The organism is Rhodoferax sp. (assembly GCF_010365055.1).
GTDB lineage: Bacteria > Pseudomonadota > Gammaproteobacteria > Burkholderiales > Burkholderiaceae_C > Rhodoferax.
Genome location: NZ_JAAFHA010000001.1, coordinates 57,672 through 114,082, shown reverse-complemented (window position 1 = coordinate 114,082; position 56,411 = coordinate 57,672). Strand labels below are relative to the sequence as shown.

The 56,411-nt window shown below is 60.3% G+C and carries 53 protein-coding genes (2 of these 53 cut by a window edge); 30 read left to right on the top strand and 23 right to left on the bottom strand.

The window, feature by feature from the left end; all coding sequences use genetic code 11:
• From lgt to GZ093_RS00510, 3 genes are all read left to right on the top strand, one after another.
• On the top strand, nt 1-690 hold the 3' portion of the coding sequence (gene lgt / locus GZ093_RS00520; RefSeq protein ID WP_296480530.1) for a prolipoprotein diacylglyceryl transferase. The gene continues 129 nt to the left of window position 1, outside the view; 690 of the gene's 819 nt are visible here — the last part of the coding sequence; its start codon lies off the left edge, out of view; it ends in the stop codon at nt 688-690.
• A 95-nt stretch (nt 691-785) separates the two neighbouring features.
• The gene (locus tag GZ093_RS00515; protein WP_296480601.1) at nt 786-1,604 is read left to right on the top strand and encodes an enoyl-CoA hydratase/isomerase family protein; all 819 of its coding nucleotides are present in this window, start codon (nt 786-788) and stop codon (nt 1,602-1,604) included.
• 45 nt (nt 1,605-1,649) lie between these two features.
• Nucleotides 1,650-3,185, top strand: a complete 1,536-nt coding sequence (locus GZ093_RS00510) for a malonyl-CoA synthase (protein ID WP_296480527.1) — start codon at nt 1,650-1,652, stop codon at nt 3,183-3,185.
• On the opposite strand, the gene GZ093_RS00505 is transcribed toward GZ093_RS00510, so the two are convergent.
• The gene (locus GZ093_RS00505; RefSeq protein WP_296480526.1) at nt 3,177-3,620 is read right to left on the bottom strand and encodes a universal stress protein; all 444 of its coding nucleotides are present in this window, start codon (nt 3,618-3,620) and stop codon (nt 3,177-3,179) included. The two genes, GZ093_RS00510 and GZ093_RS00505, sit on opposite strands and share 9 nt — an antisense overlap.
• Before the next feature lie 105 nt (nt 3,621-3,725).
• Between GZ093_RS00505 and GZ093_RS00500 the strand changes: the two genes are divergently transcribed.
• The 9 genes from GZ093_RS00500 to GZ093_RS00460 all read left to right on the top strand — a co-directional run bounded on the left by GZ093_RS00500 (nt 3,726) and on the right by GZ093_RS00460 (nt 11,633).
• Entirely contained in the window at nt 3,726-6,071 is a 2,346-nt protein-coding gene (locus tag GZ093_RS00500; protein ID WP_296480524.1) for a cation-translocating P-type ATPase, read from the top strand.
• Nucleotides 6,072-6,081: 10 nt separating this feature from the next.
• The gene (gene ccoS / locus GZ093_RS00495; RefSeq protein WP_296480521.1) at nt 6,082-6,219 is read left to right on the top strand and encodes a cbb3-type cytochrome oxidase assembly protein CcoS; all 138 of its coding nucleotides are present in this window, start codon (nt 6,082-6,084) and stop codon (nt 6,217-6,219) included.
• Between the two features lie 107 nt (nt 6,220-6,326).
• The gene (gene ccoN, locus GZ093_RS00490) at nt 6,327-7,763 is read left to right on the top strand and encodes a cytochrome-c oxidase, cbb3-type subunit I (RefSeq protein WP_296480519.1); all 1,437 of its coding nucleotides are present in this window, start codon (nt 6,327-6,329) and stop codon (nt 7,761-7,763) included.
• Between the two features lie 13 nt (nt 7,764-7,776).
• On the top strand, nt 7,777-8,403 hold the full coding sequence (gene ccoO, locus GZ093_RS00485) for a cytochrome-c oxidase, cbb3-type subunit II (RefSeq protein ID WP_296480516.1): 627 nt from the start codon (nt 7,777-7,779) through the stop codon (nt 8,401-8,403).
• 16 nt (nt 8,404-8,419) lie between these two features.
• Entirely contained in the window at nt 8,420-8,563 is a 144-nt protein-coding gene (locus GZ093_RS00480) for a cbb3-type cytochrome c oxidase subunit 3 (RefSeq protein WP_296480514.1), read from the top strand.
• 24 nt (nt 8,564-8,587) lie between these two features.
• Nucleotides 8,588-9,505 (top strand): cytochrome-c oxidase, cbb3-type subunit III, encoded by a 918-nt coding sequence (gene ccoP, locus GZ093_RS00475; protein WP_296480509.1) that lies wholly within the window; start codon nt 8,588-8,590, stop codon nt 9,503-9,505.
• A 138-nt stretch (nt 9,506-9,643) separates the two neighbouring features.
• On the top strand, nt 9,644-11,014 hold the full coding sequence (gene ccoG, locus GZ093_RS00470; protein ID WP_296480599.1) for a cytochrome c oxidase accessory protein CcoG: 1,371 nt from the start codon (nt 9,644-9,646) through the stop codon (nt 11,012-11,014).
• Nucleotides 11,015-11,023: 9 nt separating this feature from the next.
• On the top strand, nt 11,024-11,308 hold the full coding sequence (locus GZ093_RS00465) for a FixH family protein (RefSeq protein WP_296480506.1): 285 nt from the start codon (nt 11,024-11,026) through the stop codon (nt 11,306-11,308).
• 34 nt (nt 11,309-11,342) lie between these two features.
• Nucleotides 11,343-11,633 carry a hypothetical protein gene (locus GZ093_RS00460; RefSeq protein WP_296480503.1) on the top strand — a complete coding sequence of 97 codons (291 nt, stop codon included), beginning with the start codon at nt 11,343-11,345 and terminating at the stop codon, nt 11,631-11,633.
• A gap of 11 nt (nt 11,634-11,644) precedes the next feature.
• Here GZ093_RS00460 and fnr read toward each other — a convergent pair whose 3' ends face one another.
• Nucleotides 11,645-12,373 carry a fumarate/nitrate reduction transcriptional regulator Fnr gene (gene fnr / locus GZ093_RS00455; protein ID WP_296480500.1) on the bottom strand — a complete coding sequence of 243 codons (729 nt, stop codon included), beginning with the start codon at nt 12,371-12,373 and terminating at the stop codon, nt 11,645-11,647.
• Nucleotides 12,374-12,513: 140 nt separating this feature from the next.
• Between fnr and hemN the strand changes: the two genes are divergently transcribed.
• The gene (gene hemN, locus GZ093_RS00450) at nt 12,514-13,911 is read left to right on the top strand and encodes an oxygen-independent coproporphyrinogen III oxidase (RefSeq protein WP_296480496.1); all 1,398 of its coding nucleotides are present in this window, start codon (nt 12,514-12,516) and stop codon (nt 13,909-13,911) included.
• An 8-nt stretch (nt 13,912-13,919) separates the two neighbouring features.
• A complete protein-coding gene (locus GZ093_RS00445; RefSeq protein ID WP_296480492.1) occupies nt 13,920-14,597 on the top strand; it encodes a sulfite exporter TauE/SafE family protein in 678 nt (225 codons plus the stop codon).
• Nucleotides 14,598-14,630: 33 nt separating this feature from the next.
• On the opposite strand, the gene GZ093_RS00440 is transcribed toward GZ093_RS00445, so the two are convergent.
• From GZ093_RS00440 to GZ093_RS00430, 3 genes are read right to left on the bottom strand one after another with little or no spacing between them, the layout of a single operon-like run.
• Nucleotides 14,631-15,818 (bottom strand): HlyD family efflux transporter periplasmic adaptor subunit, encoded by a 1,188-nt coding sequence (locus GZ093_RS00440; RefSeq protein WP_296480490.1) that lies wholly within the window; start codon nt 15,816-15,818, stop codon nt 14,631-14,633.
• A gap of 19 nt (nt 15,819-15,837) precedes the next feature.
• Nucleotides 15,838-18,201, bottom strand: a complete 2,364-nt coding sequence (locus tag GZ093_RS00435; RefSeq protein ID WP_296480489.1) for an ABC transporter permease — start codon at nt 18,199-18,201, stop codon at nt 15,838-15,840.
• A gap of 10 nt (nt 18,202-18,211) precedes the next feature.
• Nucleotides 18,212-18,871, bottom strand: a complete 660-nt coding sequence (locus GZ093_RS00430) for an ABC transporter ATP-binding protein (protein ID WP_296480596.1) — start codon at nt 18,869-18,871, stop codon at nt 18,212-18,214.
• A gap of 220 nt (nt 18,872-19,091) precedes the next feature.
• Between GZ093_RS00430 and dusA the strand changes: the two genes are divergently transcribed.
• From dusA to GZ093_RS00410, 4 genes are all read left to right on the top strand, one after another.
• Nucleotides 19,092-20,090: a tRNA dihydrouridine(20/20a) synthase DusA gene (gene dusA / locus GZ093_RS00425; protein ID WP_296480486.1), complete on the top strand. Its 999-nt coding sequence runs from the start codon at nt 19,092-19,094 to the stop codon at nt 20,088-20,090.
• Nucleotides 20,077-21,012 carry a DMT family transporter gene (locus GZ093_RS00420; protein WP_296480484.1) on the top strand — a complete coding sequence of 312 codons (936 nt, stop codon included), beginning with the start codon at nt 20,077-20,079 and terminating at the stop codon, nt 21,010-21,012. The genes dusA and GZ093_RS00420 overlap by 14 nt, the downstream gene beginning before the upstream one ends.
• Nucleotides 21,013-21,169: 157 nt before the next feature.
• Nucleotides 21,170-21,298 (top strand): hypothetical protein, encoded by a 129-nt coding sequence (locus tag GZ093_RS00415; protein WP_296480482.1) that lies wholly within the window; start codon nt 21,170-21,172, stop codon nt 21,296-21,298.
• A 91-nt stretch (nt 21,299-21,389) separates the two neighbouring features.
• On the top strand, nt 21,390-21,677 hold the full coding sequence (locus tag GZ093_RS00410; protein WP_296480480.1) for a DUF3330 domain-containing protein: 288 nt from the start codon (nt 21,390-21,392) through the stop codon (nt 21,675-21,677).
• 89 nt (nt 21,678-21,766) lie between these two features.
• Here GZ093_RS00410 and GZ093_RS00405 read toward each other — a convergent pair whose 3' ends face one another.
• A complete protein-coding gene (locus GZ093_RS00405; RefSeq protein ID WP_296480478.1) occupies nt 21,767-22,723 on the bottom strand; it encodes a DMT family transporter in 957 nt (318 codons plus the stop codon).
• A gap of 182 nt (nt 22,724-22,905) precedes the next feature.
• On the opposite strand from GZ093_RS00405, the gene GZ093_RS00400 reads away from it, so the two are divergent.
• Nucleotides 22,906-24,144, top strand: coding sequence for an MFS transporter (locus GZ093_RS00400; RefSeq protein ID WP_296480476.1), 1,239 nt, complete (start codon nt 22,906-22,908; stop codon nt 24,142-24,144).
• 8 nt (nt 24,145-24,152) lie between these two features.
• Here GZ093_RS00400 and GZ093_RS00395 read toward each other — a convergent pair whose 3' ends face one another.
• Nucleotides 24,153-24,827, bottom strand: a complete 675-nt coding sequence (locus GZ093_RS00395) for an SOS response-associated peptidase (protein WP_296480474.1) — start codon at nt 24,825-24,827, stop codon at nt 24,153-24,155.
• 41 nt (nt 24,828-24,868) lie between these two features.
• On the opposite strand from GZ093_RS00395, the gene thpR reads away from it, so the two are divergent.
• The 4 genes from thpR to GZ093_RS00375 all read left to right on the top strand — a co-directional run bounded on the left by thpR (nt 24,869) and on the right by GZ093_RS00375 (nt 29,348).
• On the top strand, nt 24,869-25,399 hold the full coding sequence (gene thpR, locus GZ093_RS00390; protein ID WP_296480473.1) for an RNA 2',3'-cyclic phosphodiesterase: 531 nt from the start codon (nt 24,869-24,871) through the stop codon (nt 25,397-25,399).
• A gap of 70 nt (nt 25,400-25,469) precedes the next feature.
• Nucleotides 25,470-25,871 (top strand): phage holin family protein, encoded by a 402-nt coding sequence (locus GZ093_RS00385; protein ID WP_296480471.1) that lies wholly within the window; start codon nt 25,470-25,472, stop codon nt 25,869-25,871.
• A gap of 113 nt (nt 25,872-25,984) precedes the next feature.
• Entirely contained in the window at nt 25,985-28,081 is a 2,097-nt protein-coding gene (locus GZ093_RS00380) for an ATP-dependent helicase (protein ID WP_296480468.1), read from the top strand.
• A 10-nt stretch (nt 28,082-28,091) separates the two neighbouring features.
• Nucleotides 28,092-29,348 carry an Hsp70 family protein gene (locus tag GZ093_RS00375; RefSeq protein WP_296480465.1) on the top strand — a complete coding sequence of 419 codons (1,257 nt, stop codon included), beginning with the start codon at nt 28,092-28,094 and terminating at the stop codon, nt 29,346-29,348.
• A gap of 133 nt (nt 29,349-29,481) precedes the next feature.
• Here the strand turns inward: GZ093_RS00375 and GZ093_RS00370 are convergent, their stop codons facing one another.
• The 6 genes from GZ093_RS00370 to GZ093_RS00345 all read right to left on the bottom strand — a co-directional run bounded on the left by GZ093_RS00370 (nt 29,482) and on the right by GZ093_RS00345 (nt 35,607).
• Complete coding sequence (locus GZ093_RS00370) at nt 29,482-31,113, bottom strand: ABC transporter substrate-binding protein (protein ID WP_296480462.1); 1,632 nt, start codon at nt 31,111-31,113, stop codon at nt 29,482-29,484.
• A gap of 19 nt (nt 31,114-31,132) precedes the next feature.
• Nucleotides 31,133-32,137 (bottom strand): peptide ABC transporter ATP-binding protein, encoded by a 1,005-nt coding sequence (locus GZ093_RS00365; RefSeq protein ID WP_296480459.1) that lies wholly within the window; start codon nt 32,135-32,137, stop codon nt 31,133-31,135.
• Nucleotides 32,134-33,102, bottom strand: coding sequence for an ABC transporter ATP-binding protein (locus tag GZ093_RS00360; RefSeq protein ID WP_296480457.1), 969 nt, complete (start codon nt 33,100-33,102; stop codon nt 32,134-32,136). Before GZ093_RS00360 ends, GZ093_RS00365 begins: the two co-directional genes overlap by 4 nt.
• 22 nt (nt 33,103-33,124) lie before the next feature.
• Nucleotides 33,125-34,009, bottom strand: a complete 885-nt coding sequence (locus GZ093_RS00355) for an ABC transporter permease subunit (RefSeq protein ID WP_296480594.1) — start codon at nt 34,007-34,009, stop codon at nt 33,125-33,127.
• A 32-nt stretch (nt 34,010-34,041) separates the two neighbouring features.
• The gene (locus tag GZ093_RS00350) at nt 34,042-35,046 is read right to left on the bottom strand and encodes an ABC transporter permease subunit (RefSeq protein WP_296480455.1); all 1,005 of its coding nucleotides are present in this window, start codon (nt 35,044-35,046) and stop codon (nt 34,042-34,044) included.
• Nucleotides 35,047-35,142: 96 nt separating this feature from the next.
• Nucleotides 35,143-35,607 (bottom strand): SWIB/MDM2 domain-containing protein, encoded by a 465-nt coding sequence (locus tag GZ093_RS00345; RefSeq protein ID WP_296480451.1) that lies wholly within the window; start codon nt 35,605-35,607, stop codon nt 35,143-35,145.
• A 185-nt stretch (nt 35,608-35,792) separates the two neighbouring features.
• Here GZ093_RS00345 and rraA point away from each other — a divergent pair, with 185 nt between their 5' ends.
• Complete coding sequence (rraA, locus tag GZ093_RS00340; protein WP_296480449.1) at nt 35,793-36,314, top strand: ribonuclease E activity regulator RraA; 522 nt, start codon at nt 35,793-35,795, stop codon at nt 36,312-36,314.
• Here the strand turns inward: rraA and GZ093_RS00335 are convergent.
• Nucleotides 36,307-37,266 carry a DMT family transporter gene (locus tag GZ093_RS00335; RefSeq protein WP_296480445.1) on the bottom strand — a complete coding sequence of 320 codons (960 nt, stop codon included), beginning with the start codon at nt 37,264-37,266 and terminating at the stop codon, nt 36,307-36,309. The two genes, rraA and GZ093_RS00335, sit on opposite strands and share 8 nt — an antisense overlap.
• 324 nt (nt 37,267-37,590) lie before the next feature.
• On the opposite strand from GZ093_RS00335, the gene GZ093_RS00330 reads away from it, so the two are divergent.
• The 4 genes from GZ093_RS00330 to GZ093_RS00315 all read left to right on the top strand — a co-directional run bounded on the left by GZ093_RS00330 (nt 37,591) and on the right by GZ093_RS00315 (nt 42,257).
• On the top strand, nt 37,591-38,340 hold the full coding sequence (locus GZ093_RS00330; RefSeq protein WP_296480442.1) for an electron transfer flavoprotein subunit beta/FixA family protein: 750 nt from the start codon (nt 37,591-37,593) through the stop codon (nt 38,338-38,340).
• Between the two features lie 26 nt (nt 38,341-38,366).
• Nucleotides 38,367-39,299, top strand: coding sequence for an electron transfer flavoprotein subunit alpha/FixB family protein (locus GZ093_RS00325; protein ID WP_296480439.1), 933 nt, complete (start codon nt 38,367-38,369; stop codon nt 39,297-39,299).
• 101 nt (nt 39,300-39,400) lie between these two features.
• Nucleotides 39,401-41,191 carry an acyl-CoA dehydrogenase gene (locus GZ093_RS00320; RefSeq protein ID WP_296480437.1) on the top strand — a complete coding sequence of 597 codons (1,791 nt, stop codon included), beginning with the start codon at nt 39,401-39,403 and terminating at the stop codon, nt 41,189-41,191.
• Between the two features lie 100 nt (nt 41,192-41,291).
• The gene (locus GZ093_RS00315) at nt 41,292-42,257 is read left to right on the top strand and encodes a nitronate monooxygenase family protein (RefSeq protein WP_296480435.1); all 966 of its coding nucleotides are present in this window, start codon (nt 41,292-41,294) and stop codon (nt 42,255-42,257) included.
• 39 nt (nt 42,258-42,296) lie between these two features.
• Here the strand turns inward: GZ093_RS00315 and GZ093_RS00310 are convergent, their stop codons facing one another.
• The 5 genes from GZ093_RS00310 to GZ093_RS00290 all read right to left on the bottom strand — a co-directional run bounded on the left by GZ093_RS00310 (nt 42,297) and on the right by GZ093_RS00290 (nt 49,055).
• Nucleotides 42,297-43,235, bottom strand: coding sequence for a rhodanese-related sulfurtransferase (locus GZ093_RS00310; protein ID WP_296480432.1), 939 nt, complete (start codon nt 43,233-43,235; stop codon nt 42,297-42,299).
• A gap of 89 nt (nt 43,236-43,324) precedes the next feature.
• Nucleotides 43,325-44,125: a tetratricopeptide repeat protein gene (locus GZ093_RS00305; RefSeq protein ID WP_296480430.1), complete on the bottom strand. Its 801-nt coding sequence runs from the start codon at nt 44,123-44,125 to the stop codon at nt 43,325-43,327.
• A gap of 157 nt (nt 44,126-44,282) precedes the next feature.
• Nucleotides 44,283-45,575, bottom strand: coding sequence for a PEP-CTERM sorting domain-containing protein (locus GZ093_RS00300; RefSeq protein WP_296480427.1), 1,293 nt, complete (start codon nt 45,573-45,575; stop codon nt 44,283-44,285).
• Between the two features lie 471 nt (nt 45,576-46,046).
• The gene (locus tag GZ093_RS00295; protein ID WP_296480424.1) at nt 46,047-46,748 is read right to left on the bottom strand and encodes a VIT family protein; all 702 of its coding nucleotides are present in this window, start codon (nt 46,746-46,748) and stop codon (nt 46,047-46,049) included.
• 174 nt (nt 46,749-46,922) lie between these two features.
• A complete protein-coding gene (locus GZ093_RS00290) occupies nt 46,923-49,055 on the bottom strand; it encodes a dehydrogenase (protein WP_296480422.1) in 2,133 nt (710 codons plus the stop codon).
• 197 nt (nt 49,056-49,252) lie between these two features.
• Here GZ093_RS00290 and GZ093_RS00285 point away from each other — a divergent pair, with 197 nt between their 5' ends.
• On the top strand, nt 49,253-50,506 hold the full coding sequence (locus tag GZ093_RS00285) for an iron-containing alcohol dehydrogenase (RefSeq protein ID WP_296480418.1): 1,254 nt from the start codon (nt 49,253-49,255) through the stop codon (nt 50,504-50,506).
• 237 nt (nt 50,507-50,743) lie between these two features.
• Entirely contained in the window at nt 50,744-51,139 is a 396-nt protein-coding gene (locus tag GZ093_RS00280; RefSeq protein ID WP_296480416.1) for a hypothetical protein, read from the top strand.
• Nucleotides 51,140-51,152: 13 nt separating this feature from the next.
• On the opposite strand, the gene GZ093_RS00275 is transcribed toward GZ093_RS00280, so the two are convergent.
• From GZ093_RS00275 to grpE, 4 genes are all read right to left on the bottom strand, one after another.
• A complete protein-coding gene (locus tag GZ093_RS00275; RefSeq protein WP_296480413.1) occupies nt 51,153-52,517 on the bottom strand; it encodes an MBL fold metallo-hydrolase in 1,365 nt (454 codons plus the stop codon).
• 123 nt (nt 52,518-52,640) lie between these two features.
• On the bottom strand, nt 52,641-53,780 hold the full coding sequence (gene dnaJ / locus GZ093_RS00270; protein ID WP_296480410.1) for a molecular chaperone DnaJ: 1,140 nt from the start codon (nt 53,778-53,780) through the stop codon (nt 52,641-52,643).
• Nucleotides 53,781-53,877: 97 nt separating this feature from the next.
• Complete coding sequence (dnaK, locus tag GZ093_RS00265; RefSeq protein ID WP_296480407.1) at nt 53,878-55,833, bottom strand: molecular chaperone DnaK; 1,956 nt, start codon at nt 55,831-55,833, stop codon at nt 53,878-53,880.
• A gap of 85 nt (nt 55,834-55,918) precedes the next feature.
• On the bottom strand, nt 55,919-56,411 hold the 3' portion of the coding sequence (grpE, locus tag GZ093_RS00260) for a nucleotide exchange factor GrpE (RefSeq protein ID WP_296480404.1). 71 nt of this gene lie beyond the right edge of the window; only the last 493 of its 564 coding nucleotides appear in the window; its start codon lies beyond the right edge, outside the window; the stop codon is at nt 55,919-55,921.

Sequence of the window (56,411 nt, the reverse complement as noted above, 5' to 3'; positions counted from 1 at the left end):
CAACCGTATGCCTCCATCACTGGCACGGGCGCGTGGAGCCGGCGCGACGTGGAAGACATTCTGTTCATGGGCGTGATGGGTGTCGTGCTGGGCGGGCGCATCGGCTACTGCCTGTTTTACAAGCCGCTCTACTACCTGGCGCATCCGCTGGAGATTTTTGCCATCTGGCAAGGCGGCATGAGCTTTCATGGCGGCATGCTGGGTGTCATTGCCGCAATGATCTGGTTTGCCCATTCACGTGGCAAACCCTGGCTGCAGGTGGCGGATTTTGTGGCGCCGTGTGTGCCGACCGGGCTGGCCGCCGGACGCGTCGGCAACTTCATCAACGGCGAGCTGTGGGGCCGTTTGAGCAGCCCGGATCTGCCGTGGGGCATGGTGTTCCGTGGCGCGGGCGACTTGCCACGGCACCCGTCGCAGGTCTACCAGTTCCTGGGCGAAGGCCTGCTGTTGTTTGTATTGCTGTGGCTGTACGCGCGCAAGGAGCGCAAGCAGGGGCAAGTGTCTGCGATCTTTTTGCTGGGTTACGGCGTGTTTCGTTTTATTGCCGAGTTCTTCCGTGAACCCGACGCCCATCTGGGCGTCTTGTCGCTCGGCATGAGCATGGGGCAGTGGCTGTGCGTGCCCATGATCGTGGGCGGTGTGGGCTTGTGGTGGTGGGCCCAGAATTCCTCATCAATTTACAAGAAATAGGGCGCTAGCCCCCGTTCTATATGCGTGACAAGCTATTTATATCGTAGCAAGCATTTTGCCGGGAAGACGATGGTTTATTCTGAGAGCCGACGGTGATGAGTTGCAAAGTGGCACAGCAGGGGCATATTCGATGCGAGCACCAAGGTACCGTGGCGCGTGTCACAATCGCCAATCAACCGAAATTCAACGCCATGTCGCGCGCCATGTGGCGTGAGTTGCGCGCTGTTTTTGAGCACATTCAATGCAACCCGGAGCTGCGTTGCGTGCTATTGGCGGGGGAGGGCGCGCATTTCTGCGCCGGCGGTGATATCTCCGAGTACGCGGCGTTCCGGTTTCAGCAAGCCAGTCTGCGCGAGTTTCATGAGAGCGACGTTTGGGGTGGCTTGCAGGCCATGCTGGACTGCGACGTCCCGATCGTGGCGCAGATCGCGGGCAATTGCATGGGCGCGGGGGTGGAGATTGCCAGCTGCTGCGATATCCGGCTGGCCGCTGCCAGCGCCCAATTCGGCGCACCGATTGCCCGGCTGGGCTTTCCAATGGCGCCGCGGGAGGCCGCACTGGTGGCGCGTGAAGTGGGCTTGGGCGTGGCGCGCCAGATGCTGTTGGCGGCGCAGATTCTCGGAGCCGCAGACATGAAGGCTGCCGGCTTTGTCAGCCAGGTGCTGCCCGACGGGGCCTTGGCAGCGCAGGCGCAAGCCAGCGCACTGCGCATCGCCGCCCTAGCACCGCTGGCGGCGCGCCTGAACAAGCAAACAATTAGAGCATTAAATCAGCCGCTAGTCCCCGTCAATAAAGGGTATGCAGCTATTAATTCAGTAGTCAATGATGCCGATGAGCCCTACGCTTACGCCGCCAGCGCCGAACACCGCGAAGGCATCACCGCCTTTCTGGAGAAGCGCAAGCCGGTGTTTTGACCGTTCAAAACTTAAAATCTGCCCGATTGTTGGGCCCAATGTGCCATGAACCCAAGTAATGCCAACCTCTTTGCTGCCCTGAGCGAGGCATTTCCGCCGGACCTCGATGCAGTCGCGATCGAGACCGACAGCGGCCTGCTGTACTCGTGGCGCGACCTGGATCGCTCGACCGCCATGCTGGCCAACCTGCTGGGGTCGCTCGGTCTGCCCGCTGGCGCGCGCATTGCCGTTCAGGTAGAAAAATCGGTCGAAGCGCTGTTGTTGTACCTGGCGACCCTGCGCGCCGGCTTTGTTTTCTTGCCGCTCAACACGGCGTATCAAAGCGCCGAGATGGCGTATTTCATCGGGAACGCCGAACCCGCCGTGCTGGTGTGCACGGCGCAAAACTTTGGCTGGCTCAGCAAGCTCGCATTCACGGCGGGCACGCACCATGTGTTCACGCTCAATGAGGACCACACCGGCTCATTGCTGGAACGTGCTGCGGCTCAGCCCGACCGGCACCAGGTGGCCCTCAAGCACGCCGATGACCTGGCGGCCATCATTTACACCAGCGGCACCACGGGACGCTCCAAAGGCGCGATGCTGACGCATGGCAATTTGCTCAGCAACGCCCAGGTGTTGAAAAGTTACTGGGGCTGGCGCAGCCAGCGTGAGGGGGGTGATGTGCTGCTGCACGCCTTGCCGATCTTTCATGTGCATGGCCTGTTTGTGGCGATTCATGGCGCGCTGCTCAACGGCAGCAAGATGATTTGGCTCAATAGGTTCGACCCCAAAACGGTGATCAAGAAGCTGCCTGAAGCTACTGTGTTCATGGGCGTGCCCACGCTCTATGGACGCCTGCTGCTTGATCCGGGGTTAACCTGGGAGGTGACGCGTCACATGCGGCTGTTCATTTCCGGCTCCGCCCCGCTGTTGATCGAGACCTTCAAGGCCTGGCAGGACCGCACCGGCCACACCATTCTGGAGCGCTATGGCATGAGTGAGACGGCCATGCTCACGTCCAACCCGTACCGCGCCTCAAGCGGTGAGCGCCGCGGCGGCACCGTCGGCTTCCCGCTGCCGGGCGTCAGCCTGCGCGTGCAGGACGACAATGGACGGCCGGTGGCGGCCGGGGAAATCGGCAACATCGAGGTCAAGGGGCCGAACGTGTTCAAGGGTTACTGGCGCATGCCGGAGAAGACCGCCGAAGAATTCACCCTGGATGGCTACTTCAAGACCGGCGACGTCGGCAAAATCGACGCACAAGGCTATGTCACGATCGTCGGGCGCAGCAAGGACCTGATCATCAGCGGCGGCTACAACGTCTACCCGGCAGAGGTGGAGGGCTATATCAACGAGTTGCCGGGCGTCGCCGAGAGCGCTGTGATTGGCGTTCCCCATGCCGACTTCGGCGAGGTGGGCCTGGCGCTGGTGGTTGCCAAGCCGGGCGCGGTGCTGGAGCCGAATCAGATTATTGCCAGTCTGAAGGCGACCCTGGCGAACTTCAAGGTGCCCAAACGATGCCTGGTTGCTCAAGAGCTGCCACGCAACAGCATGGGCAAGGTGCAAAAAAATGTGTTGCGGGAGCAGTATTCAGCGTAGCACCAGTACCGGCACGTGGGAGTGGGTCAATACCAATTGGGTTTCGCTGCCCAGCAGCAAGCGCTTGATGCCACGGCGGCCGTGTGAGGCCATCACGATCAAATCGCATTTGTGTTTTCTGGCTGCGGCAATGATGGCGTCCGACACCAGATCTGACTTGACCGTGACGGCCTTGGCCTTGACCCCTTTGGCCAGCGCGGCTTGCTGCACGGCGTCAACAATGGCCTGGCCCTCTTCAGCCCATTGCTTTTCAACCCGGCTGACCTCGGCTGCCTGCAGGGCCAGCCCACCCTCAAAGTAGCTTTGCGGGTAGCGTGGAATGATTTTTACCGCCACCAGCTCGGCCTCGCACAGCGCCGCCAGTTCAATTGCGTTGTTGACGGCCTTTTTCGACAAGGTGGAACCATCGGTGGCGACGAGAATCTTTTTGTACATGCGTTTCTCCTGGGGGCTAAAGCTGGACAGCTTACACCGCCCGTTCGCTGTTGTTTTGATGGTCGTCAAGTAAACTGCGGGCCTCGTCGGCAACTCTTGGAACCCATGTCACTTGCCCGCCCGGTGGCCGCCGTTGCGCCGTCACCCATCCCGACTCATCTAAGGGACAGCAGCCCGACCAATGCACCTGACGTTGATGCGACTGCGGACAGGTTGCGCCTGCTCGACGATCCGCAGGAGTGGTCGGCCTTCAGTCGGCCCGATGCCAAGCGCGAGAATGTCTGGGAGTCCAATATTCTGATTGAAGGGATGCACTGCGCGGCCTGCGCCTTGACGCTCGAAGACGCGTTGCTGGGTGTGCCGGGCGTGCTGACGGCCGAAGTGAGTGCGGGCAGCCACCGGGCCCGCGTGCTCTGGTCAGCCGACGCGGTGCGCCCTTCTGACTGGATGCGTGCCGTTCAAACCGCAGGGTACCGCGCCGTACCGGCCAATGATGCATTCGCCCGCGAGCGCCGAAAAAATGAAGCCCGCAAGGCGCTTTGGCGCCTGCTGGTGGCCGGGCTGTGCATGATGCAAGTGATGATGTACGCCTACCCGGCCTACGTCGCCGAACCAGGCGATCTGACGGCCGAAATGGAGCAACTGCTGCGCTGGGCGTCCTGGGTGTTGACGCTGCCGGTGGTTTTGTTCTCCTGCGGGCCGTTTTTTGGCAGTGCGCTGCGCGATGTTCTGCATCGGCGCATCAGCATGGATTTGCCGGTGGCCTTGGGTATGCTGATTACGTTTTCCGTCAGCACCGCCGGCACGTTTGAGCCGCTGGGCATTTTTGGCCGCGAGGTCTATTTCGACTCGCTCACCATGTTTGTTTTCTTTCTACTGTCGGGCCGCTGGCTGGAGTTGCGCCTGCGGGACCGGACGGCCGGCGCACTGGAAGTGTTGATGAACCGCCTGCCCGACAGCGTGGCCCGTCGGCTTGGCGACGGCAGCTATGAGCGCGTGCCGGTGCGCCGCCTGGTGCTGGGCGACGTCATGCGCATCCTGCCGGGCGAGAGTTTTCCAGCCGATGGTGTCGTGCTGCAAGGCGAGACGACCGTCGATGAGGCCTTGCTCACGGGCGAGTCACGTCCGGTTCCGCGTGGCATGGGTGCGCCGGTGATTGCCGGCAGTCATAACCTGTCATCGGTGGTTCAGGTGCGGGTCGAACGGCTTGGCGATCAGACCCGCTTTGCACAGATTGTGGCGCTGATGGAAAGCGCATCCACGACCAAGCCACCGATCGCGCGCCTGGCCGATCGCATTGCCAAACCGTTCTTGCTGGCGGTGCTGCTGGCAGCGGGCCTGGCCTGTGCTTTTTGGTGGGGGCGGGGACCGGGCCACGCGCTGATGGTGGCGGTGGCGGTGCTGGTCGTCACCTGCCCTTGTGCCTTGTCGCTGGCAACGCCTGCCGCGATGTTGGCGGCCGCGGGCACGCTGGCGCGTCGGGGTGTGCTGGTGCGTCGACTCGAAGCTTTTGAGGCGTTGGCGGCGATTGACACGGTGGTGTTTGATAAGACCGGCACCTTGACGCGCGATGCCATGGTGTTGGGCGACAGTCAGACGCGCTCGGGCGTTGCGACCGAGCAGGCGCTGGCCATGGCGGCCGCGTTGGCGTGCCATTCACTGCACCCGGTCTCGCGGGCCTTGGTGCTGGCTGCGGGCGAGGTGGCAACATCCGTGCGGTGGCAGGCCGAAAGCGTGTGCGAATTGGCCGGCGCCGGGGTGTCGGGCCGGGTCTGTTCTGACCGCGCCAGTGGTGCGGCAGTGGATCTGCGGCTCGGTTCTGCGGATTTTTGTGGTGTTGAGACGGTGCGGCCAGACTCATTGCAAGTTTGTCTGAGCGACGCGCAAGGCTGGCTGGCGACGTTTGAATTTCATGAGGAGCTGCGGCCCGACGCCATGAGCACGGTAACAGCCTTGCAGGCTGCGGGTATCAATGTTTATTTGTTGTCGGGCGACAGCATGACGGCGGCAGCCAGGGTTGCCACTCAGGTCGGCATTAAAGCGTTCAAGGGTGCCTGTTCACCTCAGGATAAGCTCGATTTTCTGCGCCACGCCCAACAACAGGGCCATAAGGTGGCCGTCGTGGGAGATGGTCTCAACGACGGCCCCGTACTGGCCGGCGCCCATGTGTCGTTCGCCTTTGGTCAAGCGGTACCGCTGGCGCAGGCGCAGGCGGATTTTGTGGTGCTAGGTGATCAACTCGATGCGGTTTCGCAAGCGCTGGATCTGGCTCGGCGCACCTTGCGTGTCGTGCGGCAAAATCTCTGGTGGGCGGCCGGTTACAACGCGGTCTGTGTGCCGCTCGCGATGGTGGGGTGGATGCCGGCCTGGCTGGCCGGTTTAGGGATGGGTTTGAGCTCATTGTTGGTGGTGCTCAATGCCCTGCGTTTGGCAAAACAACCGGACAGTTGAGAGGGTCATTATGGATATACTGTATTTGCTGGTTCCTTTGTCGGTGATTCTTGTTTTTTTTATCCTTGGCGGCTTGTGGTGGGCAATCTACCGTGGTCAATTTGAGGACATCGAGTCTGAAGGCGAGCGAATTCTCAAGGATTCATGAGAATTCTTGTAAGAATTTGACATGGTTCATAGGGTCTACTGGGACATGACGAGTGGACATGACAAACCATAAGAAACTAACGTAAAACAAACTGAGAAGAGGTGAATATGGCATTTTCAAATACGCTGGCAACTACCTACGACGACAAGGTTGTCAGGCAGTTTGCTGTCATGACCGTGGTCTGGGGCGTCGTTGGCATGCTGGTCGGCGTGATCATTGCCGCCCAGTTGACATGGCCAGAGCTTAACTTTGGTATTTCGTGGCTCAGCTATGGTCGCCTGCGGCCCTTGCACACCAATGCGGTGATTTTTGCCTTTGGTGGCTGTGGTTTGTTTGCCGCTTCGTACTACGTGGTTCAGCGAACCTGCCAGGTCAGCCTGTTTGCCAGTCGTCTGGCCTCTTTTACTTTTTGGGGCTGGCAACTGGTGATTCTTGCTGCCGCTGTTTCTTTGCCACTCGGGTTCACCCAAGGCAAAGAATACGCAGAGCTGGAATGGCCGATTGACATCCTGATTACCCTGGTCTGGGTCTCCTACGCGATTGTGTTTTTTGGCACGGTCGGCACCCGCAAAGTCCGGCATATCTATGTCGCCAACTGGTTTTTTGGCTCTTTTATTCTGGCCGTCGCGTTGCTGCACTTGGTTAACAGTGCCGCCATTCCGGCGGGCTACATGAAGTCCTATTCGGCTTATGCCGGTGTGCAGGATGCCATGGTGCAGTGGTGGTATGGCCACAACGCGGTGGGTTTCTTTCTGACGGCCGGCTTTCTGGGCATGATGTATTACTTCATTCCCAAGCAGGCTGAACGTCCGGTCTATTCTTACCGCCTGTCCATCGTTCACTTCTGGGCGCTGATCTTTACCTACATGTGGGCGGGCCCGCACCATCTGCACTACACCGCGCTGCCGGATTGGACGCAATCGGTGGGCATGGTCTTTTCACTGATTCTGCTGGCGCCAAGTTGGGGCGGCATGATCAACGGCATCATGACCTTGTCGGGTGCCTGGCATAAATTGCGCGATGACCCTATTTTGCGTTTCCTGATTGTGTCGTTGTCGTTTTATGGCATGTCTACCTTTGAAGGTCCGATGATGTCGATCAAGACGGTCAATGCCTTGTCGCACTACACCGACTGGACTGTCGGCCACGTGCACTCCGGGGCGCTGGGCTGGGTGGGCCTCGTGACCATGGGCAGTATGTACTACCTGATTCCCAAGCTGTTTGGCCAGAAGCAGATGTACAGCGTGAAGGCTATTGAGGTCCATTTCTGGACCGCGACGATCGGGATCGTCATCTACATCGCGGCCATGTGGATTGCCGGCGTGATGCAGGGTCTGATGTGGCGTTCGATCAACCCCGATGGCACTTTGACCTACTCTTTTGTGGAGTCCGTCAAAGCGACCTTCCCGTTCTACGTGCTGCGTTTGCTGGGTGGTCTTTTGTACCTGACTGGCATGCTGGTCATGCTCTGGAATACATTCAAGACGGCGACCAAGGGCCGCTCCGTTGCCGTGGCCATTCCGGCCGTTGTAGCCCACGCTTGAGAAGGAAAATACCATGGCAAACGACAAGGCAAGCGGCGGAATGTCGCACGCAAAAATTGAAACCAACAACTTCCTGATGATCGTCTTGATCTTGCTGGTGTTGTTGGTGGGTGGCTTGGTGGAGATCGTTCCGCTGTTTTTCCAGAAGTCCACGACGGAGCCAATCAACGGGCTACAACCGTACACGGCACTTCAGTTGGCCGGGCGTGACATCTACACGCGGGAGGGGTGCTACAACTGCCACTCGCAGATGATCAGGCCGTTCCGCTCAGAGACGCTGCGTTATGGCCACTATTCAGTCGCAGGCGAATTCGTCTACGACCATCCCTTTCAGTGGGGCAGCAAGCGCACCGGTCCTGACCTGCACCGGGTCGGTGGCAAGTACAGCGATCAGTGGCATGCGACCCACCTGAACAATCCGCGCGATTTGGTGCCGGAATCGAATATGCCGGCCTATCCATGGCTTCTTAGAGACACAGTGGATGCGGACTCCATGCCGGCGCACATGAAAGCACTGCGGATGGTCGGCGTGCCTTACACCGACGAGCAAATCGGCCAATCCTCTGCTGAACTCAAGGGCAAGAAGGAAATCGACGCCGTCATTGCCTACTTGCAGGTTTTAGGAACCTTGGTCAAGTAAACGGGAGATATTTCGTATGGAATTCGACATCAACACCCTTCGTTCGTTGGCCACGGTGGCTAGCTTCATCACGTTTATCGGCATCATTGTGTGGGCCTATTCCCGCCGCAATGCGGCCGATTTTGAGGAAGCCGCCAACCTGCCTTTCGAGCAAGACTGAAGAACGGCAATAAAAGGATAAAAAATGAGCGACTTCACCAGTAATTTTTGGGCGATCTACGTCGCCGGAATCACCGTCGTCAGTATCGTGGCTTGCTTGCTGCTGCTGATACTGACCGGCAAGTCCAAAGGCATAACGAGCAGCGACAACACCACCGGACATGTGTGGGATGGGGACTTGCGCGAGATGAACAACCCCCTGCCGCGCTGGTGGGCCTGGTTGTTTGTCATCACGATTGTTTTCGCTTTTATTTACCTGGCCCTGTATCCGGGGCTGGGCACTTATCGTGGCACCCTGGGTTGGACGTCGGTTGGACAACACCAGACGGAAGTTGACAAGGGCAATGCAGAAGTTGCCCCCTTATATGCCAAGTTTTCGGCCATGAAACCCGAAGACGTGGCCAAAGATGCGCAGGCCATGGCCATTGGTGAGCGTTTGTTCATGAACAACTGCGCCCAGTGTCACGGCTCCGATGCTCGCGGGAACAAGGGTTTCCCGAATTTGACTGATAGCGATTGGTTAGGTGGCGGTACGCCTGAGATTATCAAAGCCACCATCACCAACGGTCGCATCGGCGTGATGCCGCCGATGGCCGCGGCTGTCGGTACAGCGGCGGATGTCAAGAACCTGGCACAGTACGTGTTGAGTCTGTCTGGCAGCCCGCACGACTCCGTTCAGGCGGCTCTGGGCAAAGAGAAATTTGCGGTTTGCGCTGCTTGTCACGGCCCGGATGGCAAAGGGATGCAGTTGCTTGGCTCTGCCAACCTGACCGACAACATCTGGTTGCACGGTTATGGCGAAAAAATCATTGTTGCCATGATCAATGAAGGCAAAACAAACCAGATGCCCGCCCAGGGTGACAAGTTCACAGAAGCCCAGATTCATGTTCTGGCGTCCTATGTGTGGGGGCTTTCCAATCAAGGCGGTGCCGCTGCTCAGTAAGCTGGCTACCATGGGCTTGGTAGGCACTTGGAAAGTACACCGTTGAACAATAAGGCGCTCGGCAATCGCAAGGTCATCCCTATCGTTGCCCAGGAAGGGTACGAGCCGCCGCGTCCGTCGGAGCCGACGGATGACGGCATGCTCTCCCTGTACGCCTCGCACAAGACGATTTACCCGCGCAGTGTTTCGGGCCTGTTCTCGAACTGGCGCTGGGGCATGGTCTGGCTGACGCAGATCATCTTTTACGGTCTGCCCTGGTTAGAGTGGGGCCAACGCCAGGCGGTCCTGTTTGACCTGGCCTCGCGGCGCTTCTACATCTTTGGCCTTGTCCTGTACCCGCAGGACTTCATCTACCTCACCGGCATGCTGGTCATCGCAGCCCTGTCGCTGTTTCTCTTTACGGCGGTGGCCGGGCGCCTGTGGTGCGGCTACGCCTGCCCGCAGACGGTCTACACCGAAATCTTCCTGTGGATCGAGAAGAAGGTTGAAGGTGATCGCTCCGCGCGCATGCGCCGCGATGCCAAACCGCTGTCGTTGGACAAGGTGATGCGCAAGTCCACCAAACACTTCCTGTGGCTGGCCGTGGCGCTATGGACCGGCTTTACCTTTGTCGGTTACTTCACGCCGATCAAGCAGCATGGCATCGACTTCCTGCAGATGAGCATGGGCTCCTGGGAAGTATTCTGGACCTTCTTCTACGGCTTTGCCACCTACGGCAACGCCGGCTTCATGCGTGAGCAGGTCTGCTTGCACATGTGCCCCTATGCGCGCTTTCAAAGCGCCATGTTTGACAAAGACACCCTGGTTGTCACCTATGACGCTGAGCGCGGCGAGCCGCGCGGGGCCCGTTCACGCCGAGCCGACCCGACCCAGTTGAATCTGGGCGCCTGCGTCGATTGCAGCCTGTGCGTGCAGGTCTGTCCGACCGGCATTGATATTCGCAACGGCCTGCAATACGAATGCATCGGCTGCGGCGCCTGTGTCGACGTCTGCGACACCGTGATGGACAAGATGGGTTACGCACGTGGCCTGATCAAATACACCACCGAACACGCCATGCAGCAGCACTGGAGCCAGTCGCAAACCTTGCGCCATGTGCTGCGCCCACGGATTCTGATTTACACCGCCATTCTGGCGGCAATTGTGATGGCGATGGTGACCAGCCTGGCGCTGCGCAAACCGTTCAAGGTGAACGTAATCCGCGACCGCGGCGTCATGGCACGCATGGTCGAGGCGGGCAAGATTGAGAACGTCTACCGGCTGCAAGTCATGAATGCGACCGAGACGGATCAGCGCTTCAAAGTCACGGTGTCGGGCTTGCCCGGGCTGGCGGTGACCTCAAGCAATGAGTTGACGGTGCCAGCAACGCAGGCGCGCTCGCTGGTGGTTCGGGCCCAGTTGCCACCCGATATGGCGCCTGCCGGTTCACACCCGATCAAATTCGAAATTGAATCAATTGATATGAAGGTCCATGATGCAGAGAAGTCTGTATTCTTGGTGCCGAATTAAGGATGACTTATGCAAAAAAATACCCTTGAAGCACCTGAGCCCTGGTGGAAGTTTGGCTATGTATGGCTTGTCGTGGCTGGTCCGGCCATTGTGGTCGTGGCGGCCATTTTTACTTTTTATCTTGCGGTGACGAGACCCGATCAACTCGTCAGCGAAGACTATTACCGCCAGGGAATTGAAATCAACAAGACTTTGGGGGCTGCGCAGGCTGCCAGTTTGGCACCTGCGCTACAGGCCCGAAATCATGCGCAGACTGGCGTTGTACCCAGTGGACAAACTCCCAGCAGGCCTTGAACGCAATATTCTCTGAAATACAGGAGGCTCACCCATGTCGTCGCACCGTTTGATGTGGATTATCTGGCCCGCCTTTCTGGTGGCCGGCGTGCTTGAAATACTGGTGTTTTCGATGGTTGATCCGCAAGACCTGCAGTGGTTCGGTCAGCCCGTCGAGTTGTCACGTCAAGCTGTTTACACCATCGCATTTTTTGTCTTTTGGGGCATCAGCGTGTTGGGCAGCGGTTTGACTACCTTGTTGTCGATGTCGCCGTTTGAAGTCAACCGTTGCCCGCTGCCAGCCGACGCACGCCCAGACGGATGCCCCAAGCAAGGGCCGTGCTGAGTTAGTTCTTCTCAGGCCGTGCCGGCACCGGATTTTGGATTGACGATGTCCTTCAGCGCGTCCGTGTTGATGATACGCACGTGGCGTTGTTTGACTTCCACAATGCCTTCTTCAGCGAATCTTGAAAATGTCCGGCTGACGGTTTCGAGTTTCAATCCCAAAAAACTGCCGATTTCTTCACGCGTCATGCGCAGTACCAACTCGGACTGCGAGAAGCCTCGGGCGTGCAGTCGCTGAACCAGGTTCAATAGGAAGGTGGCGAGACGTTCCTCTGCGCGCATGCTGCCGAGCAGCAGCATGACACCATGTTCCCGCACGATCTCGCGGCTCATGATTTTGTGAACGTGGCGCTGGAGTGCATTGACCTCGCGCGACAATTCTTCAATGCGATCAAAGGGCATGACGCAGACCTCAGCGTCCTCCAATGCAACGGCGTCGCATGTGTGGTAATCATTGACGATGCCATCGAGACCCACGACTTCACCAGCCATCTGGAAACCCGTGACCTGATCCCGCCCATCCTCGGAGGCCACGCAGGTCTTGAAAAAGCCGGTTCGGATGGCGTACAGGCTGGTGAACTTCTCGCCATTGCGAAAGAGAAGGGAACCACGCTTGACCGTGCGCCGGGCGGCGACAATATCGTCTATCAGATCAAGTTCCTCTTTGCTCAAGCCCATCGGCATGCAAAGTTCCCGCAAGTTACAGTTAGAGCACGCGACTTTGATGGAATGAGGATTCATGTTCTTATTTTGGCACTAATCATTGACCTGTTCTGATGTGGGTCAATTTTTTAGCTCTTACACTTTCTTATGATTGATCTTTGATCAACAAACAATTTCAATTTTCGACGCATATTTGTCATATATGACAAGGAATCCCCATGAACACAGCCGTTGCTGATCCCATTTCCGAAGAGTTGATCCGCCGCTTTGACGTATCTGGACCCCGTTACACCTCTTATCCGACAGCGGACCGCTTTGTCGAGGCATTTTCAGCTGAGGACTATACCCAAGCCTTGAGGCTGAGACGGGCTGGCGGGGCTGCCATGACGCTCCCTTTGTCCTTGTATGTTCATATTCCGTTTTGTGAGTCCCTGTGCTATTACTGCGCCTGCAACAAGATCATCACCAAACACCATGATCGCGCCGGGCCTTACCTGCGCTATTTGAGCCGTGAGGTCGACTTGCACACGGAACAACTCGGTGTCGGACAAACCGTGACGCAACTGCATCTGGGCGGCGGCAGCCCAACCTTTTTGACGGATGACGAGCTGCGCGAATTGATGGCCATGTTGCGGCGCAACTTTGCTTTCGCCCCAAGCGGTGAATACTCCATCGAGGTGGATCCGCGCACGATTGATGCATCCCGGCTGGATACCTTGGCCGAGTTGGGGTTCAATCGCTTGAGCTTTGGAATCCAGGACTTTGACCCTGACGTTCAAAAATCGGTGCACCGTGTGCAGCCGGCCGAACAGGTTTTTGCATTGGTGGCAGCCGCCCGCGAACGCGGCTTTGATTCCATCAATGCCGATCTGATTTATGGTCTGCCTCTGCAAAGCCCGGAGTCATTTGACCGCACGCTGGCGCAAGTCGTCGAGTTGCGGCCAGAGCGCATAGCACTGTACGCCTATGCCCATTTGCCGGAGCGGTTCAAGCCCCAGCGCCGCATTCCTACCGTTGAGATTCCCAGCGGTGCGGCCAAGGTCGCCATGTTGGCACGTTCCATGGCCGCCTTTATGGGCGCTGGCTACGTTTATGTCGGGATGGATCATTTTGCGTTGCCGACCGACTCGCTGGCGATTGCCAAGCGGCAAGGGCGGTTGCACCGCAATTTCCAGGGTTACAGCACCCAGCCCGATTGCGATCTGATTGGACTGGGTGTTTCATCCATTGGCCGCATTGGTGCCACTTACAGCCAGAATGCCAAGACGCTCGAAGAATATTACGATCACTTGGATCAGGGCCACTTCCCGGTGGTGCGTGGCTTGGCTTTGACGCGTGACGACCTGTTGCGTCGTGCTGTCATTATGGCCATCATGTGCCAAGGCCGGGTGTTGTTCGAATCCATTGAGTTGGCGCATTTGGTCGAGTTTCGCAAGTACTTTGCCCCTGAGATGGAAGCCCTGCAAAAGCTGGCAGATCAAGGCATGGTCACGGTGGACGAGACCGGTATTCAAGTCACTGATATGGGCTGGTTCTTTGTCCGCGCGGTGGCCATGGTGTTTGATCGGTATCTGCAAACCGACCGCACACGCGCCAAGTTTTCAAAAATCATCTAATCGGGTCAATGCAAACCTCTCTGGCTGTCACCGCCTTGTTGATGGGATTGGCCGGAGGGCCGCACTGCATTGCCATGTGTGGCGCTGCCTGCGCCGGGATTGGGCAAGCAGCCGGCCCACGCAAAAATTCCGCTATGTGGAGCTTTCAGGCCGGGCGGATCTTGGGCTATTCCGCGCTTGGGGCGCTGGCTGCGGCCTCTCTGCAAGGCTTGGGGTGGTTGACGGTGCAATCCGCCGCACTGCGCCCCGTATGGACGCTTTTTCATGTGGCCACCCTGGTGCTGGGCCTGTTGTTGCTCTGGAAAGCGCAGCAACCGGTCTGGCTCGAGCAGGCGGGCAAAAAAATTTGGACCGGCGCACGTTCACTGGCTCAAGGGCGGGGCCGGGGCGCACCACTGGTGATTGGTGCACTCTGGACTTTCTTGCCCTGCGGCTTGCTCTACTCGGCCTTGTTGGTTGCCGCTTTGACCGGTCATGCCCTGGAAGGTGCCCTGGTGATGACCCTGTTTGCATTGGGCACCAGTGTCTCCATGATGGCCGGACCCTGGTTGTGGCTGCGTTTGCGGGGTAATGGCGCTGGCGATTGGGGCGTTCGCCTGGCTGGTCTGGCATTGGCTGCCAGTTCAGTCTGGGCCTTGTGGATGGCGTATGCCCACGACGCCGCGCCCTGGTGTGCCACTGCCTGACAAGTATTTACTGCGAACTCTGAACGCCAGACGTCAGCGCACCTTGACCCGATCGCCGTCTTTGAGCTTGGTGTCCGGGTAGACAATCACCTGGGTGCCCTTTGTCAGGCCCGACTTGACCCATGCTTCGACACCGTTACGTGCGCTCACTTCAACCTCTTGCAGGCGGGCGCGGCCATTGTCCAGAGCAAAAAGGCCAGAGCGCGCACCAACCGGAAACAAGGCGCTGACCGGAATCTTGATGACGTTCTCCATCACCTGGACTAATACCCGCACATCGACCTTGAACCCATCGCCCAGTGTGTGCCATTTTTCTGGGGGCGAGGTGATGTCAATAATTGTATTGACGCGCTGCTCTTCCACCCCCAATGCAGAGACTTTGGTAAATGCCGCCGGTTCAATCAGTCGCACCTGACCGGTCAGAACGTCCGGGCCACCCCAGTTGGAGAGCTGCGCCGCAGTGCCGGGCTTGATCTGCGCGGCATCTTCGGTCAGGATGTCCACGACCACTTCAAGCTGCGTTGGGTCACCCAGTTCCATGATCGGCGTGCCAGCCATCAGGATACCTTCGCTTTGCTGCAGCACCTTCAGAACCTTGCCGGACACGGGCGCCTTGACCTCGTAGGCCCGCTGCGGGCCGTCTTGCGGGGATTGCGAGAACTGTTTTAGTACGATGCGCGACTGTTCCAGCTCATGGCGCGCGGCAGCTTCTTCCTGGCGCGCACTCTCCAACTCTTTCTCACGCAGGCGCACATTCAGTCGTCCGGTTTCATTCTGGTTGGGAGATAAAAAGCCCTGTTGTGCCAGCGCTTCGCTGCGCTTGAGTTCCGCTCGCGCCTGGTCAAGCGCCGCGTCAGCTCGCCCGACGTTGGCCTGTGCCCGTGCCACCGAGGCCTGCATTGCACCAATACGCGCACTCTGCTCGGCGCGGGTGCGCTCATCAAGCAATGCCGGCGCCACTGGCCAGAATGTCGCCACGGCGGCATCACGCACCACTGTATCGCCTTGCTTGAGGAGGATGCGTGCCACGCGACCTGCCAGCGGCGCCGAAACGACATAACGGTCGCGCAAGCGCGTCTTGCCATCCTCCTGCACAGAACGCTCAAACCGTCCCTGGGTTACCGCCGCAATCTCGACTTCTGCCGGGGTCGGCATGAAGGCCCATCCCAGCAGCCCCAGCACCAGCACGCTGACGAAGCCAATCCATATTTTTCTTTTCATTTTTTTTTCTCCAGTCTTCCTATTCGCGCGTCTTCAGTACACCAACCAGATCCAGCGTATCCACCCGGCGGCGCACGATGAGCGCGCTGACAATGCCGGCACCGAACACGCACAGTACAGCGTAGGCGTAGGTGGCGGGCTGGATCACGAAAGGAAAATAGAATTCATCCGTCTTGATCAAGCCGACGATGGTCGATGCCAAAAAGTAGCCCAGTGCCATTCCCAAGGGTGTGGCCAGCACGATTTCAATGGCCAGTTCGCCGAGCAGAAAGGCCGAGACTTCGCCCCGGGTGAATCCGAGCACCCGCAGACTGGCCAGCTCCCAGGCCCGTTCTGCCAGCGCGATGCGGGCGTTGTTGTAGACCACGCCGATGGCGATGATGGTCGCAAATGCGGTCAGAATGCCGCTGAACACCATCAGATTGCGCGCGGTGACGTCCTCAATGTTCTGTTTCATGACAGACTTGCTGAAAGCTACCGCGACCCGCGGAAGCTCTTTGAGCTCGTTCAACAGGTCTGCGTCATGCCCACGGTCCACGGCGACGGTGAGCTGATTGACGATATCGCCCTCCCGAAGGAGGGTGTTCAATGCGTGCCGTTCGATGTAGGCGTTCATGCCCAGCATCTCGGTCACGACGTCCGCTACCTTGATGTCCAGCGCTTCACGCCGCCCTTCCAGAAGCTCCAGCCGCAACGTGTCGCCCGGTTTGACCCTGAGGCGATCCGCCAGGCGGTCGGTCAGAAGCAATCCGTTATGCGGCGGATTGAACACCTGGTGTTCCAGACCGACGATGCGGTGCAGTTCGGGCTGTTCAGGTTTTCCCTGGATCGCGCCGCGCCAGGTGTGATTGGCGTTGACAAGTCGCGCGGCGACCGTGCGGACGCCTTCCACCGCGGTGACATGCGGCAGTCTGGCCATTTCATGCTGGATGCGGGCCGGCGTCGCCTCGATCAGACTGATCGTCACATCCCCCCGCAGCACCTGATTGAACTGGGTGCCCATCAAGACCGCGATCGAGTCGCGCCAGAAGGCGCCAGTGATCACGATCGCCATCGCCACGGCAATACCGAAGATGGTCAGCCCGGTGCGCAGCGGGCGGCGCTCCATGGTTCGCAAGATCATGCGAACCGCCGGCGAGAACCAGTGGCGCAAGCCCAGTTTTTCGATCAGCATCGGCCTGTAGGTGCCAGGGGCGGGTGGGCGCATGGCTTCGGCGGGCGCCAACTGTACCGTGGCCCGAATGGCACCCAGCGTCGCCAGCACCGCGGCCGACATGGTGACGCCGACCGCGGCGAGAATGAGCGCCGGCTTGACCCGATAGTTCAATTCCGGAAAACGGAACACATCCGCATAGATGCCTACAAACCAGTGCCCTAGCGCCGCTCCCAAGGCCAGGCCCATGGCCAGCCCCAACACCACAATCACCGACACCAGTTTCAAATAGTGCAGACCAATGGCCTGGTTCTCATAGCCCAGCGCCTTCAAGGCGGCAATCTGTTCGCGCTGTGTCGCAATCTGCCGGCTGAGAACCACATGCAGCAAGAACCCAGCCACGGCCAGAAAAATACTGGGCAATACCGTGCCGAGCACACGCTGCTCCTTGATCTCGGAGTTGAGAATCATGTGCGACATCTGCAGATCACGGCCATGGGCGCTGATTCCGCCATAGGGCGTGAGCAAGCGGTCTAGCTGGTCGATGATGGGGCCTTCGGTCGCCCCTGGGCCAAGGCGCACCGCCACCTGGTTGAAGGCGCCTTCCATGTTGTAGGCAGCGGCCAGAGCCCGCCGGTCGACCCAGAAGACGCCAAAGCCGCGCTGATCGGGTGAACCGGCCATGCCCGCGAAAATGTACTCGGGCGACAGTGCAACGCCCACAATCAGCAATTCCTCACGCTTGCCGTTGACCAGCGCGCCAATGCGGTCACCGGGTTTGAGCTGGCGTCCCACCGCAAAGCCTTCTGACACCAGCGCTTCGATGGCGCCACTGCGATGCGCCTCGATCATGCGCCCGCTGCGCAGATGCACCTTGTTCAGACGTTGCGGTGCCCGAGCGTCAAGCCCAATCAGGCGGCCAACGATAGGGTCTGCCACATTCGGTATGGTGACTGGTACAAGCTCGGTCAGCGAAGTTTCGACATGGGCTGCGCCGGCAATGGTCTCCAACTGACGCTCCAGAGAGAGGGGCGCCCGCTTGAGCGTGGCAAACACATCGGCAAAACGTGCGTCGGCGTAATACAGATCGCGCGACCAGGACAGGGCATCGTAGGCGCTGAAGGTCGTGATAAAACCTGCCACGCTGCTGGCGACGACCAGCGCGATGGTTAGCGCCTGGCTCCACATCAAGCGCAGATCCCTGAGTAGCTTGCGGTCCAGCGCTTTCACCAGGGAGCCTTTACCAGGATAGCTCGGACGGTTTGAGCTTGTGGGCGTTTTTCTCAACACGCTGGATGCGCCCGCCGCCCAGGTACAGCACGCGATCTGACATGCCGGCAATCGCGGCATTGTGCGTAATGACGATGGCGGTTGTGCCCAGTTCCCGGTTGACGCGTTCGATCACTTCGAGCACCAGTTTTCCGGTCACATAGTCCAGCGCGCCAGTCGGTTCGTCGCACAGCAACACCTCTGGGCGTTTGACGATGGCCCGTGCAATGGCCACACGCTGCTGCTCGCCGCCGGACAGCTGGGATGGGAAGTGGTCCAACCGCTCGGCCAGACCGACGAGACCGAGGGCTTCATCGGCGGGCATGGGGTTGTCAGCAATATCGGTGACCAATTCAACGTTCTCGCGCACGGTCAGGCTGGGTATCAGGTTGTAGAACTGAAACACAAAGCCCACATGCTCGCGCCGGTATTGCGTCAGCTGCGACTCGGTCGCCGCTGTGAGGTCATGTTCGGCAAAACGGGCGATGCCGCTGGTCGGTCGGTCCAGCCCTCCCAATATGTTCAGCAAAGTTGATTTTCCGCTGCCTGACGGGCCTAGCAGGACGATGAATTCGCCGCGATAAATCGTCAGATCGACATCCACGAGGGCGTGGACTTTCACCTCGCCCATCTGGTAGGTCTTGCTCAAGGCTTTTGCAGTGAAAACAGCGGGCCGACCGGCATCATCAACGGGTGTTTCGTCGGTGGTCTGGTGGGTGAGTGGGGGGTCAAGCACAGTCTGGGCCTTGCAGTGGGCAGTTCCATTCGACAATGTGCCATGCATCAGGGCTGCGGCAATTGATGTTTGTCATGTATCTGCGGCTTGTGACAAGACTGGGATAATTCAGCCCATGCTGAGCCCGAAACCCGTTCCCCCCGACCGCTGGAGGCTGTCCGTTGCCCCGATGTTGGACTGGACTGATCGCCATTGCCGCTACTTTCATCGCCTGCTGACGCACCGCGCGCTGCTGTACACCGAAATGGTGACCACCGGCGCCTTGATGCATGGCGATGTGCCGCGCCACCTGCGCTACAACGTCCAAGAGCATCCACTCGCGCTCCAACTCGGCGGCAGCGAGCCGGCGGACCTGGCCCATTGCGCCCGCCTGGGCGAGCAGTGGGGTTACGACGAGATCAACCTCAATTGCGGCTGCCCGAGTGAGCGGGTGCAGCGTGGCTCATTTGGCGCCTGCCTGATGGCTGAGCCGCAGTTGGTGGCGGATTGCGTCAAGGCGATGGTCGATGCCGTGCAGGTGCCGGTCACCGTGAAACACCGCATTGGCATCGACAAAACCGAGAGCTACGACTTTGTGCGTGATTTTGTGGGCACGGTCGGCGAGGCTGGCTGTCATACCTTCATCGTGCACGCCCGCAATGCCTGGCTCAAAGGCCTCTCACCGAAGGAAAACCGTGAGGTGCCACCCTTGCGCTATGAATTGGCCTATCGGCTCAAACAAGATTTTCCCCAGCTCACCGTCATCGTGAATGGCGGCATTACCCGCAATGAGCAGATAGCCGGCCACCTGACGCATCTGGACGGGGTGATGCTGGGGCGCGAGGCCTATCACAACCCGTGGTGGCTCGCTTCCTGGGATGCGACGTTTTACGGGGCTGCAGCCACAGAACTCACCCGCGAGGAGGTTGAAGCACAGATGTGCGACTACATGAGCCATGAGGCCGTCGAGCACGGCACCGCCTGGCCCACCATTGCCCGCCATATGCTGGGCCTGCGTCACGGACTGCCGGGGGCGCGTCATTGGCGCCAGGTTTGGAGCAATCACAAGCTCAAAGGCCTGCCAGCGCGTGAGGTGATGGCATTGGCGCACGGAGGCCAGCTTGTTTCCGCCTGAGTCACGGCATCGTGTGGCTCAGGCGCTGATCTGGGTGATTCCCGCGTTGTGGGCGGTGAATTTCATCGTTGCGCGAAAGGCGCCGGGCGTGGTGGAGCCCTATACGCTCGCCCTGGGCCGCTGGGCGTTGGCGGGTGCCATGCTGGTGTTCCTGGCCCGCGCTGAGCTGTGGCGTGAGCGACGCAGCATCGCCGCCGTGTGGCATCAGTACGTCGTGCTGGGTTTCCTGGGCATGCTGGTCTGTGGGGCTTGGGTCTACCTGGGTGGCAAAACCACTGGGGCCATGAACATTGCACTGATCTATTCGGCCTCGCCGGTGCTGATTGCATTGGGGGCGGTGGTGTGGCTGGGTGAACGCTTCGCTTTCAGGCAGGTTGTCGGTGTTGCTGTGGCCATGGCGGGTGTGATGCACGTCGTTGTGAGGGGCCAGTGGTCGGCCTTGGCAAGCGTCCAGTGGGTGGCGGGTGACGGCTGGATTTTTGCCGCGATGGTGTCGTGGGCTTTGTACGCGCTGCTGCAAAAAAAATGGCACAGTTCTTTGAGCGCCACCGCCCGCTTGGCGGCGATTTGCGCCGGCGGTGTGTTGGTGTTGTTGCCGTGCGCCCTGTGGGAAATGGCCCTGCCCAGCACGCCCGCCTGGAGTTGGCAGGCCACCTGGTTAACGGTGCTCGCGGCGCTGCTGCCAGGGCTGGGTGCTTACTGGTGCTATGGCTGGGCGCAAAAATTACTGGGTGCCAGCCGCGTCGCCGTCACGCTCTACCTCGGGCCGCTGTATGCCGCATTGGCGGCTTGGGGCGTGCTCAACGAGCCTTTGGGCTGGCACCATCTCACGGGAGCGGCCTTGATCTTGCCGGGGGTCTTTTTGGTGACGCGCACTACAGGTACGCCAACCCGGAGCCAGGCCTCGGCAGAAGTCGGCTGAACTGCTGAGCCAGGAAATTTATTTTTTTTATGTATTAAATCAGGCTCTAGCCCGCGTCAATATTGCGTGAGAAGCTATAAAAAATGTAGTTATGCAGGTACTCGAGAGTCCTGCATTGACCCTCGTGGCGCATGCGCTCATATTGCAGTCAAAGTCCATGTCTGGTGACAGTGCAGCCCATGAGGAAGACGCCAGCTCGGCGACCGTCAAGACCGACGGCATGGGTTTCAAATGGATGTGCGCGACACTTGTCAAATATCAAGCGCCGGTGCGACTGGCGTCATAAAGTTTGTTTTGTTTGCTGCGGCGGTTTGTCGGCTTGCACGTCAAATGCCGGGCTCAGTCGGTGCAGCAAACTGGACCAACAAGCCGTTGCGATGTTGGACGTCACCCCTGCGGATTGCAGTCCCCGCCCGGGGCACCGGATCGTTTCGGTTGACTGGCTGGATTGCCTGGAGCGAACGATGACAACAAGTGATAAACCCGAACCAGTCCAAGTGGAACAAGTCGCCTGCGATATCTGCCTGAAGGAGGTGCCCCTCAGCGAAGCCATCGTTCCCGAAGCGACGGACTACGTGGCGCATTTTTGCGGCCTGGATTGCTATGACAAGTGGAAGAGCCAGCAAGGCAAGATCGATGAGACAGTCGATAAGCCTCACCCATGACGCCCTGAAGTGTTGACGACGGCGCCTGTTCGCCTCGTGTCACTGCGGTGTGTGCCGCCAATGATTTGCTCTCTATTTGTCGGGCAGGTTCAAGGATGGTCATGCCGGTGATCCATATCCGGGAAGTGCGGGTGGCTGTGCTGCAATGTGCCGTGCCAGTGCGGGTGCGAATGGCGTTCCGTCAGGTGCAGCCACAGGCCCGCGGCCATGAACAGCCCGGCGCCCCAGAACAAGGGTGATGTGCTCTCACCGAACACGCCAATGGCGATGGCCGCGCCCATGAAGGGCGCTGCGCCGAAGTAAGCCCCGGTGCGCGCGGCACCCAGACCGCGCAGGGCCAACACGAACAGTGCCAAGCTGATGCCGTAGCCCAAAAAACCAATCAGCAGGACAGGCCCCACCACGCGCCACGCTGGCAGGGATTGACCCAGCGCCAAAGCCAAGCCGATATTGACCACCGCCGCAATGATCCCTTTGAGGCCGGCAATAAACAGGGCATCCGAGTTCGCAACCTGCCGCGTCAGGTTGTTGTCGAGGGCCCAGCACAGGCAGGCGCCCACAATGAACGCGGCCCCCATGCCGCCAGCGCTGGTGCCAGTGACAGCGCCAGGCCAGGACAACAAGAGGCCGCCGGCCACGACCAGTGCCATGCCAACCACCACGCGCCGACCCGCGTTTTCTTTAAAGATGAACCAGGCCAGCAGCGCTGTCAACACGCCTTCCAGGTTAAGCAGCAGGGAGGCCGTCGCCGCGCCGGTAGCCGCCAGCCCCAGCATCAGCAAGGTCGGCCCGATTACACCTCCGCAGCCGATGGCGCCAAGCAGCCATGGCCATTCGCGGGGCGCCAGCCCTGGGTTGCACCAAGCGCGATCGCGCAAAACGCGCAAGCCCAGCAAACCAACGCCACTGCCCAAATACAGCAAGCCCGCCAGCAGCAAGGCCGACATGTCACCGACAAATTGCTTGGCCAAGGGTGTGCTGGCCCCAAACAGGGCGGCGGCGGCCAGTGCCGCCAGCACGGCGCTGGCGCCAGGGTGTTTTTTCACGTTGATGTACCTTGCTTCGGTTGCATTAGGATAACAAATATGCTACATAAATAATAGCTACTTACGTATATTCTACGTGGGCTAGAGCCTTATTTAATATAAATATCCAGCCGAACAGCGGTGGCGGGACCCAACGGGGGGCTCGCGCTGCTGGGTTGAAGCAGTTCACTTACCATCGTGGCATGAGCAATATCGCCTTTCAGTCTCCCCGCATCGTGCCGCTCCAACAGGACGCCACCATCATGGGCTTGGTGGGCCTGGCCCACGCCAGTTCCCATTTTGCCCACCTGTTGCTCGCGCCGCTGTTCCCGGTCTTCATGACCGAGTTTGGCCTGAGCTACGCCGAGTTGGGATTGCTGATGAGCACTTTTTTTGTCGTCTCGGGGCTGGGACAGGCTTTGGCCGGCTTTGTGGTGGATCGGCTGGGCGCCAGGCCGCTGTTATTCGTGGCGCTGGGTATTTTTGTATTGGCGTGCGTTGGAGCGTCCCGCGTGACGGGCTACGCTGGCCTGGTTGGCGTGGCCGCACTGGCGGGCTTGGGCAATGCCACGTTTCACCCGGTTGATTTCACGATATTGAATCAGAGAGTGTCCCACCTCCGCCTGGGTCATGCGTTCAGCGTTCACGGTCTGACGGGCTATTTGGGCTGGGCAGCGGCACCGGTCTTCCTGGTCACGCTGAGCGGTCTGTACAACTGGCGCACGGCCTATCTGGTCGCTGCCGTGATGTACGTCGGCATTCTGGTGCTGCTGATTTTGCAGCGTGACAAGCTGAGCACCGAGGTGGCGGTGCAGCATGCAGACCTTGCGGCAGAACACAGCATGGCGTTCATGAAGTTGCCGGTGGTGTGGTGGTGCTTTGCTTTCTTTTTGTTCTCGACCATGACGCTGGCGGTGGTGCAGAGCTTTTCAGTGTCCATTCTCAAAGCCATGCACGGTGTGAGCTTTGAGGCGGCCACCTTGACGCTAACCGCCTACATGTTGTGCGGCGCAGTGGGTATCTTTGTCGGCGGCTTCATTGCCGCGCGCACGGCCAACAGTGATCGGGTGGTCGCCATGTCGATGGCAGTGGCCGCGGTGTTGCTCGCGCTGTGCGGCACCGGCCTGTTTGGCGCTGTCGGCACCATGGTGGTGTTGGCGGGCACGGGTTTTGCGGTCGGCATCGGCGGGCCCTCGCGCGACATGATGATCAAGAATGCCACGCCCAAGGGGGCCACCGGCCGGGTTTATGGTTTGGTTTATTCGGGCCTGGACACCGGCTTCGCGCTGTCACCCTTTGTGTTTGGCGTGTTCATGGACCGGGGCTGGTACGGCGCGACCCTGTTTGGCGCAGCGGCGGTACTGCTGCTCAGTGTGGTGGCCGCGCTGGGGGTGGGGCGCCGCACGGCGGCAGCGATTGCACCTGCTCAGCAGCAGATGTGAACATGGTCTCAAGAGGACTTCGCCCCGTGGCTTGCGGCGGCTGGCATCGCCTGCAACGCCTGCGCCGGGTATTGGCGCATGAAGGCCTGACTGTGTTCGGGTGTGGCTTTGAGCCAATCGTCATAACGGTCGTCGGGCAGGATCACGACCATGCGTTTCTCATCGGTCGGTTTTTGAAAGAGGCACATCAAGGGGTGCGCATGGGCATTGATGGTCAGCATCGTGTAGCTGTGCACCACCTCACCCTGGGGTGACTTCCACCACGACCACAAACCGGCACACCCCATCGGTGCGCCATCCGCGCGTTCAATGCGGGTCGGAATGGCCTTGCCGCTGCGCCAGTCGGGCTCATAAAAAGCGTCGGCCGGGATGATGCAGTGCTGGGCGCGTTTCCACGCCTCCCTGAAACTGGGCTTGGCGGCCACCGTTTCGCTGCGCGCGTTGTAGGTGTGGCGCGTGATCGTGGCATCAAGCGCCCAGTGCGGCACCAGGCCAAACAAGCCCGCCAGCGCTTCGCGCGGCGGCACCGCGTCATCGCCAACCTCGGCGTGCGGATGGCGCCGGATGAAGCTGCCCAAATAGCCCGGCCACAGGTCGACCTTGCCCAGGTCGCCCGGCGGCGCCACGCCGAAGTGACGCAGGTAGCGTTCGCGTTCCTTGATGCCTTGGTAATGACTGCACATGGCCTGATACTGTAGTGTCTTCGTAGGATTAGAACGGAATGATGGACCCTGGCAAACCCCCTGTCACACGAAAGCAGCGCCTCTTTCTGGCGTTGGTGGCTGATGAGCCGGTTCAATCGCAGCTGAATGCCCACGCCAAGCAGTGGACCTGGCCGGCCGGGTGCGTTCCCTGTCTGCCCGCCGACTGGCATATCACTCTGCATTTCATCGGCGCCATGGATGCCGATCGCGTGGAGCGGCTTGCGGCTGGCGTCGCTGTGCCGTTCCAGCCCTTTGAGTTGGTGCTGGACCAGTCGCTACTCTGGCCCCACGGATTGGCGATTCTTGGCGCTACCGTGGTGCCACCGCCGCTGCGGGCGCTGTACGAGCGGCTTGGGGCCGCGCTGCGCGGGTTGGATGTTCCTGTCGAGAGCCGGCCCTATCAGCCCCATGTCACGCTGGCGCGGCATGCTGGCGCGGCGATCCCACCGACGGCGTTTGCACCGGTGCGGTGGCCCGTACCGGCTTATGCGCTGGTTCTGTCAACCGGGGACAGGCAGCAGCGCTACCGCGTGATTCATCAGTACGGCTGACCGCAAAGAAGTGACTTTGCGGGCAGTATGATGAAATGCTTGCCAACCCACTAACAGCCAAACAACATTCATGCTCGACAATCTCACACCATTTCTTCTGCATTGGGCCATCACCGCGATCGCGCTCTGGGTCGCCAGCCTGCTGTTCCAGGGCATTCGTTTTAGCAGCACCGCGTCGTTGATCATTTCGGCACTGTTGCTGGGCTTTGCCAACGCCATTGTCAAACCGCTGCTCATCATCCTGACCTTGCCCCTGACGTTCTTGACCTTCGGCCTGTTTCTGCTGGTGATCAATGCGCTGATGATTCTGCTGGTCGCGTCTCTGGTTTCGGGCTTCAAGGTCTCGAGCTTCTGGACCGCTTTTTTTGCCAGTATTTTCATTTCCGTTTTCAGCTTGCTGATTGGCGCCATCTTGCCCAGCGACAGCCCAGCGCATGAGATTCAGATGCCCCACAGCGGCAGGTGGCTCTGAACCGCCAAGCTGCGGGCCGTCCCGCTGTCTGAGCGACCGGTCTTTCCGGTCAGTGGCGTTGGACACTGTGTTAACGTACAGTTTTACGACGTCTCAATTTCCCATTGCATTGCATGAATCCTGCGCTTTTGGAAACCAGCGTTTCCGCTCGCATTGATCCGTTCGAGTCGCTCAATGCCGAGCAGCGGCTGGCGGTCGCGCACGGGCTGGGTGACGACAGCGACGATGCGCGGCCCCTGCTCATCATTGCCGGTGCGGGCTCCGGCAAGACCAACACCCTGGCGCACCGCGTCGCCAACCTGATCCTGCACCAGGGCGACCCGCAGCGCATCCTGCTGCTGACCTTCTCGCGCCGCGCCGCCGTCGAGATGGAGCGCCGCGTCGGTGGTGTGCTCAATCGTGTGCTGGGTTTGGGTAGTGCCCGCCAGATGCCGTCGCTGCCGTGGTCCGGCACCTTTCACAGCATCGGCGCGCGGCTGCTGCGCGATTACGCGGCGCGCATTGGTCTGGATGAGTCCTTCACCATCCACGACCGCGCAGATGCCGAGGATCTGCTCGGCCTGGTGCGACATGACCTGGGTTTGTCCTCCACCAAGAACCGATTTCCGCAAAAGGGCACCTGCCTGTCCATTTACTCGCGCACGGTCAACAGTCAGGAGCCGTTGGCTCAGGTGCTGCGGCAGGTGTTCCCCTGGTGCGCCCATTGGGAAAGTGAACTGAAGCAACTGTTCGGTGCCTACGTTGAGGCCAAGCAGGAGCAGAACGTACTTGACTACGATGACTTGCTACTGTTCTGGTCCGAGATGATGGCCGACCCGCAGCTTGGCGCTGAGGTGGGGGCCCGCTTTGACCATGTCATGGTCGATGAATACCAGGATACCAACCGGCTGCAGGCGGCCATTGTGCGAGGACTGAAACCCACCGGCCAGGGCGTCACGGTGGTGGGTGACGATGCCCAGAGCATCTACAGCTTTCGCGGCGCGACCGTGCGCAACATCCTCGACTTCCCGCACCAGTTCAGCCAGCCCTCGCGCCTGGTGACGCTGGAACGCAACTACCGTTCCTCCCAGCCGATCCTGGACGTGTCCAACGCCGTGATCGCGCAGGCAGCCGAACGCCATTCGAAGACGCTCTGGACCGACAAAAAAGGCTCGACCCAGCCGCAGTTGGTCATGGTGCCGGACGAAGCGGAGCAGGCGCGCTGGGTGGCCAATCGCATCCTGGAGCACCGCGAGGCCGGGCTCACGCTCAAGTCGCAAGCGGTGTTGTTTCGCACCTCGTCACACAGCGCCGCGCTGGAGCTTGAACTGACCCGGCGCCAGATTCCGTTCGTCAAGTTTGGCGGCTTGAAGTTTCTCGAAGCGGCACATGTGAAAGACCTGCTGGCGATCCTGCGCTTTGCCCAGAACCCGCGCGGTCGCATGGCCGGGTTTCGCGTGGTGCAGCTCATCCCGGGCATCGGCCCGGCCCATGCCACGCGCCTGCTCGAAGCGATGGATGTCGCCGCCGACCCGACCGCCGCGCTGGAGGCGTTCCAAGTACCCGCGAGCGCCAGCACCGAATGGCAGTCCTTTGTGTTGCTGTACCGCGCATTGCGCCAGCCGCAACGCGCTTGGCCGGCTGACATGGATCTGGTCAAGCGCTGGTACGGGCCCCACCTGGAACGGCTCCATGACGATGCTGCCGCCAGGCGCTTGGACGTGGACAACCTGGAGCGCATCGCATCAAGCTACGCCAGCCGCGAGCGTTTCTTGAGTGAACTCACGCTGGACCCGCCGGATGCGACCAGCGATCAGTCAGGCGCGCCGCACCGCGACGAGGACTATGTGATCCTATCGACCATTCATTCGGCCAAGGGGCAGGAGTGGACCTCGGTCCATGTGCTCAATGTGGTGGACGGTTGCATCCCCTCGGACCTGAGCACGGGCTCGCAAGACGAGGTCGACGAAGAGCGCCGACTGCTCTACGTCGCCATGACCCGCGCCAAAGAGCATCTGCAGCTGCTGGTGCCGCACCGCTTCTATGTGACCCAGCAGTCTGCCCTGGGTGACCGCCACCTTTATGCCGCCCGCACACGGTTCATTCCCGAGGCACTCGCGCAAAAATTTGAAACATTGGTCTGGCCACAAGCGATGGCCGAAGTCACCGGGGCACAGGCAGGCCTACCCAGCATCCAAGTGCGCGAGCGTGCCCGTTCGGCCTGGCGCTAGCGGGTTACTCATGACACCTTCTCTCCAGGGCACGCTCGGCATTGACTTCGGCACCTCCAACTCGGCCATGGCCTGGGCGCCTCTTGATGGCCCGGCGCGCCTGATTGCGCTGGAAGGCGAGTCCGTCTCGATGCCCACGGCCGTGTTCTACAACAGCGAAGACCTCAGCACCCATTTTGGGCGCGATGCCCTGGCGCAGTACTTGAACGGCACCGAGGGTCGGCTGATGCGTTCGCTCAAGAGCCTGCTGGGCAGTTCGCTGTTGTTCGAGACCACACGCATCAACCACCGGCAGATCAGCTTTCAGGACATCGTCGCCACCTTTCTGGCGACCCTGCACGAGCGCGCCACGCAGGCGCTGGGCGCACCGCCCCGACGCGTCGTGATGGGCCGGCCGGTGCATTTTGTCGATGGCGACCCCGCGCGTGATGCCTCGGCGCAAAGTTCTTTGCTGCAGGCCGCCCAGGCGGCCGGCTTTGACGAGGTGTCATTTCAATTGGAGCCGATCGCGGCGGCGCTGGACTATGAGCGGCGCCTCAAGCGTGAAAGCACGGTGCTGGTGGCGGACATTGGGGGCGGTACGTCGGATTTCAGCGTGGTTCGCCTGGGGCCGGGGCGCATGGCCCAGGCCGACCGAAGCCGTGACGTGCTGGCCAGCACGGGCGTGCACATCGGTGGCACCGATTTTGACCAGAAACTCAGCCTGGAAAAGGTGATGCCGCTGCTGGGCTATCGCCAGTTGGGGCCGCAGCGGCGCGTGGTGCCCAGCCGCATATTCTTTGATCTGTCCACCTGGCATCTGATCAACTGGCTGTACCCGCAGCGCGCCCTGAGCCAGGCGCGCGCGCTGCGCAGTAATTTTGCTGACGCGCATTTGCACCAGCGCCTGATGAACGTGCTGACGCAGCGTCACGGTCACCGCATCGCCAATGAGGTGGAGCAGGCCAAGATTGTGTGTTCGCAGGGGAATGGCGACACGGTGTTGGATCTGTCGTATGTCGAGGCGGGGCTTAGCGCGCCCATCGGCGCCGCCGATATGCGGGAGCACTTGGCCGCCTTGCTGGCACGCACCGTCGCCTGCGCGCGGGAATGTGTGCAGCGCGCTGGCTTGAGCGACGGCGCGATTGACACCATCTACCTGACCGGCGGCTCATCGGCATTGCGGCCGTTCCAGCAGGCCCTGCAGGCTGAGTTTGCTGGCGTTGCGGTGGTGGAGGGCGACCTGTTTGGCGGTGTGGCCTCAGGCCTGGCCTATAGCCGCGGGTGATTGGCGTTGCTGATTGCGTGGCAGGCGGTAAATATAATTGATAGCACCTAACCCAATAAACACGGGGGCTACAGCCTGATTTTTCATAAAAAAGCCGGAATGACCCGGCTTTTCTACTTCAGTTGCGTAGCGCTTATTCTTTGATGTCTACGCCATAGAAGGTGTGACGTCCAAACGGACTGAGCTTGAAGCCAATGACTTCCTTGCGCACCGGCTTGAGCTGCACGGCGTGGGCAATGGTGAACCAGGGCGCTTGTTCCTTGAAGATCACCTGGGCTTTTTCGTAGAGCTTGGTACGCTCGGCCGGGTTGGTGACAACCTTGGCCTTTTGAATCAGGTCTTCAAAGGGCTGGTAGCAGAACTTGGCGACATTGGAGCCATTGGCCTTGGCCGAGCTGCAACCCAACAAGGTGTTGAGGAAGTTGTCCGGGTCGCCGTTGTCACCGGTCCAGCCCAGCATGCCCATCTGGTGTTCGCCCGCTTGCATGCGCTTGCGGTACTCGCCCCACTCAAAGCTCTTGATCTCGGCCTTGACGCCAATCTTGGCCAGGTCAGCCTGCATCAACTCGGCGATGCGCCTGGCATTCGGGTTGTAAGGGCGCTGCACCGGCATGGCCCACAGGTCGGTGGTGAAGCCATCGGGCAGGCCCGCGGCGGCCAGCAGCTTCTTGGCGGCGGCCGGGTCAAACGGATCGTCCTTGACGGCATTGTTGTAGGACCACTGGGTCGGTGGAATCGGGTTCTTGGCGGCCATGCCGGTGCCCAGATAGACCGCATCCACGATGGCTTGCTTGTTGATGGCCATGTTGACGGCCTTGCGCACGCGCACGTCATCAAACGGTTTCTTGGTGGTGTTGTAGGCCAGGTAGCCGACGTTCAGACCCGGTTGCTCCATGACGGTCACGTTGGCGTCTTTGCGCATGGCGGGCACGTCTGCCGGATTCGGGTAGGGCATGACATGGCATTCGCCTTTTTGCAGCTTGGCCCAGCGTACCGACGCGTCGGGCGTGATCGCGAAGATCAGGTCATCGATCTTGGCTTTGCCAGCATAGTGCTGGGGAAAAGCCTTGTAGCGAATGAGCGCGTCCTTTTGGTACTGCACCAGTTGGAACGGGCCGGTACCCAGGGGGTCCTGGTCGATTTTTTCTGGGGTGCCTGCCTTCAACATGGCGATAGCGTACTCTTTGGACTGCACACCCGCCCATTGCATGGCGAGGTTGGAGAGGAAGGGTGCCTCGGGGTTGTTCAGTACAAACTTGACGGTGTAATCGTCGACTTTTTCGACAGCCTTGAGCAACTTGGGCATGCCCATGTCGCCGAAGTAGGCGTGGTTGGAACTGGTGACCTTGAAGTAGGGGTCGCTCTCGATCCATTGACGGTTGATGGTGAACAGGATGTCGTCTGCATTGAAATCACGCGAGGGTTTGAAGCTCTTGTTGGACTGCCACTTCACGCCTTTACGCAGGTGAAAGGTGTATTCCTTGCCGTCCGGGGAAACCGTCCAACGCTCCGCCAGACCGGGAACGACCTTGGTGCCGCCGCGCTCGAAATCGACGATGTTGTCGTAGATCTGTTCGCTGGCGTCAAAGGAGGTGCCGGTGGTGTTCACGCTTGGGGCAAAATTTTCCGGGCTGCCTTCCGAGCAGTACACCAGCGTTTTGGCGCTTGCTGGCGCCAGCGCCAGCAGGGCGGGCAAGGCCACGGCGCACAGCACCGCCGGCTTGATGCCGAATTTTCGGCGTGCGTTCGGTTTTGAACAGGTCATCTTGTGGACTCCTTCGGGGTTAATGCTGCGGTGCAGCGGGTTGGATAAATTGTTCAGCCACATGGCAGGCCACCTGGCGCCCGGCGAGTTCACGTAAGCCGGGACGCTCAGTGTGACAGCGTGCCACCACGTTGGGACAGCGGGTTGAGAATACACAACCGCTGGGTGGATTCAACGGCGAGGGCAGCTCGCCCTTGAGCACGATGCGTCGGCGGCTGATGCCACTGCCGGCAAGACCCGGTGTGGAGGCCAATAACGCCTGGGTGTAGGGATGCAAGGGCTGCGCGAAGATCGTGCTTTTTTCGCCTTGTTCGACCGCGTGGCCGAGGTACATCACCAGCAGGTCGTGGGCAATGTGGCGCACTACGCCCAGATCATGCGAGATAAACAGGTAGGCCAAGCCAAGCTCTTGCTGCAAGTCGGCCAGCAGGTTGAGCACCTGGGCCTGAATAGAGACGTCGAGCGCTGATACCGGCTCGTCGGCCACGATCACCGCCGGTTTGAGCATCAGCGCGCGCGCGATGGCCACGCGCTGACGCTGGCCGCCCGAGAACATGTGCGGGTAGCGGTCGTAGTGCTCCGGGCGCAGCCCGACCAGAGCCAGCATGGCGCGGGCCTGCTCAGCGCGTTGTGTTGCCGTCAACTCCGTGTTGATCTCCAGCGGCGCTTCCAGAATGGCGCCGATCTTCTTGCGCGGATTCAACGAGCCATAGGGGTTTTGGAACACCAACTGCACGGTACGGCGCAGCGCGTGGCGCTCTGTGGTGCTGGCCTTGACCACGTCGACACCGTTCAGTTTCAGTTCGCCGGCAGTGGGCGTCTCGATCAGCGACACCATGCGCGCCAGCGTCGACTTGCCGCAACCCGACTCGCCCACCACCGCCAGTGTCTTGCCCGCTCGCAGCGTGAAGGAGACGCCGCTGACCGCCTGCAGGTGATCGGCTGCATGCAGAAAACCGCGGCTGATCTTGTAGACCTGGCGTAGATCGCGGGCGACGACCACCGGGGTTTCAGGCGCACTCATGCGTTTTCTCCCAGTGGAAACTGACACCGCACCATGCCGCTTTGCCAAGGCCGCAGGGGCGGGCGTTGGGCGCGGCAACTGTCCACCGCATAGGCACAGCGCGGCGCAAACAGGCAGCCACTGGGCCGGTCATACAGGCCCGGCACCATGCCCGGAATGGTGGCCAGACGGCTCACGCCCTCGCTGCGCTCCGGCATGGCAGACATCAGCGCCTCGGTGTAGGGATGATGCGGCGTGGCAAACAGGGTTTGCGCCCCTTGCTCTTCCATGATCTGGCCAGCGTACATCACCGCCACGCGTTGCGCCATTTCGGAGACCACGCCCATGTTGTGCGTGATCAACACCAGCGCCATGCCGCGCTCCTTTTGCAGGCTGCGCAGCAGGTCCAGAATCTGCGCCTGAATCGTCACGTCCAGCGCGGTGGTCGGCTCATCGGCAATCAGCAGCTTGGGGTTGCAGGAAATCGCCATGGCGATCATGACGCGCTGGTTCATGCCACCCGACATCTGGTGGGGATAGACCTTGAGACGGCTCTCAGCCGCCGGAATGCCAACTTGCTCCAGCAGTTCGATGGAGCGTCGCTTGGCGGCTTTGGCGTCGAGCCCCAGGTGCAGCCTGAGAGTTTCGGCGAGCTGAAAGCCCACGGTAAAGCAGGGGTTGAGGCTGGTGGTCGGGTCCTGGAAGATCATGGCCACGTCTTTGCCGGTGAGTTGGTTGCGCTCTTTGTTGGACAGTGTCAGCAGGTCATGACCGTCAAAGCGCAGCTTGTCGGCCTTGACCACGCCGGGGTAGGCGACCAAGCCCATCAACGCCATCATGGTGACGCTTTTGCCCGAGCCGGATTCGCCCACAATGCCCAGCACCTCACCGGCGTCGAGCGACAGGCTCACGCCTTCGACCGCGTGCATCACGCTGTTGGTCGAAGGGAAGTCGACCGACAGATTTTCAATTTCAAGTAGAGCCATAAAGAGATGTGTGAGTGGACTGTCAGCGCTTGAGTTTGGGGTCAAACGCGTCGCGCAAACCATCACCGAGCAGGTTGAAGGCCAGGACAGTGATCAAAATTGCCAGACCGGGGAAGGTGACCACCCACCAGGCGCGCAGCACAAACTCGCGTGCATCGGCCAGCATGGTGCCCCATTCGGGTGAGGGTGGCTGCGCGCCCAGACCAAGAAAGCCCAAAGCCGCCGCATCCAGAATGGCCGCCGAGATGCCGAGCGAGGCCTGCACAATCAGCGGTGCGGTGCAGTTGGGCAGAATCTCGTTGAACATCAGGCGCAGGTGCCCGGCACCATTCATGCGCGCGGCGGTCACATAGTCTTTGGAAGCCTCAGAAATGACGGCGGCGCGCGTGATGCGCACGTAGTGCGGCAGCACCACCACCGCCACGGCCAGCATCGCGTTCATCAGGCCCGGCCCCAGGATGGCCACGATCACAATCGCCAGCAGCAGGCTCGGCAGCGTCAGGATGATGTCCATCAGGCGCATCACAGCGACCTCAAAGATGCCCCGAAAATAACCTGCGGTAAGTCCCAGAATGGTGCCGATGATCACCGACAGTGTGACCACTGCCAGGCCGATCGCCAGGGACAGGCGGGCACCAAAGATTAGTCGCGAAAGAATGTCGCGGCCAATGGCGTCGGTGCCGAGCCAGTGGCCGCTGGAGCCCCCGGCCTGCCAGGCCGGCGGTATCAAAAAGACGCTGGGGTCCGTCAGGTCCGGCGCATAAGGCGCAATCCAGGGTGCAAACAGGGCGATCAAGAGCACCAACACCACAATAACCAAGCCGCCGACTGCGCCCTTGTTGCTGCTGAAGTAGCGCCAGAATTCACGCACCAGGTGCGGCGGCTCCAACGCTTCGTCGATCTGCATACTTGTCAAACTTGTGCTGCTCATGCGGGCCCTTAGTGCCGGATGCGGGGGTTGATGATGCCGTAGGTCACGTCTACCAGCAGGTTGACCGCCATCACGATCATGCCCAGCAGCAGCATGCCACCTTGCAAAACGGGATAGTCGCGCCGGCCAATGGCCTCAATCAGCCACTTGCCCACGCCCGGCCAGGAAAAAATGGTTTCGGTCAGGATCGCACCGGTAAACAGCACACCGACCTGTAAGCCAATCACGGTGATCACTGGAATCAGCGCATTGCGCAAGGCATGCAGGCCGACCACCCGCAGATTGGACAAGCCTTTGGCGCGCGCGGTGCGGATGTAGTCTTCGCCCAAGACTTCGAGCATGGCTGAGCGCGTCATGCGGGCGATCACCGCGAGCGGATTGGTGCCAAGCACGATGGTCGGCAAAATCAGATGCGTGACGGCAGACCAGAACGCCCCCTTGTCGCCGGCCAGCCAGGTGTCGATCAACAGGAAGCCAGTGACCGGTTCGATGAAATACTGCACGGCAATGCGACCTGACACCGGCGTCAGGTCGAGTTGCACTGAAAACAGCAGGATCAGCAGCAAGCCCCACCAGAAGATCGGCATCGAATAGCCGGTGAGCGACACGCCCATCACGCCGTGGTCGAAGATCGTATTTCGTCGCACCGCCGCCAGAATGCCCGCCGGGATGCCCAGTAACAGGGCAAACAAGATGGCGCACAGCGCGAGCTCAATGGTGGCGGGGAACAGCGTCAGGAACTCACTGAGCACCGGCTCGTGGGTGATGATCGATTTGCCCAGATCGCCTTGCAGCACGCGGCCGATGTAAATGCCGTATTGCACCAGCACCGGGCGGTCCAGCCCGTATTCCTTGAGCAGGGTGGCGTGGCGCACGGCATCAATGCCGCGTTCACCCGCCAGGGTTTCAATTGGGTCGCCCGGCACCATGCGAATCAGGAAGAAGGCCAACAGCGTCATGCCGATGAAGGTCGGGATGATCAGGCTGAAGCGAGTTAGGAGAAATCGCAGCATGTTTCAGGGCTTTGGGTGTCGAAGCGAAGCGTGGATCATGCCAGAACAAAAAAGCCGACTTGCGCCGGCCTTTGCTGTTAGGGCAGCGAGCGCTGCTTACTTGAGGTGCTTGCCGATCAGGCCAGCCATCTCAAACATCGACACCTGCATCTTGCCAAAGACTTCTTTGAGCTTGGCGTCGGCGTTGATCATGCGTTTGTTGACCGCGTCTTGCAGCTTGTTCTTCTTGATGTAAGTCCACAGTTGCTTGACCACCTCGGTGCGTGGCAGCGGGCCAACGCCGACGATGGCGGCCAGCGCGGCGCTGGGTGTCAGGGCTTTCATGAAGGCTGCATTGGCAGTGCGCTTTTTGGCGGGCGCTTTTTTGGCAGCGACTTTCTTGACCGGTGCTACTTTTTTCGCGGGTGCAGCTTTCTTGGCTGGGACGGCCTTCTTGGCTGGGGCTTTTGCGGCTACTTTTTTAGCCGGAGCGGCTGCCTTTGCGGGAGCGACTTTCTTGACGGGTGCAGCTTTTTTAGCGGGTGCAGCTTTTTTTGCCGGTGCTTTCTTTGCAGTTGCCATGATTTATTGTCCTTCTGGAAGTTGATGAATCACCAGCAAAAAACGGCTTCCTCACTGGTGCGGTGGATGCTACTGGAGAATGCAGGTGTTTCCAAGGGGGAAAGCCTTAATTTCATTGGTAAATCGAGTTTTTTTTGGTTTGTGATCATCGCCTCTACAATTTTGTTGCTTAAAGGACATGAATCATGACGCTTTCATTTGCTACCTGTGACCTGTGCGATGCGCATAAAGACGATGCATCCGGCGCGTTCAGAGTGTTGCCCTCGGTGTTCCGTGACTTTGGTGGCGTGCGCCGGTTTTGCGGACCGGTGGTGACTGTCAAATGTTTTGAGGACAACTCAGCAGTCAAGGCAGCCGTCGAGTCCGTGGGCTTTGTGGACACGCCGCAGGGACGCGTCGGCAAGGTGCTGGTGGTCGATGGCGGTGGCTCCTTGCGGCGCGCCTTGCTAGGTGGCAACCTGGGTGCGGCTGCTGCCAGAAATGGCTGGGCCGGCGTGGTGATTGATGGCTGCGTGCGCGATGTGCTTGAGCTGGCTGCGTTGGATCTGGGAATTCGCGCCCTCGCGTCCATGCCGTTGCCAACGGAAAAACGCGGTGCAGGGCAACAGGACATTGCGCTGCAAGTTCAGGGCGTTTGGGTGCGACCCGGCGACTGGCTCTATGCGGATGAAGACGGCATGGTGCTGTCTGGCAGTCGTGTCATTTGATGCGGCCGGGCAGGGTGGCCAGCACCACGCCCGCTAGCGCAATGGAGAAGGCGAGCACCTGCAAGCCCGTGAGCGTTTCGCCCAAGGCCAGCACGCCCACCAGCGCCGCCGAGATCGGCAGCATCACGGTGAAGACGCCGGCCTTGACGGCGGGCACAGTTTTGAGTCCGGTCATCCAGAGCCAGACCGTCCAGACACTGGCCGCCAGCGCATAGAACACGAGCAGCAGCCAGGTAGCGGGCCGCACCGTTAAAAAATCAAATTTCAAGGCGGTGTAAACACCGAACGGCGTCATCAGGACAAAGCCCCACACGTTGATCAGGGCCGTGATCCGTTTGGGTGTCAGTGCGCCGGTCAGTTGCTTGCCGATCACGGCGTAAGAGGCTTCACACACCACCGCCGCAAACACCAGGAGATTGCCCAGCCATTCATTCTTATGGATCACGTTGGCCTCCAGTCCCCGGCCTGATGGCGTGGCTAGCTCTGATTTAGATATTGCAAACAGCCCAATACCAAAGGCGGCGCAGCCAATGGCAGTCCACACGCGCGGGCCAACGCGCTCACGCAAGAAGACCCAACTCAACAGCGCGACCATGGCCGGAATGGTGGCCATGATGATGCCCGCCGACACGGCGCTGGTCAGGCTCACGCCATACAGCATGCACAGGGTGAATAGAAAATTACCTAAGAACGATTCCAGAAAAAGCAACTTTTTAATGCGCCAGGTCATCGGCACTTCGGTCGCTGGTTTGACCAGCCAATGTGGCATGGCCAGAGCGCCCATGCCAAAGCGCAACCAGGCCAGCAACAACACCGGCAATGCGGCGGCGAGCGGCTTGGACAGCGCCACATAACTGCCCACCAGGGACATGCTGAGGGCTAGAAAAAAATAGCCGCGCAGCAGTTGAGAATTGTTGGGCGGGGAGTTTGACGCGGGAAGCACTGCGGTCATGTACCTGGAAGTTGCTGCAGTTGCGCATCATGCCTGACGACGCCAAGGTGCCGCGCGCATTTCGGGTTCGCGGCTGGCCGGGCCGGTCGACTTGATCGCGCTAGCCGTCTGCGCGCCTGACTTGGGCGAGGGCCGATTCTTATGTCGGTATAATTTCAGAAAAGCACGACCGTACTATTTTGTGTTTTGTTCGCAACGTGTCATGTGAATGACCTGAGTGGCCAACAGCACAGCATAGAATGACCGAGTTGACGTGCACGTCAATCTGGGTGACGTGCCCTTTTGAGTTTGTCGCCGAATTCGTAACTATCTGGAGTCGAAGCAATGAAAGTTTTGGTCGCAGTAAAACGCGTGGTGGATTACAACGTGAAGGTCCGCGTCAAATCGGATAACACCGGTGTTGATATCGCCAACGTCAAAATGAGCATGAACCCTTTTGATGAGATCGCCATCGAAGAAGCCGTGCGTCTCAAGGAAAAAGGCGTGGTCACCGAAGTCATCGCCGTCTCGTGCGGCGTCACGCAATGCCAGGAGACCCTGCGCACTGCCATGGCCATTGGCGCCGACCGCGCCATCCTGGTCGAGACCACAGTCGAACTTCAGCCCCTGGCTGTGGCCAAACTGCTCAAGGCGCTGGTGGACAAAGAGCAGCCCGGCCTCATCATCCTGGGCAAGCAAGCCATTGACGATGACTGCAACCAGACCGGCCAGATGCTCGCCGCTCTGGCGGATCTGCCGCAAGCGACCTTCGCCAGCAAAATTGAAGTGACTGAGGGCAAAGCCTCCGTCACGCGCGAAGTCGACGGTGGCTCAGAAACGCTCTCCATCACTTTGCCGGCGGTCATCACCGCCGACTTGCGCCTGAACGAGCCACGCTACGTGACGCTGCCCAACATCATGAAGGCCAAGAAAAAGCAACTCGACATCTTCAAGCCCGAAGACCTCGGTGTCGACGTCACACCGCGCATCAAGACCCTGCGTGTGAGCGAGCCGCCCAAGCGCAGCGCCGGGATCAAGGTGCCCGATGTGGCAACGCTGGTGGCCAAACTCAGAAATGAAGCCAAAGTCATCTAGACCTTCAGCCCTACAGGAGCCCATTCATGACATCTTTAGTTATTGCCGAACATGACAACGCGAGCCTCAAGGCCGCAACCCTCAACGCCGTGACCGCCGCCGTCCAATGCGGCGGCGACGTCCACGTGCTGGTGGCCGGTGCCAACGCCGGCGCTGCCGCTGCTGCAGCGGCGCAAATTGCCGGCGTGTCCAAGGTACTGCACGCCGACAGCGACGCCCTGGCCCATGGCCTGGCCGAAAACGTGACTGCGCAAATTCTTGGCCTTGCCTCGAACTACAGCCATATCCTGTTTGCCGCCACCGCCTCGGGCAAGAACATCGCCCCGCGCGTGGCCGCCAAGCTCGACGTGGGACAGATCTCTGACGTCACCAAAGTCGACAGCCCCGACACCTTTGAGCGCCCGATCTACGCCGGCAACGCCATTGCCATTGTGCAAAGCCTGGACGCCATCAAAGTCATCACGGTGCGAACCACCGGCTTTGACCCGGCGGCCGCCACGGGTGGCGCAGCGACCGTCGAAAGCGTGGCAGCGGTAGCCGCCAGTGACAAATCGACTTACATCGGCAGTGAAATCGCCAAAAATGACCGCCCTGAACTGACCGCCGCCAAAATCATCGTCGCCGGTGGCCGGGCCCTGGGTTCGAGCGAGAAGTTCATGGAATTGCTGATGCCGCTTGCCGACAAGCTCGGCGCCGCCGTCGGCGCCTCGCGCGCCGCAGTGGACGCCGGTTACTCGCCCAACGACTGGCAAGTGGGCCAGACCGGCAAGATCGTGGCACCGCAGCTGTACATCGCGATCGGCATCAGCGGAGCGATCCAGCATCTGGCCGGCATGAAAGATTCCAAGGTGATCGTGGCTATCAACAAGGACCCGGAAGCGCCGATCTTCTCGGTGGCCGACTATGGGCTTGAAGCGGACCTGTTCGTGGCGGTGCCCGAGCTGCTGGCTGCGCTCTAAGCCAGGCACAAACAGGGCATCGTTCGCGGTGCCCTTTTTTTTCGCGCCATGTTTGAACGATTGAATGTGCGCGCTTTGTCTTTTCCATTTGGAGACTCACTATGAGCTACGTTGCCCCCCTCAAAGACATGCTGTTCAATCTCAAGTATCTTGCCGATATTGAACAGATTGCCCAGTTGCCAGGTTTTGAAGATGCCGGTTTCGACACGGCGCAAGCCGTGCTGGAAGAAGCGGCCAAGTTCAATGAGGGGGTGTTGGCGCCGCTAAACTGGGAAGGTGACAAAAACCCCTCGAGCTGGAAAGACGGCGTCGTCACCGCCACGCCCGGCTTCAAGGAGGCGTTTCGCCAGTTCGCGGAGGGTGGCTGGCAGGGCCTGCAACACCCGGTCGACTTTGGTGGCCAGGGCTTGCCCAAGACCATTGGTGCGGCCTGCGGCGAAATGCAGAACGCGGCGAACATGAGTTTTGCCCTTTGCCCCTTGCTCACTGACGGCGCGATTGAAGCATTGCTGACGGCCGGTTCCGACGAGTTGAAGGCCACCTACCTTGAAAACCTGGTCAGCGGCAAATGGACCGGCACCATGAACCTGACCGAGCCGCAGGCGGGCAGCGACCTGGCCGCCGTGCGCAGCCGGGCCGAACCGCTGCCTGACGGCAGCTACAAGGTGTTTGGCACCAAGGTGTTCATCACCTGGGGCGAGCACGACATGGCCGAGAACATCGTGCATCTGGTGCTGGCCCGCGTCACGGGCGCGCCTGAAGGCGTCAAGGGCATCAGCCTGTTTGTCGTGCCGAAATTCTTGGTGAACCAGGACGGCTCGCTTGGTGCACGCAACGATGTGCAGTGCGTCAGCATCGAGCACAAGATGGGCATCAAGGCCAGCCCGACGGCGGTGCTGCAGTTTGGCGACCAGGGTGGTGCCCTCGGTTACCTGGTGGGCCAGGAAAACCGCGGTTTGGAATACATGTTCATCATGATGAATGCCGCGCGCTTTGGCGTCGGCGTGCAGGGCGTGGCCATTGCCGAGCGCTCGTATCAGCAGGCGGTGACCTTTGCCAAAGACCGGGTGCAAAGCCGTCCGGTCGATGCGCTAGCACCTGCCAACGCGACCATCATCTACCACCCCGATGTGAAACGCATGTTGATGACCATGCGCGCCTACACCGAGGGCTGCCGCGCCATGGCCACCGTGGCCGCTGCGGCCTTTGACGCAGCGCATCACCACGTCGATGCCGACGTGCGCAAACAGAACCAGGCGTTCTATGAATTCATGGTGCCTTTGGTCAAGGGCTACAGCACCGAGATGAGCCTGGAGGTCACCTCGCTGGGCGTGCAGGTGCACGGTGGCATGGGCTACATCGAAGAAACCGGTGCCGCGCAGTATTACCGCGATGCCAAGATTCTGACCATTTATGAGGGCACGACCGCCATCCAGGCCAATGACCTGGTCGGGCGCAAGACCGCGCGTGACGGCGGCCAAACGGCCAAGGGAATTGCTGCGCAGATCGAAGCGACCGAAGCCCTATTAAGCAAGAGTGGCGGCGCCGATGCCTTGGCCGTGGCCAAGCGCCTCAAGGCCGCTCGCTTGGCCTTTGTCGATGTGGTCGAGTTTGTGGTGAGCAACACCAAGACCCGGCCGCAAGATGTGTTTTCCGGCAGCGTGCCCTACCTGATGCTGGCGGGAAACCTGATGGCCGGTTGGCAACTGGCGCGCGCGCTGCTGCTGGCACAGGACGAGATCGCCAAGGGCGTCGACGTGTCCTTCATGCAGGCCAAGATCGTCACGGCGCGCTTTTATGCCGACCATTTGTTGACCAAGGCGCCTGGCATGCGCGATGCCATTGTGGAAGGTGCCGAGTGCGTCACGGCGCTGGCCTTGGACGCGTTCTGACCTGATTCTTGTTCCTGTCTAATTTGATAGCTTCTCGCGCTTGTCTGACAAGGGCTGGCGGCTATTTTCATCTATAAACTACTCTATTGCCGGAGCATTGATGTCCCACCTGCCTGCGCCCCTGAATCGCTTGCCGTTCCCCGTGATCGGCTCGCCCTTGTTCATCATCAGCAACCCCAAGCTGGTGATTGCCCAGTGCATCGCCGGTGTGGTCGGCGCCATGCCGGCCTTGAACGCGCGCCCGGCCGAGCAACTGGAAGACTGGCTGATCGAAATCACCGAGGCGCTCGCCGCCTACAACCAGGCGCACCCGGACCAACCGGCCGCACCCTTTGCCATCAACCAGATCGTGCACAAGAGCAACGACCGCCTGGAGCACGACATGGCCCTGTGCGTCAAGTACCAGGTGCCGATCATCATCACGTCGTTGGGCGCGCGCGAGGACATCAACGCCGCCGCCCACTCCTACGGCGGCGTGGTGCTGCATGACGTCATCAACAACAAGCATGCGCACAAGGCGATCGAGAAAGGCGCCGACGGCCTGATCGCGGTGGCAGCCGGCGCCGGCGGCCATGCCGGCTTGAAGAGTCCGTTTGCCTTGATTCAGGAAATTCGCCAGTGGTTTGACGGCCCGCTGGTCCTGAGCGGTGCCATTGCCAGCGGCGACGCCGTGCTGGCGGCGCAAGCTTGTGGGGCGGATTTTGCCTACATCGGTTCCGCCTTCATCGCCACCGAGGAAGCGCGGGCAGCCCAGGATTACAAACAGGCGATTGTCGACAGCAATTCGGACGACATCGTGTACAGCAACCTGTTTACGGGCGTGCACGGCAACTACCTGGCGCCCAGCATCCGCAATGCCGGCCTGGACCCCGAGCACCTGCCGGAAAGCGACCCGAGCAAGATGAACTTTGGCGGCGACAAGTCCCGGGCCTGGAAAGACATCTGGGGCTGTGGTCAGGGCATTGGCGCCGTCACCAAGATTCAGAGCACCGCCGATTTTGTCGCTCAGCTCAAGCGCGAGTATGCCAGTGCGCGGGCCCGACTGTTGGCAAGAAATTATGCCTAATCGGGCTGCAGCCCCCGTCGAATAAGCGCAAGCAGCTATCTAACTGATAGTATTGAGCTTCGCCCCGATGTGACTTCGTTGACGGGCTTTGGCCAGTTCCCATTGGCGCTGGCGTTCGCGGGCGCCCTCCTTTTGAACGTCGCTGGTGCTGGCATGGCATTTGGGGCAGCTCACTCCCGCCTCAAACAGGGGTGATTCCAGGTCGGCATCCGCCAGCGGTTGCCGGCAGGCGCGGCAGAGATTGTGCTGCCCCGGTATCAGGCCGTGGCCCACCGACACCCGCTCATCAAATACAAAACACTGGCCCTGCCACAGGCTCTGCGCCTCTGGCACCGTCTCCAGATACTTCAGGATACCGCCCTCCAGGTGATAGACGTCGTCAAAGCCCTGCGCCCTCAGCAGGGCGGTGGACTTTTCGCAGCGGATGCCGCCGGTGCAAAACATGGCGACCTTGGGCTTCTTGCCGCTGGCCGGGTGCAAGGTTGGCGCTTGCGCAAGCCATTGCGGCAGCATGGAAAAACTCTGGATGTCCGGGTTGACGGCGCCCGCGAAGCTGCCAATGCCGACCTCGTAATCGTTGCGCGTGTCGATGACGAGCACATCGGGGTCTTCAATCAATGCGTTCCAGTCTTGCGGTTTGACATAGGTGCCCACCACAAGGGTCGGGTCGATGCCCGGCACGCCCATGGTGACGATCTCGCGCTTGATGCGCACCTTCATCCGGTAAAACGGTGCTGTGGCCGACCATGATTCCTTGTGCTGCAGGTCAGCCAGACGCGGGTCACGGCGCAGGTACGCCAGCACGGCATGCACGCCTGCCGCCGGTCCGGCAATCGTGCTGTTGATGCCCTCGGTCGCCAGCAAAATGGTGCCTTTGACGTCGTTGCCTTCGCAGCAGGCGAGCAGCGGCGCTCTGAGCTCTGCGTAATCAGGCAACTCAACGAATTTGTAGAACGCGGCGGTCAGGAATTCAGTCATTGTTGTGGTGGTAGTCTCGCGCGCACAAGCGCCTCGTTGCTTCTAGAGTGGGCTGCCTGCCCAAGATATCATCAGATTGGTAGGCGTTTTTACTTGACCTTGGGCGGACCGCTCAGCCACTGAAGGGCAATGGCATTTGCGCGACTTTGTTGCCCAGTCCGATCGCAGAGCTCGGCCAGCAGCCGCCAGTGAGCCTGGTTGGTTGGGTCGATGGTGGTCGCGCGTTCGGTCAACACCAGGGCTTCATTCAAGCTTTCCTTGGAGGCATTGGGAGCCGCCAAGAGACGGGCAACGGCTGTCAGGGCCGGCGCATGATCAGGCCAAATCTTTAACACTGCCCTGAATGTCCCAATTGCCTCTGCATCCTGGCGCCGCGCATGCAGCGCCTCGCCGCTGAAATACAAAGCCAGCGGGTCAGCGGTACGTGACCGCAAGACGGTCTTATAAGCCGCTTCGGCCCTTTCCGGCGATCCTGCCTTGAGTTCCAGGATGCCCTGAGTCAGCAAGCCGTAATACGCAGATGGTTCGGCTTCCCGCAGTCGTTCAATCGCGCTGCTCGCCGCCGCCGCGTCGTTGCGAATCGCGGCGCAGAGAGCGAAGACACCGAGGGCATCGACGTCCGCCACTTTGCGCGCCAGGACATTGGTGGCGATGCTGCAGGCATTCGACCACCGCCCTCGGCTGATGGCGTTCAGCGCCATCCCACCGGAGGCACCCCCCTGCACCATGAGATCCGTAGTGCTGTTAGCCGACGCCGCAAACTCCAGCAATGGCGATGTGGCTTGCTTGTGACTGGGGGCTGACGCGACCGGCGCTGCGACGACGACTTGGCCGCACAGCAAACCAAGACCGGCAGACACGGCAAGCAGTGCGCGCTGCGCATTCGACAAAAAATAAGTCATTCAACTTCTCGTGGGGTGGTCTGAGCAGGCAAGGGCCGACAAGGCGGTGAAAATGCAATTCTATGTGCACGGTATTTGACGAGGGACGGCAAACGAGAGCAGCTCCGATCATCGGAGCTGCTCTCGCCGCACTAACCTTCGGCCGTCAGGCGCTCTTGCGCCGACGCAGACCTGTCAACGCCGCCAAGGCCAATCCAACCAAGGCCATGGAGCCTGGCTCGGGCACAGTTATCGGGCCCGGGCCAGGGCCGACTTGCGTGGCATTCAAAATGTTGATATTCCAAGCCGTTCCCATCGCCCCTCCCCAGTATCCATAGCCGGGCCAGGTACCCCCGCTCTGGGTGTCGACCAGATATTGCGAGTAGTCTTCATACCAGTTCCAAGTATGGCCCGCATCCAGGGGATTGCTGCCCTGTGGGTGCAGGTTGGTGATGGTCGTCGAGTCTGTCAGGCCAATGGTCGATTCAAGCCCCTTGTAGATCGACCACATGGCGTAGGGGTGACCGAAGTTGCCGAACCAGGTACCGCTGGCGGTGTTTAGCCAATTGGCATTGAGAAACGCCAGTGCGCCAGCTTTGTCACTGTAATCACCGGGGCCAGACGTGACGCCGTCATAGCCGGTAAACGCCATTTCCACCAGCAAGCCGCCGGTCTTGGACTCGTTGACATAGTCGTAAATACTGCTGTAGCCCGAGCCACCATTGGGGTTCTGGACATAGTTCATCCAGTATTTCAGCTCGTCTTTGGTGTACTGGGGAATGGTTGCCCCGGCATTCTGGGCAATCAACATGCCAATTGCAGCCCACTGGGTCGTTGAGTTGTCGGCGTCGCCCTGGCTCGGGTAGTAATGCCAGCCACCTCGGTAGTTGCCGCCCACAGCTGTTGTCTGCCCGGCGAGGTACATATTCACGGACTCCTGGATCACTTGACCATAGGTCTTGCCGTTCACCGCTGCATTGCTACTGGTGATTGGTGTGGCGGCACTGACGTAGCCGGATGACACCGCCCGGGCCAGCGTGGAAAGGGCGATACCAGAAATGTAGGTCGTTTCGCTTATTGCCCCCCAATAAAGCCCGTTTCCGGATCCGCCAATGTTCGCATTGAAGCCGTCCGGACGCGTGCCAACACCCACCTGGGTTGCCTGCGTCATGAGGTAATTGAGGCCATTGGTGACCGCGGTGGTGTAGTTTTGCCCGTTCCAACTCAAGGGCTTGTCTTTTTGCTCGATAAACGCCAACAGTGCCGACGAGGTATCTGCAGCGTTGTAGCCGGTTCCGCTCCAGCTGCCGTTAACGGCCTGCTGGGTGGCCAGCCAGGCCAAGCCGCTGTCGATGGCCGCCTGTTTCTGGGCCTCAGTGGCAGCCAGCGCCGGCAATGCAACAACAGTGCAAAACGCGAGAGCCACAGCCCCTGCTAGCCTTCCTAGTTTTATAGACATTTTGTACCTCCATGAAGTAACGATTGAAAGGGGCACAGATCCCAAAACAACTTTCATACGAGGCTCTGGTTTCCGGTGCATCACTATTGATTTTGGTTAGCAAACTTAAATAACCATAAATCAATCATGGCTATGCATAATCTATGCCCCAAGTGAAAGTCATTGATATATATGGGGTTTGTACTAGTGCCATATGAGCGCTGTAAAGTTACTCGACGTTTCGCTTGGGTTTTCGTCCATGGGCGCCCTGGCAATGCGCTCAAAATCACAAGCAAAGCCTGGTGCCAGTCCAGGTGAGATCGGACGCTGATGCCTTTTCAGTGTGCCTGAGCGCACCGGAGATTGTTGAACAGGGCTTGATAGCCTTTTTGCGGGAGAACACCCCGAATGGCTTATCAACGACTCCGCGTGGATGCGCTCTGCTCAAGTTGCTTGAGCAGAATATCCGCCGTACGGGTCAAGGCTCAAGAATCAAACGACCGCACCGAACAGGGCCCCCACACCCGCCGTGATCGCCATCGCCAGGGCGCCCCAGAAGGTGACGCGCCAGGCGCCCACCAGAATGCCAGCGCCGCCAACCCGGGCGGCGACAGCACCCAACAAGGCCAGGAAGACCAGCGACGTCGCGGACACCCAGGCAATCAGGCCGGTCTCGGGCGCCAGCGCGGTGACGGCCAGCGGCAGCACCGCACCAACGGCGAAGCTGGCCGCCGACGCCAGCGCGGCCTGAATGGGCCGGGCGCTCAGCGTCTCGGAGATGCCGAGCTCGTCGCGGGCATGGGCGCCCAGCGCATCGTGCTGCATCAATTGCTCAGCCACCTGCTGCGCCAGGCTGGGCTCCAGCCCCCGGGCGACATAAATGGCTGCCAGTTCACGTCGCTCCGAGGCGGGGTCCAGTTCGAGCTCGGCGCGTTCACGCGACAGGTCGGCCTTTTCGGTGTCGGCCTGCGAATGGACCGAGACATATTCACCGGCGGCCATTGACATGGCGCCCGCGACCAGCCCGGCGATGCCAGTCAGCAAAATACTGCCATGGCTGGCACTGGCCGCCGCCACGCCGACCACCAGACTGGCGGTCGAAACAATACCGTCGTTGGCACCCAGCACGGTCGCGCGCAGCCAGCCAATGCGGTCGGTGCGGTGACGTTCAGTGTGGCGGTGGTTTAGCTTCATGGGGTAGGCGTTGTCGCGGTCAAGGTGGATTCGACATTGTCCTGGATTATCGATCGGTGACCATTTCCGTGCTTGGCACGAAACCGTAGCGACAGCGCAGGATTCCGGTCTCGGTCTTGGGCTGGTGGGGCATCGGCGGCCACGGCGAAGCCGCTGTGGATGGCAGGCCGGCATCTATCCGGCTTGCAGCCTCGGTTTTCTTTTCACGGCGGTTACCGGTTTTTTCCGCGCTGGGGCCACCGGTTTGACGGCCCCCGCTTTTCGGGCTGTCCGCGCTTTTCTGGCACGCGCCGCCAAGGCCAGCTCGCGCACACGCTCAATGTCGGCATCGGAAAACACCCCATTGACGCCGGAGATTGCCGCCAGCTTCATGCCATGCTTCAGGCCCAGGCGGTAGATCTCGCGCACCTTTTCCCATTCGATGGCACGGCCGACCGTGTAGTTCTCGAACCGCCCCTCCAGCGCCAGCACGATGGTCTCGGCCAGGCAGGCATAGGCCAAGTTTTTGGGCAGGCCGATGTTCTTCATCTGGACATCCCCTGGCAGCTGGATTTCACCGGATTCGATCACCAGCACATCCGGGCGCTTAACGACCTCCTCGGGCGGCAGGTCCAGCGGGCGCGCCACATCGGTGATGACGCAGCCGGGCTTGACCTTCATGATGTCGAGCACCTTCTTGCCGGCGCCGGAGGTGGCGGTCACGATCATGTCCATGCCGGCAATGTCCTTGTCGGTCCGGGCTGACAGAAACAGCCGCGCGTCCGGTGTCTCTTTCAGGATGGAGTCCTTGAGCGAGAGCAGTTTGGCGGTCTCGGGGGAGACGAGGTAAAGCTCCTCGGCGAACGTGGCCAGCAGGCGGGCGCAGACCGAGCCAATAGCCCCGGTGGCACCGACCACCATCGCCTTGAACTGCACTTTCTGTCCTCTCGGGGGCACAGACAGCAACCGCAAGCGCAGCAGGGCATCATGTGCGGCCCACAGCGCCCCGGAGGCGCTGTAGCTGTTGCCCGTCGTGATGGGCAGTGGCGCGCGTTTGGCGACGGTCAGCCCCGCATCGCCCACCACCTTGGTGAAAGCGCCCAGGCCCATGATCTGCGCGCCCAGCTTTTTGGCCATATCGGCGGCGGCCAGCAAGCGGCGGTAGGTAAATTCGGGGCTGTGGGCCATGATCTCCCTGGGTGTTCCTCCGACAGAAATCAGCCACCCCTCAGCTTCCACACCCGTGGGCGACTTGATCCCCGTCACCCTTGAATAAACAAAGGGCGGGGCATAGGCCAGCACCTTTTCCAGGGAGTCCATGAACAGGGGAGGCGACACCTGCGACAGCAACTCGATGGGCTTGACCACCTTGAAATACTCCTGCGACAGGGGATGGATGACGAAGGCAAAACGGTTGATGCGCTTGAATCCGCCCGGGTAGAGAAGGCGTGGTTCCATCTGAAGGTCGGTGATGATTTCCAGGTAATCGTCCTCCAGCAGATCTTGTGGGTCCTTGCCGCTGGCGGCGATGATCATGGCATCCAGGATATTGGGTCCCAGTACGTGCTCGAACATTCTGGGCGCGCCATCAATCACCAAGTGGACGCCTTTCTCCTTGAATTGAGCCAACCGCTCCTCATTGACCGACGTGGTGATGAGGGTCTTGCCAGCCAGTTCTTCCGCCCTGAAATCGTCCAGTTCATGCACCGGTGCCACGATCACGGTCGCCTCTTGCATCGCCTTGCCCAGCACGAAGCGGCTCCACTGCTTGACGGGGGCGCAGGTCATCACATGGGGTAACGCCCAGTCGGATACGTAGTGCGCACCAGCGGCATACAGCTCCAGGGTCTTCAGCGAGGTCAGGAGCTTGGGCACCCCGAACTGCAGCAGCGGATCGGCAAACTGCAGGTTCTGGCTGTACTCCGCCATGCACGTCGCCAGCTTGTAGTTGCGCATGCCGGAAAAAAACAAGGTTCGGGCGTTGTCGAAATAATTGCCCAGCTTGATCTGCACATGGCGCAAGGCCCATTCCTGCAGGATGTCGTTCAAGGGACCCCCGGTGGTCACCGGGATGCGCTTGACGACGCCTGCCATGCGGGCGCTGTCTTTGTCAATGTAGTGGCGGGAGCCGACGTTGTAGCTGTCTTTCGCGACCCCCAAGCCCAGCACGTCGGCTCTTTTCTCCCAGTGTTTCAGCAGTTTCACGGCCTTGCTCGTACTGCCGTCGGTGCCCAGGCGCTGAACACTGATTTGCTGCCCCATGAAGGGCGCAACAAACTCAAAATCCTGGGCACGCGCGCCCAGGCTGATGCTGACGACTCTTTTCATGTCTCCGTCCGGTGAAGGTATTTCCACTTTGCCGCGGGCCACGGATTCGCGGGTTGATCATGATCAACCCGCTACCTTCTTCCTTGTCATTCAATTGGACATATTTCACTGAATCCTCGGCAGACGCAACTGGCTGGTTTTGCGGCAAGTTCTGAGCGCCGGGGCCACCAGGCGCAACCAGGAGAACGATGTTGACCATGAATCTGATCGCGGACCTGGGGCGCTCGGTCGGGCTTTCGGCCGTCATGCGGGCGGCGGGTCTGGTGACGCGACTAATGCCCATACCGCAGCCCACCCTGCTGGTGGGACCCGGCGCAAGTGCGCGGCTGGGACAGGCTGTGTGCGGCTTTGGTCATCGCAAGGTTCTGATCGTCACCGACCCCATCGTCTCCGGTCTGGGCTTGCTGAATCGATTGACCCAGGCCTTGACCGAAGGCGGAACGGCCTTTGTGGTGTTTGATGAAATCACCCAGGACGCGCCCATCCCGCTGATCGAGAAGGGGATTGCAGTCTTCAAGACCGAGGGCTGTGACGCCATCGTGGCCTTTGGCGGCGGCTCGGCGATGGATGCCGCCAAGGCCATCGGGCTGTCGGCGGCCAACCACAAGTCGCCGCGCAGCCTGGCCGGGTATTTCCGGGGCTTGCACGCACCCGTCCCCATCTATGCTGTGCCAACCACCGCCGGCACCGGTTCTGAAGTGACCGTGGCCGCTGTCATTTCCGACCTTGAAAACAAGAAGAAATTGGTGATTGCGGATACCCGCATCGTGCCAAAGATGGCGGCCCTGGACCCCGTCTTGATGACCGGGCTGCCACGCGATGTCACTGCCGCCACCGGAATGGATGCGCTGACCCATGCAATTGAAGCCTTCATCGGCCACTGGTCCACCGACGACTCCGATCGCATGGCGCTGGCCGCGGTGCGCATGATCTATCACAATTTGCGTACTGTTTACAGGGATGGCAACAACCTCGCAGCGCGCGAACAAATGGCGCTGGCGGCGACCTATGCCGGCCTGGCATTCACACGAGCCAATGTTGGCAATGTCCACGCCATTGCCCATCAACTCGGCGGCAAATACCACACGCCGCATGGTCTGGCCAATGCCATCATGCTGCCGCATGTTCTGAGGTTCTCCAGCCCTGCCGTCAACGATAAACTCGCGGTTCTGGCGCTGCAGGCCGAAGTGGGGACCTCGGGGGAGCAAGAGGACGTGCTGGCGCAGAAGTTTCTGGCGTCGATCGACGCGTTGAGCCGCGACCTTGATATTCCCCGCCAACTGAACCAGCTGCGCAAAGCGGACATTCCCGCGTTGGCGAGAGCCGCCTGCCGTGAAGCGGACATCAATTACCCGGTGCCACGTTATATGTCAGTGGAAAGCTGTGAGGCCCTGCTTCGCGCCGTGTTGCCCAAGCCCGCTGCACGCAAAAAATCGAAAATGCGGCCGTGACGGGTTCTGGCTGACGTCTTCAATCCGGTGCCTTTTCCAGTGGCGTCAGCGATGATCGACTTGGGATGATTTCCGCTTCGGTACGCGAGCGCACAGACAGCGCAGGATTCTGGTCTTAATCTTGAGCCGTACCCGTGGAGCCACCCGATCCGCCGCTTGATGCGCCCATCGGTATTCATAAGCGCTCCACGCTTGAGACCGCCGCATTTGTCAACCCGTCCAACAAAGGATTTCATCATGACCCGCATTCGCCTTTCAATTCGCAATCTCGTTCTTGCCGCAACGGCCACCGTGCTGGGCGCCACAGCCGCACTGGCGGCCAGCCCCAGTGCCCCAAGCGACGCACAGGCGCGCTACCGCCAGGACATGGCCGCGTGCGCCAGCGGACAATCAAACCAGGATCGCGCGACCTGCCGCCTGGAGGCAAAAAACGCTTTGGCCGCCGCCCGCCGCGGTGCCCTCGCCGGGGCCCCTGATCAGTACCAACAGAATGCGCTGCGGCGCTGTGATGCCCACCAGGGTGACGATCGCATTGCTTGCCAGGCGCGCATTCTCGGTGAGGGCAATGTCCAAAGCGGTGTCGAGGCTGGTGGGGTCCTGCGCAAAAGCATCATGGTGACGCCCGGCCAATAACTTGGGCGATGGCTCAAGTCGGCCAAGTCGAACCGTGTTCGGGCATGCTGGCCCGCCAGCCCAACTCATGCTTGATGCGCAGGCGAAGTGCATCAGATGCGCCCAGTTCGCCGTGCACCACGTAGACTTGGTTAGGCGCTTGGGGCATGGTGCGCAGCCAGGCCAACAGCTGGTTGGCATCGGCGTGGGCGGAGGCTGACTGCAATTGCACAACTTCGGCATTGATCTCAACCTCGCGACCGTGCAAGCGCACCGACTTGGCGCCACTGGCAATGGTCGCGCCACGGGTCCCGGGTGCTTGGTACCCGGTCAGGATGATCATGTTGCGATGATCGCTTGCGTGGTGGGCCAAATGATGCAGCACCCGCCCGCCGGTGGCCATGCCGCTGGCCGACAGAATCACCATCGGGCCGTGCCGACTGGCCAAGGCACGTGACTCATCGGTGCTGCTGACCATGGTGGCCGAGCGCGTCAGGGCGTGGCTTTCCTTGCTGCTGAGCCGGTGTTCACCCAGATGCTGCTCAAACAAATGGGTGCTGTGGACGGCCATCGGGCTGTCCAGAAAAATCGGCAGTGAGGTGGGCAGGTCGCCGCGCAGCTTGAGTTGATGAATTGCGTGCAGCAGGGCTTGGGCCCGTCCCACTGCAAACACCGGAATCACGGCCACACCGCCACGTTTGGCTAACCGCTGCAGCGCAGGCGCCAGTTCGTCCAGCACGTCTTCTTTGGGGTGTTCGCGGTCGCCATAGGTGGACTCGATCAAGACCGTGTCGGCGTTTGGCGCATTGGCCGGGGGATTCATGATGAGGTCGTCGGGGCGGCCCAGGTCGCCGGAGAACAAAATCCGCCGTCCGGCCACTTCTAGCAACACACTGGCGGCACCCAGAATATGCCCGGCCGAGGAGAAGGTGGCGCGCCAGCCGGGGATCGGCTGGAAGGTCTTGCCAAAGTCGACCGCCTTCAACCGGGGCAGGCAATCGAGTGCGTCTTGCCGGGTGTACAAGGGCAGGGCGGGCGCGTGCTTGGAGAAACCGTGGCGGTTGGCAAATGCGGCATCTTCTTCTTGGATGTGACCGCTGTCGGGCAGCAGGATGCGGCACAGGTCGCGCGTGCCGCTGGTGGCGTGCACATGGCCCGAGAAGCCTTGCTTCACCAGCAGCGGCAGGTAGCCGCTGTGGTCCAGGTGGGCATGGGTGAGCAGTACCACATCAATCTGGTTCGGTGCGACGGGCAAACGGGTCCAGTTGCGCAGGCGCAGCGGCTTGTAGCCCTGAAACAGACCGCAGTCCACCAGCAGACTCTCGGCGCCGTGGCGCACCAGATACTTGGAACCGGTGACGGTGCCAGCACCTCCCAGAAAAGTAATGTTGACGCTCATGTGGAAATGTCCCGCTCAAGTGATGTCACGCCCACACTATGCACAAAAAAATGCCACGAGGACATCAAAATCCTTCGTGGCATTTTCTGAGGCGTCAGTTTTTTGGACGCTACGTGATTTTCATCAACTGAAAAAACTTTTCAGCCGGTCCGTCCAGCTGTCGCCGCTGGGCGAATGTTTGCTGCCGCCTTTTTTCAGCGACTCGTCAAGCTCGCGCAGCAGCTTGCGCTGGTGTTCGCTCAGCTTGACCGGTGTCTCCACCAGAATGTGGCAGTACAGATCGCCAGGGTAGCTGGCGCGCACGCCTTTGATGCCTTTGCCACGCAGGCGGAACTGCTTGCCGGTCTGGGTACCTTCGGGGATATCAATGGCGGCCTTGCCGGCCAGCGTCGGGACATCAATTTCACCACCCAGCGAAGCCGTGACGATGCTGATCGGCACCGAGCAATGGATGTCATCGCCATCACGCTCGAAAATGTCATGCTTTTTCAGCCGGATTTCGATGTAGAGGTCGCCGGCGGGGCCGCCATTGGTGCCGGGCTCACCGTTGCCGGCACTGCGAATGCGCATGCCGCCGTCGATACCGGCCGGAATCTTGACTTCCAGCGTTTTCTGCTTCTTGATCTTGCCCTGTCCGTGGCAGGCGGTGCAAGGTTCGGGAATGACCTTGCCCGTGCCGCGGCAGGTCGGGCAGGTTTGCTGCACGCTGAAAAAGCCCTGGCGCATTTGCACGGCGCCCGAGCCACTGCAGGTGCCGCAGGTCTTGGCCTGGGTGCCGGGCTTGGCGCCGCTGCCATGGCAGACGTCGCACGATTCCCAGCTCGGAATCCGGATCTGGGCATCCTTGCCCCGCGCCGCTTCTTCCAGCGTCACTTCCATGGCATAGCTCAGGTCGCTGCCACGGAAGACCTGGCGCCCGCCGCCCGCGCCAGCGCGTCCGCGCTGCTGACCAAACATGTCGCCAAAAATGTCGCCAAAGGCTTCGGCGAAGCCGCCATAGCCTTCCGCACCGGGTCCGCCGCGCATATTCGGATCGACACCGGCATGGCCGTGCTGGTCGTAGGCCGCACGCTTTTGCGGATCCGACAGCATTTCATAGGCTTCCTTGGACTCTTTGAATTTTTCCTCGGCGGCTTTGGACGTGTCGCCCTGATTGCGGTCCGGGTGGTGCTTCATCGCATGTTTGCGATAAGCCTTTTTGATTTCTTCGTCAGAGGCGTTCTTGGGAACGCCCAGGACTTCGTAGTAGTCTCTTTTAGCCATGTCTTTGAGTGCCTGGTTTCAACGCAAACGCCGCGTTGAATCGATATTCAACGCGGCGCCCCTTTTCAGTGTTTACAACAATGTCCAGCGCAAGCGCTCAACCCTTTTTGACTTCTTTCACATCCGCATCGACCACATTGTCGTCAGCTGCTTGGGTTGAAGTGTCTTGCGCACCGTCGGGCGCTTGTCCGCTTGCGCCGGCAGCACCCGCCTCAGCTGCTTGTTTGGCTTGCTGGTCGGCATACATCTTTTCACCGAGCTTCTGGCTGACAGTCATCAAGGCGGTGCTCTTCTCGTCAATCGATGCCTTGTCGTCGCTCTTGAGGGCTTCTTCAAGGTGCTTGATGGCTTCTTCGATTTTTTCCTTTTCGCCGCCCTCGAGCTTGTCACCGTAGTCGGTCAAGCTCTTCTTCACGCTGTGCAGGCTGGCATCGGCCTGGTTCTTGGCTTGCACCAGTTCAAGCTTCTTCTTGTCGTCGGCCGCGTTCAGTTCAGCGTCTTTCACCATTTGCTGAATCTCGGCTTCCGTCAGGCCGGAATTGGCCTTGATGGTGATCTTGTTTTCTTTGCCCGTTCCTTTGTCCTTGGCGCCCACATGCAGAATGCCGTTGGCGTCGATGTCAAAAGACACTTCAATTTGCGGCGTGCCACGCGCTGACGGTGGAATGCCTTCGAGGTTGAATTCGCCCAGCATCTTGTTGCCAGCGGCGATTTCGCGTTCACCCTGGAACACCTTGATGGTCACAGCCGGCTGGTTGTCATCAGCGGTCGAAAACGTCTGCGCAAACTTGGTCGGGATGGTGGTGTTCTTGGTGATCATCTTGGTCATGACACCGCCCAGCGTTTCAATGCCCAGGCTCAAGGGTGTCACGTCAAGCAGCAGCACGTCCTTGCGGTCGCCCGAAAGCACCTGGCCTTGAATGGCAGCGCCGACGGCCACGGCTTCGTCCGGGTTCACGTCCTTGCGCGGCTCGCGGCCGAACAATTCCTTGACCTTTTCCTGCACCTTGGGCATGCGCGTCATGCCGCCGACCAGAATCACATCGTGAATGTCGGCCACGTTGACGCCAGCGTCTTTGATCGCGGTGCGGCAAGGCGCAATCGTGCGTTCAATCAGGTCTTCGACCAGCGACTCAAGTTTGGCACGGGTGAGCTTGATGCTCAGGTGCTTTGGGCCGGAGGCGTCGGCCGTCACGTAAGGCAGGTTGATGTCGGTCTGGGCACTGCTGGAGAGTTCAATCTTGGCCTTCTCGGCGGCTTCTTTCAGGCGCTGCAGGGCCAGCACATCCTTGCCCAGGTCAACACCCTGGTCTTTTTTGAATTCTGCAATCACGAAGTCGATGATGCGTTGGTCAAAGTCTTCACCACCCAGGAAGGTGTCGCCATTGGTCGACAGCACTTCAAACTGCTTTTCGCCATCGACATCGGCAATTTCAATGATCGATACGTCAAAAGTGCCGCCACCCAAATCATAGACGGCGATCTTGCGGTCACCCTTTTCGTTCTTGTCCAAGCCGTAAGCCAGTGCGGCTGCGGTCGGCTCATTGATGATGCGCTTGACGTCCAAGCCGGCAATGCGACCCGCATCTTTGGTGGCTTGACGCTGGGCGTCATTGAAATAGGCCGGCACCGTGATGACGGCATCGGTCACGGCTTCACCCAGGTAATCTTCGGCGGTCTTTTTCATCTTGCGCAGGATGTCGGCGCTGACCTGTTGCGGCGCCATGCGGTTGCCGCGCACTTCCACCCAGGCGTCACCGTTGTCAGCAGCGGCAATCTTGAAGGGCATCAAGTCGATGTCTTTCTGGACTTCTTTTTCGGCGAACTTGCGGCCAATCAGGCGCTTGACGGCGTACAGCGTGTTCTTCGGGTTGGTCACGGCCTGGCGTTTGGCCGAGGCGCCGACCAGCACTTCGCCGTCTTCCTGATAAGCAATGATGGACGGTGTGGTGCGCGCGCCTTCAGAGTTCTCGATCACCTTGGGCGTGTTGCCCTCCATGATGGCGACGCAGCTGTTGGTGGTGCCCAAGTCGATGCCGATGATTCTTCCCATGATTTTTCCTTCAGTGAAATTCAGATGTTTTTAACGTGTGGCCAAGCAGAAAATTTTCAAGCCGCCGTGACCACCTGGTTGTCAATTATTTTGGTGCGGCGACGGTGACCAGTGCAGGCCGTAGCACACGATCCGCGATGGCGTAGCCCTTTTGCAGCACCGTGACCACGGTGTTGGCCTCAAATTCAGAAGGGACCACGCTGATGGCCTGATGCTGATGCGGATCAAATTTGGTCGTCCCAGGCTGGGGGTTGATGGGCATCACTTTGTTGCGCTCCAGTGCAGCGAGCAGTTGGCGCAGGGTCGCCTGGGCGCCTTCGCGAATCTGCTCGTTGGTGGCGTCCTTGATGATCAGGCCCGCCTCCAGGCTGTCTGCCACCGGAAGCAAACTTTCAGCAAAAGCCTCGACCGCGAACTTGCGCGACTTTGAGATTTCGTCATCGGCACGGCGCCGGGCGTTGTCGGCCTCGGCCTTGGCACGCAGGTACTGGTCGGCGAGTTCGGCGCTTTTGGCTTGCAGCTCAGCCAGGTCGGCTTGCGCTTTTGCCAACGCATCGCCCTCATAGGCGGCCTGTGCG

Excerpts from the sequence above, each read along its gene's own strand:
- GZ093_RS00515 (WP_296480601.1), top strand. The coding sequence starts at position 786 with ATGAGTTGCAAAGTGGCACAGCAGGGGCATATTCGATGCGAGCACCAA.
- GZ093_RS00510 (WP_296480527.1), top strand. The coding sequence starts at position 1,650 with ATGAACCCAAGTAATGCCAACCTCTTTGCTGCCCTGAGCGAGGCATTT.
- GZ093_RS00505 (WP_296480526.1), bottom strand. The coding sequence starts at position 3,620 with ATGTACAAAAAGATTCTCGTCGCCACCGATGGTTCCACCTTGTCGAAA.
- GZ093_RS00500 (WP_296480524.1), top strand. The coding sequence starts at position 3,726 with ATGTCACTTGCCCGCCCGGTGGCCGCCGTTGCGCCGTCACCCATCCCG.
- ccoS (WP_296480521.1), top strand. The coding sequence starts at position 6,082 with ATGGATATACTGTATTTGCTGGTTCCTTTGTCGGTGATTCTTGTTTTT.
- ccoN (WP_296480519.1), top strand. The coding sequence starts at position 6,327 with ATGGCATTTTCAAATACGCTGGCAACTACCTACGACGACAAGGTTGTC.
- ccoO (WP_296480516.1), top strand. The coding sequence starts at position 7,777 with ATGGCAAACGACAAGGCAAGCGGCGGAATGTCGCACGCAAAAATTGAA.
- GZ093_RS00480 (WP_296480514.1), top strand. The coding sequence starts at position 8,420 with ATGGAATTCGACATCAACACCCTTCGTTCGTTGGCCACGGTGGCTAGC.
- ccoP (WP_296480509.1), top strand. The coding sequence starts at position 8,588 with ATGAGCGACTTCACCAGTAATTTTTGGGCGATCTACGTCGCCGGAATC.
- ccoG (WP_296480599.1), top strand. The coding sequence starts at position 9,644 with ATGCTCTCCCTGTACGCCTCGCACAAGACGATTTACCCGCGCAGTGTT.
- GZ093_RS00465 (WP_296480506.1), top strand. The coding sequence starts at position 11,024 with ATGCAAAAAAATACCCTTGAAGCACCTGAGCCCTGGTGGAAGTTTGGC.
- GZ093_RS00460 (WP_296480503.1), top strand. The coding sequence starts at position 11,343 with ATGTCGTCGCACCGTTTGATGTGGATTATCTGGCCCGCCTTTCTGGTG.
- fnr (WP_296480500.1), bottom strand. The coding sequence starts at position 12,373 with ATGAATCCTCATTCCATCAAAGTCGCGTGCTCTAACTGTAACTTGCGG.
- hemN (WP_296480496.1), top strand. The coding sequence starts at position 12,514 with ATGAACACAGCCGTTGCTGATCCCATTTCCGAAGAGTTGATCCGCCGC.
- GZ093_RS00445 (WP_296480492.1), top strand. The coding sequence starts at position 13,920 with ATGCAAACCTCTCTGGCTGTCACCGCCTTGTTGATGGGATTGGCCGGA.
- GZ093_RS00440 (WP_296480490.1), bottom strand. The coding sequence starts at position 15,818 with ATGAAAAGAAAAATATGGATTGGCTTCGTCAGCGTGCTGGTGCTGGGG.
- GZ093_RS00430 (WP_296480596.1), bottom strand. The coding sequence starts at position 18,871 with ATGGGCGAGGTGAAAGTCCACGCCCTCGTGGATGTCGATCTGACGATT.
- dusA (WP_296480486.1), top strand. The coding sequence starts at position 19,092 with ATGCTGAGCCCGAAACCCGTTCCCCCCGACCGCTGGAGGCTGTCCGTT.
- GZ093_RS00415 (WP_296480482.1), top strand. The coding sequence starts at position 21,170 with ATGTCTGGTGACAGTGCAGCCCATGAGGAAGACGCCAGCTCGGCGACC.
- GZ093_RS00410 (WP_296480480.1), top strand. The coding sequence starts at position 21,390 with ATGTTGGACGTCACCCCTGCGGATTGCAGTCCCCGCCCGGGGCACCGG.
- GZ093_RS00400 (WP_296480476.1), top strand. The coding sequence starts at position 22,906 with ATGAGCAATATCGCCTTTCAGTCTCCCCGCATCGTGCCGCTCCAACAG.
- GZ093_RS00395 (WP_296480474.1), bottom strand. The coding sequence starts at position 24,827 with ATGTGCAGTCATTACCAAGGCATCAAGGAACGCGAACGCTACCTGCGT.
- thpR (WP_296480473.1), top strand. The coding sequence starts at position 24,869 with ATGGACCCTGGCAAACCCCCTGTCACACGAAAGCAGCGCCTCTTTCTG.
- GZ093_RS00385 (WP_296480471.1), top strand. The coding sequence starts at position 25,470 with ATGCTCGACAATCTCACACCATTTCTTCTGCATTGGGCCATCACCGCG.
- GZ093_RS00380 (WP_296480468.1), top strand. The coding sequence starts at position 25,985 with ATGAATCCTGCGCTTTTGGAAACCAGCGTTTCCGCTCGCATTGATCCG.
- GZ093_RS00375 (WP_296480465.1), top strand. The coding sequence starts at position 28,092 with ATGACACCTTCTCTCCAGGGCACGCTCGGCATTGACTTCGGCACCTCC.
- GZ093_RS00370 (WP_296480462.1), bottom strand. The coding sequence starts at position 31,113 with ATGACCTGTTCAAAACCGAACGCACGCCGAAAATTCGGCATCAAGCCG.
- GZ093_RS00365 (WP_296480459.1), bottom strand. The coding sequence starts at position 32,137 with ATGAGTGCGCCTGAAACCCCGGTGGTCGTCGCCCGCGATCTACGCCAG.
- GZ093_RS00360 (WP_296480457.1), bottom strand. The coding sequence starts at position 33,102 with ATGGCTCTACTTGAAATTGAAAATCTGTCGGTCGACTTCCCTTCGACC.
- GZ093_RS00355 (WP_296480594.1), bottom strand. The coding sequence starts at position 34,009 with ATGCAGATCGACGAAGCGTTGGAGCCGCCGCACCTGGTGCGTGAATTC.
- GZ093_RS00350 (WP_296480455.1), bottom strand. The coding sequence starts at position 35,046 with ATGCTGCGATTTCTCCTAACTCGCTTCAGCCTGATCATCCCGACCTTC.
- GZ093_RS00345 (WP_296480451.1), bottom strand. The coding sequence starts at position 35,607 with ATGGCAACTGCAAAGAAAGCACCGGCAAAAAAAGCTGCACCCGCTAAA.
- rraA (WP_296480449.1), top strand. The coding sequence starts at position 35,793 with ATGACGCTTTCATTTGCTACCTGTGACCTGTGCGATGCGCATAAAGAC.
- GZ093_RS00335 (WP_296480445.1), bottom strand. The coding sequence starts at position 37,266 with ATGACCGCAGTGCTTCCCGCGTCAAACTCCCCGCCCAACAATTCTCAA.
- GZ093_RS00330 (WP_296480442.1), top strand. The coding sequence starts at position 37,591 with ATGAAAGTTTTGGTCGCAGTAAAACGCGTGGTGGATTACAACGTGAAG.
- GZ093_RS00325 (WP_296480439.1), top strand. The coding sequence starts at position 38,367 with ATGACATCTTTAGTTATTGCCGAACATGACAACGCGAGCCTCAAGGCC.
- GZ093_RS00320 (WP_296480437.1), top strand. The coding sequence starts at position 39,401 with ATGAGCTACGTTGCCCCCCTCAAAGACATGCTGTTCAATCTCAAGTAT.
- GZ093_RS00315 (WP_296480435.1), top strand. The coding sequence starts at position 41,292 with ATGTCCCACCTGCCTGCGCCCCTGAATCGCTTGCCGTTCCCCGTGATC.
- GZ093_RS00310 (WP_296480432.1), bottom strand. The coding sequence starts at position 43,235 with ATGACTGAATTCCTGACCGCCGCGTTCTACAAATTCGTTGAGTTGCCT.
- GZ093_RS00300 (WP_296480427.1), bottom strand. The coding sequence starts at position 45,575 with ATGTCTATAAAACTAGGAAGGCTAGCAGGGGCTGTGGCTCTCGCGTTT.
- GZ093_RS00295 (WP_296480424.1), bottom strand. The coding sequence starts at position 46,748 with ATGAAGCTAAACCACCGCCACACTGAACGTCACCGCACCGACCGCATT.
- GZ093_RS00290 (WP_296480422.1), bottom strand. The coding sequence starts at position 49,055 with ATGAAAAGAGTCGTCAGCATCAGCCTGGGCGCGCGTGCCCAGGATTTT.
- GZ093_RS00285 (WP_296480418.1), top strand. The coding sequence starts at position 49,253 with ATGAATCTGATCGCGGACCTGGGGCGCTCGGTCGGGCTTTCGGCCGTC.
- GZ093_RS00280 (WP_296480416.1), top strand. The coding sequence starts at position 50,744 with ATGACCCGCATTCGCCTTTCAATTCGCAATCTCGTTCTTGCCGCAACG.
- GZ093_RS00275 (WP_296480413.1), bottom strand. The coding sequence starts at position 52,517 with ATGAGCGTCAACATTACTTTTCTGGGAGGTGCTGGCACCGTCACCGGT.
- dnaJ (WP_296480410.1), bottom strand. The coding sequence starts at position 53,780 with ATGGCTAAAAGAGACTACTACGAAGTCCTGGGCGTTCCCAAGAACGCC.
- dnaK (WP_296480407.1), bottom strand. The coding sequence starts at position 55,833 with ATGGGAAGAATCATCGGCATCGACTTGGGCACCACCAACAGCTGCGTC.